Source organism: Castellaniella defragrans (genome assembly GCF_014203015.1).
Taxonomy (GTDB): Bacteria; Pseudomonadota; Gammaproteobacteria; order Burkholderiales; family Burkholderiaceae_B; genus Castellaniella; species Castellaniella defragrans.
Map to the genome: position 1 here is coordinate 1 of NZ_JACHIB010000016.1, position 55,492 is coordinate 55,492.

Here is a 55,492-nt window from a genome sequence, read left to right on the forward strand (position 1 = left end):
GACCAAGAGCGCCGAGGCCATCCTCGCGAAAGTCGCGCGTGCAAGAGCGGCCACAGCTGGGTATAAATAATCGTATTAATAAAACACCACACTAGCGCGGCCGGCAGCAGGGCGGGATCCAGGCACAGCAGGGCCATGTCCAGGCGCTGGCCCTCCTGCAGGAAATCCAGCCGCTGGGGCATCTGCCAGCGGCCGTCGTCGCCGATGCGCACGTCGGCGATCCGGCCCTTGAGCAGGGCGGGCGGCGTTCGCACGACGGGCAGTTCGCGTGAACTCAGGATCAGCAAGGAGCGCGGCTCGAACAGGGCCGCCAGGCGGTGGCGCAGCATGGACAGGACTCCGGACGCCCCCGAACGGGTCGTCCCTTAAAATAGCATATCGACCTTCCGATTCTACAGGGGTTCGCCGGCATTTTGTTGCAGTGCACCAACCCCACCCGAACCATCACCATGACCGACTCCTCCACGCGCCCCGTGCGCACCCGCTTTGCTCCGTCCCCCACCGGCTACCTGCACCTGGGCGGCGCCCGCACCGCCCTGTTCTCCTGGGCCTTCGCCCGCCACTTCGGCGGCACCTTCGTGCTGCGCATCGAAGACACGGACCTGGAGCGCTCCACGCCCGAGGCCGTGCAGGCGATCCTGGACGGCATGCAGTGGCTGGACCTGAAGGCCGACGAGGGGCCGTTCTACCAGATGCAGCGCATGGACCGCTACCGCGCCGTGATCGCCGACATGCTCGCCCAGGGCACGGCCTACCACTGCTACAGCACGCCCGAGGAAGTCGAGGCCATGCGCGAGCGCGCCCGCGCGGTCGGCGCCAAGCCGCGCTACGACGGCACCTGGCGGCCCGAGCCCGGCAAGACCCTGCCGCCAATCCCGGCCGGCGTGCAGCCCGTGGTGCGCTTCCGCAGCCCGCAGGACGGCGTCACCGCCTGGGACGACCTGGTCAAGGGTCCCATCAGCTTCGACAACGGCGAACTCGACGACCTGGTGATCGCCCGGCCCGACGGCACGCCCACCTACAACTTCTGCGTGGTGGTGGACGACTGGGACATGCGCATCACCCACGTCATCCGCGGCGACGACCACGTCAACAACACCCCGCGCCAGATCAACATCCTGCGCGCCCTGGGCGGCGAGCTGCCGCGCTACGGCCACGTGCCGATGATCCTGGGGCCGGACGGCGAAAAGCTCTCCAAGCGCCACGGCGCCGTCAGCGTCATGGAATACGACCGCATGGGCTACCTGCCCGAAGCCATGGTCAACTACCTGGCGCGGCTGGGCTGGAGCCACGGCAACGACGAGCTCTTCACCCGCGAGCAGTTCGTGGAATGGTTCGATCCGCGCAACCTCAGCCGTTCGGCCGCCCAGTGGGATCCGAAGAAACTGAACTGGGTCAACGCCCACGCGATGCGCGCGCTCGATCCGGCCGACCTGGCCGCGCGCGTCGCGCCGCGCATCGTCCGCCGGGGCGGCGATCCCGCGTCGGCCGACCTGCCGGCCATCATGGCGCTGCTGCGCGATCGCGGCGAAACCCTGGAAGACCTGGCCGAAGGCGCCATGCTGTTCTGCGGCCCCTACGCGCCCGCCGACGACGCCCTGCGGGCGGAAGTCCTGGACGACGCCGCGCGCGTCCTGCTAGAGGACTTCCGCCAGCGGGCCGAGGCCCTGCCCGCCTGGACCGAGGCGGAACTCGACGGCCTGATCAAGGCCATCCTGCGGGACCACGGCGCCAAGATGCCGAAGCTGGCGATCCCCCTGCGGGTGGCCGTCACCGGCCACAAGCACACCCCGTCCATCGGCGCCGTGCTGGCCCTGCTGGGCCGCGAAACCGTGCTGGAGCGCCTGGCCGCCAGCCTGGCCCGGTCCTGAGCCCGCCTGGCCCGGCGCGGATCCGGGTCCTGATCCGCGCCCGTCCCGCGCTTTCGCCGCGGGGCGCGGCGCGGGGATTCGTCCACGGATTCGCTAGAACGGCAGGCGGTAGCCCGGCGACATGCGTCGCGCCTTGACGGCGCCGGACGGGCCGTTCATGCGCAGTTCCGTCGCATCGACCCGCTCCACGCGGTGGCGGTTGGTGTAGATCGGGTCGTCCAGGTTCACCGGCGAGCCGTTCGATTCCAGGGTGCGCAGCACCAGCGTCTGCCCTTCGCGCGACCAGCAGCCGGCTTCGTACAGGCCCTGGGACGGCGTGCGCGGACGTTTGATCTGCTCGACGTAGCTCATGGTGCCGTCGGCGTTCAGCGTGTAGAGCGTGCGCAGCGCGCCCGCCACGCCTTTCTGCGAACTGACCGACAGCCAGTTGCCGACCAGGGGGTCGCCCGCCGCGGCGGGCGTGCAGGACGGCCGGGCGGCCTCGGCCGGAGGCTGGGCCGGCTTGATCGGCGCGCAGGCGGCCAGGGTGCCCAGGAGGACCGCGCAGGCGGCCCAGGCATGAATACGAATGCGATCCATTGCTTGATTCCCATCCATGACAAATGTCATCCAATACCCGGGATCGGCGCAGGGCCGCAGCGGGACCGCGGGGCCTGGCGGCCTACAATTTCCCGGTGCGCGCGCATCCAGCGGGCAAGCCATCATTCTACCGACATGAGCCACTCACTACTCGTTACGCTGCACCTGTTCGCCGCCATCCTGTTCGTGGGCACGGTCTTTTTCGAGGTCCTCATCCTGGAAGGCATCCGCAAGCCGCTCGGCCGCGAGGCCATGCGCAACGTCGAGCTGGCCATCGGCCGGCGCGCGCGGCGCATCATGCCCTTCGCCATGATCGTGCTGTTCGGCGCGGGCCTGGGCATGGCCTGGCAATTCCGCGAATCGCTTGCCCATCCCTTCGCCAGCAGCTTCGCCACGCTGCTGTGGATCAAGATCATCCTGGCCTTCAGCGTGCTGGGCCATTTCATCACCGCCATGACGCTCAGCGGCACCGGCAAGCTGAAATCGCGCCATTTCCAGCTCATCCACATCAGCGTTTTCTGCCACGTCGTCCTGATCGTCTTTCTCGCCAAGGCCATGTTCTACCTGACATGGTGAATCCGGCCGGACGGAGCGGGCACGCCGGAGCATTCGCGTGGAAATCGGCGCGAACGCCCGCTTGAAAATCCATCCGGCGACACGCGTGAAAACGTGCGTGGAAAACCGCCCCGAAATACCCGCGGAAACGGGGTCCGGAAATAGGAACGCGACTTTTTCGAGACAGGCGCAATCGAATATCGATCTCATCGGGTGTCGCGCCTGGAATAGTGCTTGGAACGCGACAGGGCTTACGCTAGACTTGAAGGCGTGCAATATTCGTGATATTGCGCGCCTGCGCCATTTGAGATGAGCCGCACGCCCCGTGGGGGTCATATCAAATGGGTGGACACCCTCTTCGATCCCAAGGAGCATGACGATGGCAACCGCCAAGAAGGCCTCTGTCGCACCGGCCAAGAAATCCGCAGCCCCGAAGTCCGCACCCAAACCGGCAGCCAAGAAGTCCGCCCCGGCCGCCAAGCAAGCCTCCCCCGCAACCTCCGTCAAGAAAGCCGCTCCGGCCAAGAAAGCCGCGCCCGCCAAAAAGGCGGCGCCGGTGAAAGCCGCCGCCAAGAAGGCCGCCCCCGCCAAGAAAACCGCCGTCAAGGCCGCCGCCAAGAAAGCCGCGCCGGTGAAGTCCGCGGCCACCAAGGCCGCGCCGAAGAAAGCGGCCGCGACCAAGACCGCCGCGGCCAAATCCGCTGCAACCAAGACCGCCGCCACGAAGACCGCGGTGAAAAAGACCGCCGCCAAGACCGCCGCCCCGGCCAAGAAAACCGCGGCCAAGACCGCGGCGAAAAAAGCGCCGGCGAAAAAGGCCGCCGCCAAGAAGGCGGCCAAGGCCCCCGCGAAAAAGGCGGCCAAGCCGGCCGCCGCATCCGAGCCTGCGCCGGCCAAACCGGCAGCCAGGAAAGCCGCCGCCAAGCCCGACACGCCCGCTCCCGAGGCGCGCACCGACGCCAACCCCGCCGGCGCCTGGCCCTTCCCCACCGGCAAGCGGCCCTGAGCGCATCGGCCCGTCCTTTCCCCGGGGCGGGACATACGCGGCACACCAGGCCCGGCGGCATCCGCCGGGCCTTTTCATTCGCCAGACACGGGCGCTTGATGCGACAATGAGCGCTACTCAATGACCGCTGTTTTTCCGCAGCCTACGAGCACCGCATGGCCCAAGACATCCTGCAGTTCCTGATCGACATCGTTTTCCAGCTCTTCGGCATCGCCCTGATCCTGCGGGCCTGGATGTTCGCCATCCGCCTGCATCCCTTCAACCCGTTTTCCCAGGCCATCCTGCGGGCCACGGAATGGCTGGTGCGGCCGATCCGCCGGATCGTGCCCGGCAGCGGCCGGTTCGACTGGTCCAGCATCCTGGCCTGCTGGCTCACGGCGATCCTGTATCTGCTGCTGACCTGGCTGGTCGCCATGGGCGGCCTGATGCCCGCCGCCTCGGCCATCGGCCCCCTGCTGCTGTCGGGCCTGCTGGTCGGCCTGAAATGGCTGTTCAACGTGATCGTCTGGGTGACGCTGATCCAGGCCATCCTGTCCTGGATCAATCCCCTGTCGCCCATCATGCCGGTGCTCTACACCCTGACCGCGCCGCTGCTCGATCCCATCCGCCGGATCCTGCCGCGCATGGGCGGGCTGGACCTGTCCCCCCTGGTGCTGCTGGTGCTGGCCCAGATCGCCATGATGGTGCTCAATCACCTGGTCTTCACGACCTTCGGCTGAGCCGGGCCCGGGCGATCCACCCGGCCGATCACAATGCAAAGGCCCGGCAATGCCGGGCCTTTGCGCATCCGGGAAGCCCAGATCGATGACGGCGGCGCGAATTACATCGGCACGACGCGGGTGGGGCCGCCGCCGCTGATCACCTGCACGCGCTGGCCGGAACTGAGCGGCACGTCGGCCGCCTGGGCGATGACGCGGGTTTCGCCGTTGTCCAGACGCACGGTGATTTCCAGGCCGTTGGTCTTGCCCACCTGGTTTTCGATCGCGTTGCCGGCCAGGCCGCCCAGCAGCGCGCCGCCGATCGAGGTCAGGATCTGGCCGCGGCCGCCGCCGATGGCGCTGCCCGCCACCCCGCCCAGCGCCGCGCCGCCGATCGCGCCGACGCCCGAAGGCTTGTCGGACTGGATGACCACGGAGCGCACGGACACCACGGTGCCGTAGCGCACGATCTGCTCCTGCTGGGCCTGGCCGTAGGTGTAGACCGAGCTGGAGGCGGACTGGTTGGCGCAGCCGGCCAGGGCGAGCAGCGACAGGGAGATCCCCGCGGCGGCGGCGAGGCGCGCCGCGCGGGACGAGAATGCATGGGTGAGGATCGCCATGGGCTGACTCCTGGAGTGAGAAAGAAACGCCCCCGAAAAGGAGGCCGTGCCCGGCTCAGGCGAGCGGGCCCGCGTCGATGCCGTAGTGCGTCTGCAGCGCCGCCGCGACGTCGGTGCGCGACGGGCCATGGTTTTGCGGACCCCTGTGGGCGATTTTAAAGCTGCCCATGACGTTCGCCAAGCAGCAGGCGTCGCGCAGGGACCAGCCGTGCGCCAGGCCGTACAGCAGGCCGGCGCGGTGCGCGTCGCCGCAGCCGGTCGGGTCCACGATGCGGGCCGCGGGCGGGGCCGGAATGTCGGTGCGTTCCTCGCCCACGAACAGCGAGGCGCCCTCGCCGCCACGGGTCACCACCACCGCCTGCAGGCCGGCGGCGAGCGCCTGGATGGAGCGACCCGTGCGCTCCTCGATCACGCTGGCCTCGTAGTCGTTGGCGGTCAGGATGCTGGCCATGTCCAGCATGCGCAGCAGCTCGTCGCCGTCGAACAGCGGCATCGCCTGCCCCAGGTCGAAGATGAAGGGGATGCCCGCGGCCCGCAGGCGCTCGGCGTGGACGAACATGCCTTCCTTGGAATCGGGCGAGACGATGGCCCAGCACGCGGCGTTGCCGCTCAGGTCGTTCTCGGCCGAACGCAGCATCGCCCCCGGGTGGAACGAGGCGATCTGGTTGTTTTCCTGGTCCGTGATGATGTGGCACTGCGCCGTGTAGGTGTCGGGCAGCACGCGCACCAGGCGGGTGTCGATGTCCAGCGCGCGCAGGCGCTGCAGGTAGTCGTCGGCATCCTGGCCCACGGTGCCGACGGGCACGGGCCGCCCGCCCAGCAGCTTCAGGCTGTAGGCGATGTTGCCGGCGCAGCCGCCGTATTCCTTGCGCAGCAGGGGCGCGAAGAACGACACGCTGAGGGACTTGATGTTGTCGGCCAGGATATGGTCGCGGAACCGGCCTTCAAACACGGCGATGGTGTCGAAGGCGATGGAACCGCAGATCAGGACGTCCTTGGACATGGCGGGGGAATTCCTTCAGGGATAGAAGAGGTCGAGCTGGTAGCCGTTGACGCGGACGCCGCTCACGGTCAGGGGGACGCGCACCAGGACTTCGCTGAGGGCGGCGAAGGGCTCGGCGGCGCGGGCGGCCCCCAGGTAGTCGGCGGGCGACAGGTTGCGGCGCACCAGCAGCGTGCCGGCGGCGTCCTTCAGGTCCAGGATCAGGGTCGGCCATTCCTGCGGCTGTTCGGCGCGGTTGCGCAGGGTGGCGTGCAGCACGAAATGCTGCTCGGCGGACGCCTGGCCGTCGGCCCCGCCTTCGGTCCGGCCGCCCTCGGCCCGCCCGGTCCCGGCGCGGCCGGCCGCGGCGCCGGCATCGGCCGCCTTGAGCGCGGAGCCGGTGATGGCGATGTGGGCGATGTCCCGCGCATAGGGCACCTGGCAGCGCAGCGGCACGCAGGCGCGTTCCAGCGCCGGCCGCAGCGCGGGCACCATCCGGGCGATCTGGGCACGGTAGACGTAGACGGCCTGCGCGGCCAGCAGGACGAGCAGCAGGATGAACAGCAGCCAGGCGCCGAAGCGCAGCAGCGCATCCCACCAGCCCGGGGCATCCTCGTCGCGCAGCAGGGGGGCGGCCGAGCCGCCCTGGCTGCGGTGCCCCGGCCGGGCCTCGACCACGAAGGGCGCCTCCTGGGGAGGCGGCTCGGCCCGGCCGAAGACCGGCGCGGCGCCGGCATCGGGCACCCAGCCCTCGTCGGCCAGGATTTCCTCGACCGGCCGCGGCGCCGGCCCGCCCGCCGCCTGGCCGAGACGGGGCTCGGGGCGGTCGTCGGGCCAGGGCGCGACGCCGATGCGGAACACCGGCGCCGGCTCGGACTGGGGCCGCCCCGCCACCGGGCGGCCGGAGCGGATCACCTGGGGCGGCGGCTCGGCCGCGGGCCCGGCGGGCCCGGCCGATGCGGCCGATGCGGTGAAGGACGGAGAGGCGGCGTAAGGCGCGGAAGGAACGGAGGGCGCGGACGGAGCGGGCGGGGCGGCAGAAGCGGGCGGAACGAAGGGGACGGATGATGCGAACGGGGCGGAGGGCGCGGACGGCGCTTGGGCGGCGGCCGGGCGCGGCGCCGCCGGGGACGCCGGCGTCTCGGACGCATCGGAGACCACCTCGGCATAGCCGTCGAAGATATGGGCGCACTGCACGCAGCGGATGTAGCCCTTGCGCAGCTGCAGGTCGGACAGGCCCGCCTGGAACACGGTCCCGCATTTCGGGCAGCGCGTGGTCAGGTCCATCGCCACGGCGCCCTTCAGTCCCTGCGCCCCGTCAGGCAGACCCAGCCGTCGCGGGCCGCCCAGACGTGCAGGGGCAGGTGCGGCGCGTAGGCCTGGCAGACCTCGTCGGCCTGGCGCTCCAGCACGCCGGAGAGCGCCAGCCGCCCACCGGGGGCGACCCGCGCCGCCAGCATGGGTGCCAGGAGCTTGAGCGGATTGGAGAGGATGTTGGCGACCACCACCTGGCTGGCGCCGGCGGGCAGATCGTCGGGCAGGCAGGCCTGGACGTCCACGCGGTTGGCGGCCGCGTTGCGGGCCGTGGCCAGCACCGCCTGTTCGTCGATGTCCACGCCCCGGGTCGGGCCGGCGCCCAGCAGGCGCGCGGCGATCGCCAGGATGCCGGAGCCGCAGCCGTAGTCCAGCACGGTCTCGCCGCCCTGCAGATGGGCCGCGAGCCATTCCAGGCACAGGTGCGTGGTGGGGTGGCTGCCGGTGCCGAAGGCCAGGCCCGGGTCGAGCTCGATGCGCACGATGCCGTCCCGGGCGCCGGCCGCGGGCAGGCCGGCATCGTCGCGGTGCCAGCTCGGCACGATCCAGATGCGCTCGCTCACGACGATGGGGCCGAACTGGGACTGCGTCAGGCGCACCCAGTCGGCGTCCGGCACGTCGCGCAGGCGCCAGTCGCCCGCCCCCGGCGCGGGCCCGGCCAGGCCGTCCAGCGCGGCCAGCAGGTGGGCGGGATCGTCGCCGTCGGCCAGCAGGGCCACCAGGCGGTTGCGCCGCCAGGCGAGGACCTCGGGCTCCGTGCCCGGCTCGCCGAACAGCGCCCGTTCGTGCTCGGTGTCGCCGTCGGCGTCCTCGACGGACACCGCCAGGGCGCCGGCTTCCAGCAGGGCGTCGGACCAGGCCTCGGCCTGGCTTTCCGCGCAGTTCAGCACCAGCTCTCGCATGCCGGACCTCAGGCGCGCGCGGCGAGCTTCTGTTCGAGGTAGTGGATGCTGGTGCCGCCTTCGACGAATCGGGCGTCCTGCATCAGCTCGCGGTGCAGCGGGATATTGGTCTGCACCCCCTCGACGATCATTTCCGACAGGGCGATGTCCATGCGCATGATCGCCTGGTGGCGGTCGTCGCCATAGGTGATGAGCTTGGCGATCATCGAGTCGTAGTAGGGCGGCACGGTGTAGCCGGTGAACACGTGCGAATCCATGCGCACGCCCGGGCCGCCCGGCGTGTGCCAGTTGGTGATCCTGCCGGGGCTGGGCGTGAACTTGTACGGGTCCTCGGCGTTGATCCGGCATTCGATCGCATGGCCGCGCAGGTGGACGTCGCGCTGGCGCAGGGTGAATTTCTCGCCGGCGGCGATGCGCAGCTGCTGCTGGACCAGGTCGATGCCGGTGATCATCTCGGTGATCGTGTGCTCGACCTGGATGCGGGTGTTCATCTCGATGAAGAAGAATTCGCCGTTCTCGTAGAGGAATTCAAAGGTGCCGGCGCCACGGTAGCGCATCTGGCGGCAGGCCTCGGCGCAGCGTTCGCCGATGCGCTCGACCAGGGCGCGCCCGATGCCCGGGGCGGGCGCCTCTTCGATGATCTTCTGGTGGCGGCGCTGCATGGAGCAGTCGCGCTCGCCCAGCCAGACGGCCTTGCCCTCGCCGTCGGCCAGCACCTGGATCTCGATGTGGCGCGGGTTTTCCAGGAATTTTTCGAGGTAGACCTCGGGATTGTTGAAGGCGGCGCCGGCCTCGGTGCGCGTCATGGCCACCGCGTTGAGCAGGGCCGCCTCGGTGTAGACCACCCGCATGCCGCGCCCGCCGCCGCCGCCCGCGGCCTTGATGATGACCGGATAGCCGACCTCGGCGGCGATGCGCTGGATTTCCCTGGGGTCGTCGGGCAGCGCGCCGCCCGAACCCGGCACGACCGGCACGCCGGCGGCGATCATCGCCTGCTTGGCGCTGACCTTGTCGCCCATGGTGCGGATGCTCTCGGGACGCGGTCCGATGAAGACGAAGCCGCTCTTTTCCACGCGCTCGGCGAAATCGGCGTTTTCCGACAGGAAGCCGTAGCCGGGGTGGATGGCCTCGGCGTCGGTGACTTCGGCGGCCGAGATCAGCGCCGGCATGTTCAGATAGCTGTCGCGCGGCGTGGCCGGCCCGATGCAGACGGATTCGTCGGCCAGGCGCACGTATTTGGCATCGCGGTCGGCCTCGGAGTGCACGACCACGGTCTTGACGCCCAGCTCGCGGCAGGCGCGCAGGACCCGCAGGGCGATTTCGCCGCGATTGGCGATCAGGATTTTTTCAAACATGGCGCTCAGGCGATGATGAACAGGGGCTGGCCATATTCGACCGGTTCGCCGTTCTCGACGAGGATTTCCTTGATGACGCCGGACTTGTCGGCCTCGATCTCGTTGAGCAGCTTCATCGCCTCGATGATGCACAGGGGATCGCCTTCCTTGACGGCCTGGCCGACCTCGACGAAGGCCGCGGCATTCGGATTGGGCGAACGGTAGAAGGTGCCGACCATCGGCGCCTTGACCTGATGGCCCTGCGGAGCGGCGGGCGCCGGGGCGGCGGCCGGCGCGGGGGCGGCCGCGGGCGCGGCCACGACCTGGGCCGGCGCGGCGGCCACGGCCACCGGGGCGCCCGCGGCGGGCTGGGCGAACTTGACGATGCGGACCTTGCCCTCGCCCTCGGTGATTTCCAGTTCGGCGATACCCGAATCGGCCACCAGGTCGATCAGCGTTTTCAGTTTTCGGAGATCCATGACGATAAATTCCTGTGTGCTGGCCCATACGGGGGGCGGGCCGTTCGATGGTCGGATCCGGGCGGCGAAAACAAATGCGCCGTCGGTCCGACCCCGGCGATGCGGGGAGAATCCACGACGGCCACATGTGTTGCTGCTGCCAGCGGGCAGCCCAGGACTCCTGCCCGAAGCCGCCTGATCCTGGGTATGAGGGTACCCTTCAAAGCGCCTTTTTACGCTAAAACCGCCGATTTGTCCATAAAAACAGCCCTGCGAGGGGCCGGAACGCTAATTATTGAAACTTAAAGTATCTGCCCCAGCCGGACCTCGATGTCGTCCGGCCTGAGTTCGCCCATGACCGAATCGGCGACGCGGCCGCGGCGGTCGAACAGCAGGGTGAACGGCAGGCCGCCGCCCTTGTTGCCCAGCTCGCGCATCAGCGGGATGCCCTGGGTGCCGGTGAGCAGCAAGGGATAGGACACCTGCACCTTTTTCAGGAAGCGCTCGACGTTGGCCTGGGTGTCGATGGCCAGCCCGAGCACGGCCAGGTCGGGATGGCGCTGGTGCAGGGTTTCGAGCAGGGGCATCTCGCGCACGCAGGGCGCGCACCAGCTGGCCCAGAAATTCATCAGCACCGGCCGGCCCACATAGGCCGACAGGGCCTGGTCGCGGCCCTGCAGATCGGCGAAGGTGCGGCCGAACACCGGATCGGCCGGCAGCATCGAGGCCGCCGCGCCGCGCGCGCCCGCCGCGAGCCCGAGCGTTGCCAGGGAAACCGCGTGCAAGAATTTCCGCCTGTCCATGTAGGGAACATGCTCCATGCTGTCCGTCCGTCCCGCGGCCCGCAGGCCGCCCGGATTCGTCAGGCGCGCCAGGGTCCGCAGGGACCCAGGCGCGTCCGGCCTCGTCCATCATAGCATCGGGCCGCGGCGCGGGCCGGTCCGGGCGGCGGCGGCCCGCAAAGCGGAAGCCCCGGCCCGCGCACCCTTACAATACAGGCCGGAGGATACGATGCACGTACACATACTGGGAATCTGCGGCACGTTCATGGGCGGCCTGGCCCTGATCGCCCGCGCGGCGGGCCATCGGGTCACCGGCTGCGACGCGGGCGTCTATCCGCCCATGAGCACGCAGCTGCGCCAGCAGGGCATCGACCTGATCGAAGGCTTCGACGCCGGCCAGACCGGCCTGGGCGCGGACCTGTACGTGGTCGGCAACGTGGTCAGCCGGGGCAATCCGCTGATGGAGGCCATCCTGGACCAGGGCCTGCCCTACACCTCCGGCCCCCAATGGCTGGCCGACCACGTCCTGGGCGGCCAGCACGTCCTGGCGGTGGCGGGCACGCACGGCAAGACCACGACCAGCGCCATGCTGGCCTGGATCTTCGAGCAGTCCGGCGAGCCCGCCAATTTCCTGATCGGCGGCGTGGCGCCCGACCTGGGCGTCTCGGCCCGCTACGACCCGGCGCGGCGCCACTTCGTGATCGAGGCCGACGAATACGACACGGCCTTCTTCGACAAGCGCTCGAAGTTCGTCCACTACCGGCCGCGCACCGCCATCCTGAACAACCTCGAATACGACCACGCCGACATCTTCCCCGACCTGGCCGCGATCGAGACCCAGTTCCACCACCTGGTGCGCACCGTCCCGGCATCGGGGCATCTCGTCCGGCCGGCGGCCAGCGACGCCCTGGACCGCGTCCTGGCGCGCGGCTGCTGGACCCCGGTCGAGACCTTCGGTCCGGGCGGCGACTGGCAGGCGGAGCCGGAAACGGACGACGGCCGGCGCTGCCGCATCCTGCACCGCGGCCGTCCGGCGGGAACGCTGGACTGGTCGCTCGCCGGCGCCCACAACCAGGCCAACGCCCTGGCCGCCCTGGCCGCCGCCCGGCACGCCGGCATCGCGGCGGAAGACGGCATCGCCGCCCTGAACCGCTTCCAGGGCGTGCGCCGCCGCCTGGAACTGCGCGGCACGCGGGACGGCGTGGCCGTCTACGACGATTTCGCCCACCACCCCAGCGCCATCGCCACCACCCTGGACGGCCTGCGCCGCCGCGTCGGCCCGCACACCCGCATCCTGGCGGTGATCGAGCCGCGCTCCAACACCATGAAGCTGGGCACGATGGCGGCCCGGCTGCCGGCGGCGCTGGCCGGCGCCGACCGGGTCTTCTGCCACGGCGCCACCCAGGGCCGCCACGCCCTGGGCTGGGATCCCCGGCAGGTGCTGGCCGGCCTGGGCGAGCGCCTGTGGACGGGCGACGACCTGGACGCGCTGGCCGACGCCGTGTGCGACGCGGCGCAGCCCGGCGACCAGGTGCTCGTCATGAGCAACGGCAGCTTCGGCGGCATCCACCAGACCCTTCTCGACAGGCTGGCGCGCCGCCGCCCCCGGTCTTCCCCCTGAACCCAGCGGTCCCCTTTCTCCTGTATGCACGTTCTCTACGAAGACGCCGGCAAGCTCAAGGCCGAAACCATTTTCTCCGAAGCCGACACCTCGCTGCAGGTCGAATCGGCCAGCGGCAAGCGCAGCAAGATCAAGCGCAACGCCGTGCTGTTCACCTTCGAGCAGCCCGCGCCCGACACCCTGCTGCCCGCGGCCGAAACCCTGGCGGCCACGCTGGACGCGGGCTTCCTGTGGGAATGCGCGCCACAGCAGGAATTCGAGGCCGCCGCCCTGGCCGAGGAATATTTCGGCCACGCGCCCGACGCGGTGGAGAAGACCGCCACCATCCTGGCCCTGTCGGCCGCGCCGGCCTATTTCCACCGGCGCGGCAAGGGCGCCTTCCGCCCCGCGCCGCCCGACATCCTGCAGGCCGCGCTGGCCGCCATCGAGAAAAAGCGCCGCCAGGCCGAGTTGCAGGCGGAATGGACCGAGGCGCTGCTGGCGGGCACGCTGCCCGACGCCCTGAAGCCCGTCGCCGCCACCTTCCTGGACCGGCCCGACAAGAACACGCTGGAATGGAAGGCCTTCGACGCCGCCGTGCAGCAGTCCGGCATCAGCCCCGAGCGGCTGCTGCTGTCGCTGGGCGTCTGGCCCCACCCCCTGGCCATGATGCGCGACCGCTTCCTGTCGGCCCACTTCCCCCGCGGCACGCAATGGCCGCCCGTGGAGGTGCAGGACTGGGGCGCGGACCTGCCGCAGGCCGAGGTCGAGGCCTATTCCCTGGACGACGCCAGCACCATCGAGATCGACGACGCCCTGTCGGTCTCGATCCCCGCGCCCGGCACGGTCCGCGTCGGCATCCACATCGCCGTGCCGGCCCTGGCCGTCACGCGCGGCAGCGCGCTGGACGAGCAGGCGCGCGCGCGCATGTCCACCGTCTACATGCCGGGCGACAAGATCCCCATGCTGCCGCGCGAGCTGATCGCCGCCTTTTCCCTGGACGAGGGGCAATGGCGCCCGGCGCTGTCGCTGTACGTCACCGGCCGCGTGGCCGACGGCGAGATCCTGGAAGCCGAGACCCGTCTGGAACGCATCCGGGTGGCCGCCAACCTGCGCCACGGCCGCATCGACGAGGTCACCGAGGCCGCGCTGGCCGATCCGGCGGCGCCCCTGCCGCACGCCCACTGGCTGCGCCCCCTGTGGCAGCTCGCGCAGGCGCTGTGCGCGGTGCGCGACCGCACGCGCGGCAAGCCGGAAAACAACGACCGCATCGAATACGGCTTCGAGATCGACGGCCCGCCCGACGACCCCGATTCGATCGTGCGCCTGGTGCCGCGCCAGCGCAATGCCCCGCTGGACCGGCTGGTGGCCGAATACATGATCCTCGCCAATACGCAGTGGGGCGCCCTGCTGGCGCGCCACGGCGTGCCCGGCATCTACCGGTCCCAGCAGATGGGCCGCACGCGCATGTCCACCCAGGCGCTGCCGCACGAATCCATCGCCGTGCCGCAGTACATCTGGTCGACCTCGCCGCTGCGCCGCTACGTGGACCTGGTCAACCAGGGCCAGATCCTGGCGGCGGCCGAGCACGGCGTCTCCGCGCGCCTGGCGGCGCCCTTCAAGCCCAAGGACGCGGACCTGTACGCCCTGATCGGCGCCTTCGATTCGCAATACACGCTGTGGGGCGAATTCCAGTCCTCGATGGAGCGCTACTGGTGCATCCGCTGGCTGCAGCAGCAGGGCCTGAAGGAAGTGCGCGCCCACGTGCTGCGGGAAAACCTGGTCCGGCTGGCCTGCGCGCCCTTCGTCACCCGCATCAACGGCCTGCCCGAATACGAGCGCGGCCACGAAGTGCGGCTGGATATCCTGGGCTACGATGAGATCGGCCTGGACATCGAGTGCCGCCTGCGGGAAGCGGGCTAGGGCCCGGCCACACTACTTCGGGGAGTCGCGTTGCCATGGACACGCTGCCGCTGCGACTGCTGGAATACCGGCACGAAGGCCGCGGCCGCATGGCGGCGGCCCTGCTGCTGTCCCTGGCCGCCCACGCCGCGCTGCTGGCCTGGCACGGCGCGCCCCCCGCGCCGCCGGCGACGCAGTCCTCCACGCTGGAAGTCACCCTGGTCAACAGCCGCAGCGAGCAGGCGCCGCTGAATCCGCAGGCGCTGGCCCAGCAGGATCTGGACGGCGGCGGCGACCAGGCGCAGGGCATGGCCTCGTCCCCCCTGCCCCGGACCACCGACGGCAGCGCCGAGGAAACCGTGCTGGCCGCGCTGCGGCGGCGGCAGGCCGAACTGGAGGCCGAGCAGCGCCGCCTGCTGGCGCAGCTGGAAGCCCTGGACACCGTCCCGGCGGCCCGCCCCGCCCCGGAACTGCTGGGCCGCAGCGCCGAGCCGGGCGAGGACGACCGCCAGCAGGACAGCCTGGTGCTCAGCGCCCGCATCGCCGCCCTGAAGGAGCGCATCGAGCGCTACAACGCCCTGCCCCGCCAGACCTTCACCGCGCCGTCGGCCCGGGCGTCGGACGACGCCCGCTACGTCGAGGCCTGGCGCCAGCGCATCGAGCTGATCGGCACGCAGCACTACCCGCCCGAGGCGCGCGGCCGCATCTACGGCGACCTGCAGCTCACCGTCTACATCCGGCGCGACGGCAGCCTGGATCACATCGAATTCGACCGGCCCTCGGACAAGGCCGTCCTGAACAGCGCCGCCCGGCGCATCGTCGAACTGGCCGCGCCCTTCGACCCGCTGCCGCCGGAACTGGCGCGCCACACCGACATCCTCGCCATCACGCGGACCTGGCACTTCACCCGCGACGGCCTGGATACGGGGGCGGGGGCGCCATGAGCGCGCCGGGCCGGAAAATCATCACCACCGTCCTGCTGGCGGCGCTGTGCGCCGCCTTCCTGTACCAGATCGGCCTGCTGGGCATGGTGGTCTGGTTCAACTTCCGCAATCCTTCCGCCACCCCCATCATGCGGGACACGCTCAACGCCCTGCGGGCCGACGATCCCCAGGCCCGGCTCGCCTACGAGTGGGTGCCGTACGAGCGCATCAGCACCCACCTGAAGCGCGCCGTGATCGCCTCCGAGGACAGCGGCTTCGTCGACCACGACGGCGTCGAATGGGACGCGATCCGCAAGGCCTGGACCTACAACCAGCGCCAGGCCGACCTGGGCCGCGCGCGGCGGCGCGGCGGCTCCACGATCACCCAGCAGCTCGCCAAGAACCTGTTCCTGTCGAATTCGCGCAACTACCTGCGCAAGGGCCAGGAGCTGATCCTCACCTACATGATCGAGGGCGTGATGAGCAAGCGCCGCATCCTGGAGCTCTACCTGAACGTGGCCCAGTGGGGCGCCGCCACCTTCGGCGCACAGGCCGCCGCGCGGCACTACTTCCGCACGGACGCGGCGCGCCTGTCGGCCGGGCAGGCCTCGCGCCTGGCGGCCATGCTGCCCAACCCCGCCTACTACGACCGCCACGGCGCCACCGCCTACCTGCAGTCCCACGCGGCCACCGTGCGCGCGCGCATGCGGCAGGTGGCGGTGCCGTAGGCGGGCGCGCCCGGAAAGGACGCCCCTCCGCCGGGAAACGCCGCGGGCGGACGCGGCCCCGGTCTTCGCCGCCGTTCGGGGTACTATTGAGGTTTCCTCCGCGTTTCCGTCCATGCGCACGGCCCGTCGCTACATCGCCCGCGAAATCTACCGCTCGACCGCCGTCGTGCTGGTGGCGCTGGTCGGCCTTTTCATGTTCTTCGCGCTGATCGAAGGCCTGGACAAGGTCGGCCAGCGCCTGACCCTGCTGAACCTGTTCTACCTGCAGGCCCTGGACGTCCCCAACCACCTGTACGAACTGCTGCCCATCGGCCTGCTGATCGGCGCGGTGCTGGCGCTGGCGGGGCTCGCGCAGCGCAACGAACTCACCATCCTGCGGGCATCGGGGGTCAGCGGCATGCGCCTGCTGGCGGCCCTGTGGCTGATCACCATCCCGCTGGTGCTGGGCGCCTTCGTCCTGTCGGAATTCATCACCCCGGCGGCGGAACTGCGCGGCAGCGAATCCCGCCTGGCGCTGCTGGGCCGCACCGACGGCGGCCGGCTGTCCAGCGGCTACTGGTTCAAGGAAGCCGACGACCGGGGCGGCACCCGCATCATCAACATCGGCCAGCTCTCCGGCAAGGGCCGCGTCGACGACGTGATGCTCTACGAATTCGCCGGAGACGGCGCGCTGCGGGCCACCGTCCAGGCCGCCGCGGGGCAGTTCGAGCAGGGACGCCTGGTGCTGCGCGACCTGACCGAGACGCGCATCCACCCGCAATCCGCCGACGCCCTGGCCGATGCCCGCATTCCCGCCGCGCCCATCAGCGAGCTTGTCCACCTGGACCAGCGCGTCGTCCCCACCTCGCTCACGCCCGAACGCCTGATCGCCCGCATCCTCACGCCCGAGCGCATGGCGATCTCGGACCTGCTGGACTACATCCGCTATCTGAAGCAGAACCAGCTGCAGACCGACCGCCAGGAAGTCGCCCTGTGGCGCAAGATCGCCTATCCCTTCACCCTGCTGGTCATGGTCACCATCGCCGCGCCGATCGGCTTCATGCAGACGCGCCGCGGCGGGGTCGGCATCAAGGTGTTCGCCGGCATCATCCTGGGGGTGGGCTTCTTCATGCTCAACCAGCTGGCCCTGAACGCCGGCATGCTGGGCGACTGGCCGCCCTGGGCCACGGCGCTGGTGCCCAGCCTGGCCGGCCAGGCCGCCGCCCTGCTGGCCCTGCTGGGCATGGAGCACCGCCACCCGCTGTCCATGTGGCTGCGCCAGCGCCGGCTCCAGCGGAGCCCCGCATGACGCTTGCGTCCGTGTCCGAAGCATCCCCGGCGGCCGACGCCCCCGGGGGCGACGTCTGGGTCATCGGCGACGTGCAGGGCTGCGCGGGCGCGCTGCGCGCCCTGCTGGCCCATCCCGAGCTCGCCCGCCCCGACACCGAGCTGTGGTTCGCCGGAGACCTGGTCAACCGCGGCCCCGATTCCCTGGGGGCGCTGCGCCTGATCCGCGCGCTGGGCGCCCGCGCCCGCCCCATCCTGGGCAACCACGACCTGCACCTGCTGGCCGTGGTGGCCGGAGTGCGCCCGCCGGGCAGGTCCGACACGATCCAGGACGTCCTGGACGCGCCCGACGCCGCCGAACTGATCGACTGGTTGCGCCACCTGCCGCTGCTGGTGCGCGACCGCGGACACGTCATGGTGCACGCCGGCATCCTGCCCGCCTGGACCCTGGAGCAGGCCCAGGCCCTGGCCGGCGAGATCGAAACCGCGCTGCGCCGGCCCGACTGGCACCCCGCCCTGCACGACCTGTACGGCGAGGAGCCCCTGCAATGGGACGACGCCCTGCGCGGGCCGGACCGCATGCGGGTGATCGTCAACGCCCTGACCCGCATGCGGGTCTGCCATGCCGACGGCCGCATGGACTTCCACCACAAGGGCGAACCCCACGCCACGCCGGGGATGATGCCCTGGTTCGAGCTGCCCGGACGGCGCGACCCCGCCGTGCCGGTGATCTTCGGCCACTGGTCCGCCCTGGGGCTGCACATCCGTCCCGACGCGATCTGCCTGGATACCGGCTGCGTCTGGGGGCGTGCGCTGACCGCATTGCGGCTGCGCGACCACCGCATCATCCAGCAGGACTGCGCCGCCTGCCGCTGAGGCCGCGCGCGGCCCCGCCCGGCCGTGCAGCGGCCGCGATCCCCCCATGGATTCCCGCCGGGACCGGCGCGCTCACTCGCCGCGCACGGCCGCGCGGATGGCGGCATGCGCGCGGCGCGCCAGTTCGCCCCGCACCGGAGCGTCCTGCGGCGGGATCGGCGCCAGGAAGACGCATTCGACCGTCACGCCCCGGGCCCCGAGCAGGAACCACAGGTTCGCCACCAGGGTCTGTTCGCCGACGAAGGCCAGTTCCGGCGCCCGCCGGCCGCGCTTGAGGAAGCGCAGGGCCACCGGCTGCGTCGGCACGCCGGCCCGCACGGCGGCGTCGAACAGGCCCGCGTGGAAGGGCAGCACGTCCGCGCCGTCCGTGGTCGTGCCTTCGGGGAACAGCCCGACGGCCTCGCCCCGCTCGAAACAGGCGCGCATCTGGCGGCCGGCGGTGCGCACCGCGTGCCGGGAGCGCCGGTCGATGAACAGCGTGCCCGCCCAGGCCACCAGCAGGCCGATCACCGGCCAGCGCCGGATGTCGCTCTTGGCGACGAAGGACGTGGTGCGCACGCCGTTGAGCACGAAGATGTCCACCCACGAGACGTGATTGGCCACCCACAGGACGGCGCCCCGTTTCACGGGCTCGCCCAGGCGGCGCACGCGGACCCCGCACAGCCATAGCAGTCCCCGCGACCACGCGCCCACGACCTGGCGCCGCCGGCGGCGGCTCAGGGCCGGAAACACCACCAGTTCGGTCGCCAGGCCCAGCAGGACCCAGACCGACACGCAGACGAAACGCAACAGGAACAGAAACGGCGCCACCGGCATCCTCCGCCCCGAACGGGCAATGGCGCTCATCATACCCGGGCGGGCGGCCTGGCCGCCGGGCGCGGGCGGGGGCTGGTCCGATCCGGCCTCACCGTGGACCGGCGGCGCCCGCACGCGCCGGGTCGTCGAGGTAGCGCTGCAGGATCACGGCGGCGGCCATGGCGTCGTCCGGCGCGCGGCTGCCCAGGAGCTGCTGGGCCTCCAGGCTGGAGCCGCGCTCGTCCACCAGCACCACGCGCACGCGGAAGCGTCCTTCGATCTGGTGCGCGAAGCGGCGGCTGTGCTGCGAGGCGGGCTGTTCGCCGCCATCCAGGGTGAGGGGCAGCCCCACGATCACGCGATCGGGCTGCCATTCGGCCAGCAGGGCGCCGACCTGGGCGAAACGCTGCGCGCGCGTGGCGGGCGTCAGGATGCACAGCGGGCGGGCATGGTTCGTCAGGGTGTTGCCCAGCGCCACGCCGATTTTCTTCAGGCCGAAATCGAAGGCCAGCAGCGTCTGCTCGGATGGGAGCGCTTCGGCCCGAGGGCCGGAGCCGCTCCGCCCCTGGGCGGGGGTGGCTTCGGCACCGGACAGACAGGGCCTCGCTCGATCCTGCCCGGAAGGGCAAGGCTCGCGCTGCGGCACGGGGTCAGGCATGGCCCGCGTCGCTGGCCAGCATCGAGGCGCGGATGCCCAACTGGGCCAGGGCGGCGTCGTAGCGGTCCTCGGCGGGCGTGTCGAACAGGATGTCGTTGGACGCCAGCACGTTCAGCCAGGCGTTGCGGGCGAGCTCGTCTTCCAGTTGGCCCGCGCCCCAGCCGGCATAGCCCAGCGTCACCAGCAGCCGGGACGGGCCGTGGCCCGCGGCGACGTCCTGGAGCACGTCGCGGGACGTGGTGAGCGCCACGTCGCCGCCCAGCTCGATGCTGGAGCTGTATGTGCCGCGCGGCACGTGCAGCACGAAGCCGCGGTCGGTCTGCACCGGGCCGCCGAAGAAGACCGGCGCGTTGCGCACCGGGCCGATTTCCAGGGACAGGGTCAGGTCGATGCGCTGCAGCAGGTCGCCGATGGTGAGATCGGTGGGCCGGTTGATCACCAGCCCCAGCGCGCCGTGCTCGGTGTGTTCGCAGACGTAGATCACGGTATTGGCCAGCTCGCCCGACACCATCCCCGGCATGGCCAGCAGGAACTGCCGGGACAGGTCGATGCGTGAACCGGCGTCGGAAACATGCGGTACTGTCGTCATGGCGGTCCCCTTGTAGTCCGGCCCCGAGGGAGCCTCTGAATAAGTCGAGCGGAAAGCGGGCGCCGCGGATCGGGATGGGATGCAAGGCGCGAACCGCAGCCATGACCGGTGCCATGGCGAGGATGAGCAACGCCGCAGACCGCCCGAGTCCGCAGATGCACGCGGCGCGAGGACTTGTTCAGAGGTTCCCCGTGCCCATGATGCTAGAGTATCAGAAACGCCCTCGAACACCCACAGGGCCTGTGGGGACGAAGCCTCAGATCTCGATCAATTCAAAGTCTTCCTTGCGGGCGCCGCATTCGGGGCAGACCCAGTTGGGCGGCACGTCCTCCCAGCGCGTGCCGGGCGCGATCCCGTCTTCCGGGAAGCCGGCCGCCTCGTCGTAGATCCAGCCGCAGATCAGGCACATCCAGGTTCGCATGGCAATCAAATCCTCATCTTCTCCGATCGGGCGGGCGCAGGGCGGTCCGCAGGGGAGCGCCCCGCATCCGGCCTCATGCATTCGACTCATTCGATTAGAATGGGTGCCATAGTACACAAACCGCCGTACCCCGACCGCTGTACATCAACCGCCGGCCGTGGCGACCGGCCGCTTCTTCCGCCGTCATGCCCGCGCCCGACTCCCCTTCCGTCCCCCTGCCCCTGATTTTCGGTCCGTTCGATCCCAGCGGGGCCAGTCACCTGCCGATCGACGCGGTCATTTGCGCCGGCCTGGGCGCGCACGCCGGGTCGGTGGCCACCGCCATCCACGTCCAGGATACCGCCGGCACGGAAACCATCCAGCGCCTGACGCCGGACCTGATCGACGACCAGGCCCGCTGCCTGCTGGAAGACATGGCCATCGGCGCGCTGAAGATCGGCCCGCAGTACGACCCCGAAACCATCTCGACGCTGGCGCAGATCGCGGCCGACTACAGCGCGCTGCCCCTGGTGCTGCAGCTGAGCGCGCCGCCGCCGGTGTCCGACCTGGAAGACCTGGACCCCGAGGAAACCGTCGGCGCGCTGCTCGAACTGCTGGTGCCCCAGGCGCACATCGTCGTCGTCGACGCCCGCCTGCCGGAGCAATGGGCCGGCCAGGGCCTGCTGTCCTCGGCCCGGGCCGACGATCCGATCGGCGCCCTGCACGAATTCGGCGCGCCGCTGGTCCTGTGCTGCAATGCGGCGCTGGGCCCCGGGCTGAACGGCCTGATCCTGCACGCGCAGGAGCCGCCCGGCAGCCGCTGGCCCTGGCCCACTCCGCGCGTGCGCACGGGCGACGCCGAAAGCCTGCTCGCCACGGTGCTGTGCTGCCTGCTGGCGCGCGGGCTGGACCCGGCGGAGGCCGTCCCCCAGGCCGTGGCCACCGCCACCGCCCTGCTGGAGCGGCACTTCCACCCCGGCATGGGGCAGCGCATCCTGCTGCACGCCGCGCCATGACCGCCGCACGCCGCGCCATGACCGCCGCACGCCCCGCCATGTCCGCCGCATGCCGCATTGCCTCACGCTTGCCCATGGCCATCGCATGCCGCGCCGATTCACGCGCCCTCATGCCCGCCGCATGCCGTGCCGCTTCGCGCTGCGCCACGACGCATTCCGTCCCGGCCTCCCGCCGCAGGAGGGCGGTCCGATGAGCGCGCGGGACACGACCCGTTTCCCGCGCGGCCTGTACGGCGTCACGCCCGACTGGGCCGACACCGACCGCATGCTGGCCGCCATCGAACAGGCCCATGCCGGCGGCATGACCGCCCTGCAATGGCGCCGCAAGCACGGTGCCCAGGCCGAACTGCGCGCCCAGGCCCGCGCGGTGCGCGAGCTGTGCCTGCGGCTGGGCCTGGTCCTGATCGTCAACGACGACTGGCGCCTGGCGGCCGACCTGGACGCCGACGGCGCCCACCTGGGCCGCGACGACGGCGCCGTCGCCCAGGCGCGCCTGGCGCTGGGCTCGGACAAGCTGATCGGCTGCTCCTGCTACGACCAGCCCGGGCTGGCCGCCCGGCGGCTGCAGGACGACGCCGACTACATCGCCTTCGGCGCGATGTACCCGTCCCGCGTCAAGCCCGAGGCCGTGCACGCCACCCTGGGCCACGTCCGCGCCGGCCGCCGCCTGGCCGAGGCGCATGCGTCCGGCGCCCCCGCCGGCGCCATGGCCGGCCGCGAACCGCTCGCCGGCGCGCCGCGGCATCCGCGCGCGGCCGTGGTGGCGATCGGCGGCATCACCCCCGACAACGCCGCCCCCGTGATCCAGGCGGGCGCCGACAGCATCGCCGTGATCAGCGCCCTGTTCGAGGTCCCCGACATCCGCGCCGCCGCGCGGCGCTGCGCCGCCCTGTTCGACGCCGATGCCGGCCGCCCATGAACTCCGTCCGGCCGCGTCCGACACGCGCCGGTCCTTCCCGAAACCCCGCAGCAACCGGAATCCCGCCATGTCCCGCAACACTGAACTCTTCGACCGCGCCTGCCGCGCCATCCCGGGCGGCGTCAACTCGCCCGTGCGCGCCTTCCGCTCCGTGGGCGGCACTCCGCCCTTCATCGCCCGCGCCCAGGGCCCCTACCTGTGGGATGCCGAAGGCACCCGCTACATCGACTACATCGGCTCCTGGGGCCCGGCCATCCTGGGCCACGCCGATCCCGAAGTCGTCGCCGCCGTGCAGGCCGCCGCCGTGGACGGCCTGTCCTTCGGCGCGCCCACCGAGGCCGAGATCGAACTGGCCGAGGCCATCATCGAGCGCATTCCCTCGATCGAGCAGGTGCGCCTGGTCAGTTCGGGCACCGAGGCCACCATGTCGGCGATCCGGCTGGCGCGCGGCCACACCGGCCGCCCGAAGATCATAAAGTTCGAGGGCTGCTACCACGGCCACGCCGACAGCCTGCTGGTCAAGGCCGGCTCGGGCATGCTGACCTTCGGCAACCCCACTTCGGCCGGCGTGCCGCCCGAATTCGTGCAGCACACCCTGGTGCTGGACTACAACGACCTGGCCGCCGTCGAGGCCGCCTTCGCCCAATACCCCGAGGACATCGCCTGCGTCATCGTCGAGCCGATCGCCGGCAACATGAACATGGTGCGCCCGGCCGCCGGCTTCCTCGAAGGCCTGCGCGCCCTGTGCACGCGCCACGGCGCGGTGCTGATCTTCGACGAGGTCATGACCGGGCTGCGCGTGGGCCCGCGAGGCATGCAGGGCCTGTGCGGCGTCACGCCCGACATGACCACGCTGGCCAAGATCATCGGCGGCGGCATGCCGGTGGGCGCCTTCGGCGGCCGCGCCGAGATCATGGCCGGCATCGCGCCGCTGGGCGCGGTCTACCAGGCGGGCACGCTGTCGGGCAATCCGGTGGCGGTCGCCGCCGGGCGCGTCACCCTGCGCCGCCTGGCCGAGCCGGGCTTCTACGACGCCCTGCACCGGCAGACCGGCCTGCTGATCCAGGGCCTGGTCGAGCGCGCGCGGCGCCACGGCGTGGCCTTCAGCGGCGACTGGCAGGGCGGCCTGTTCGGCCTGTATTTCCGCGCCACGGTGCCGACCAGCCTGGCCGAGGTCTCCGCCAGCGACACCGACGCCTTCAAGCGCTTCTTCCACGGCATGCTGGCCGAAGGCGTGCATTTCGCGCCCTCGGCCTTCGAGGCCGGCTTCGTCTCGGCCACCCACGACGACGCCGTCATCCAGGCGACGCTGGACGCGGCCGACCGGGTCTTCGCCCGGCTGTAGCAACAGCCCCGCACCTCGCCGCCCGCGAGCGGCTCCGATTCGGCGGGCATGCAGCGGTCCATTGGGACCCTTGCATGCCCGATCTCATCTTAAATAGTCCGAACTTCAAGTTTCTTGACGCAGGACAAGGACATGCCGCTTCCGGTTCCCTACACTTGACGTGCTCTGATCAAGTCCGCCAGGAGGCGCGTCATGACCGACTACACCCAATACGCCGCTACCCAGCACCCCGCCGTCACCCCCCCGGTGCCGGATCTCGAAACCCAGGCCACCGGCCAGGAGCCGCAGGATCTGCGCCTGTGGCTGCGCATGCTCAGCTGCTGCACGCTGATCGAAAACGAACTGCGCAGCCGGCTGCGCACCGAATTCCAGACCACGCTGCCGCGCTTCGACCTGATGTCGCAGCTCACCCATGCCCCCAAGGGCCTGAAAATGAGCGAACTGTCCCGCCTGATGATGGTCACCAACGGCAACATCACCGGCATCACCGACCAGCTGGAAAAAGACGGCCTGGTCGAACGCCTGAAAGACGACTCGGACCGCCGCAGTTCGCTGATCCGCCTCACCATGAAGGGCCGCCGCTACCATCGCCGCATGCAGCGCGCGCACGCCACCTGGATCCAGTCCCTGCTGGGCGGCCTGGCGCCGTCCGCGCGGGCCATGCTGTTCGATCTCCTGGGCGACCTGAAGCAATCCACCTACGCGCGCCTGCCGGCCTGAACGCCAGGACTCCCGCGCGCCGCGGGCCTGACGCACCCGGACCGCATGCGCGCGGCAAGGCGGACGGGCACCGCAACGCACCGCCCGATTCCGCAGATGCACCGCCCCCATTCGGCATAGAATGGGGGCTTATTTTTTGCTACGGATCCCCTCCGCCATGGCCATCAACCTGATCATCCCGGCGCAAGACGCCATCCATCCGATTCCCGGCATCCGCATCGGCACGGCCGAGGCCGGCATCCGCAAGGCCGGGCGCCGCGACCTGACCGTCCTGCTGCTGGACGAAGGCGCGTCGGTGGCGGGGGTCTTCACGCGCAACCGCTTCCGCGCCGCGCCGGTCCAGGTCTGCGAGGCCCACCTGGCCGCCGGCGCCGGCATCCGCGCGCTGGTCATCAACACCGGCAACGCCAACGCGGGCACCGGAGAACCCGGCCTGCGGGCCGCCCTCGACACCTGCCGCGCCCTGGCCGGCCGCCTGGGCGTGGCGCCCGAGCAGATCCTGCCGTTCTCCACCGGCGTCATCCTGGAGCCGCTGCCCGTGGACCGCCTGATCGCCGGCCTGCCGGCCGCGCTGGACGACGCCCGCCCGGACCACTGGTTCGAGGCAGCCCACAGCATCATGACCACGGACACCCAGCCCAAGATCCATTCCGTCCGGATCGAGCTGGGCGGCATCCCGGTCTCGATCACCGGCATCAGCAAGGGCGCGGGCATGATCCGCCCCAACATGGCCACCATGCTGGGTTTCCTGGGCACGGACGCGGGCCTGCCGCCGGGGCTGCTGCGCACCCTGGCCAAACGCATCGCCGACCAGTCCTTCAACCGCATCACGGTGGACGGCGACACCTCCACCAACGATTCCTTCATCCTCATCGCCACCGGCGCCAGCGGCGCGCACATCGAATCCGAACAGGACCCGCGCTTCGCCGCGCTGGCCGAGGCCCTGACGGCCGCCGCGCGCGACCTCGCCCAGAAGATCGTGCGCGACGCCGAGGGCGCGACGAAATTCATGACCATCCGCGTCGAGCAGGCCGCCTCCACCGACGAGGCCCTGAAAGTCGCCTACGCCATCGCCCATTCGCCGCTGGTCAAGACCGCCTTCTACGCCTCCGACCCCAACCTCGGCCGCATCCTGGCGGCGATCGGCTACGCCGGCATCGACGACCTCGACGTCTCGAAGCTGACGCTGTGGCTGGGCGACGTGCGGGTGGCCTCGCAGGGCGGCCGCGACCCCGGCTACCGCGAGGAAGACGGCCAGCGCGTGATGGCGGAAGCCGAGATCCTCGTGCGCGTCGCCCTGGGCCGCGGCGAGGTGGCCGACACGGTCTACACCTGCGATTTCTCGCACGAATACGTCAGCATCAACGCCGACTACCGCTCGTAGGCGCGTCGGGCCCGCCCGCGTCCGGAGAAACCCGGCGCAGAAACCGCTTGATTTACAAAAGGATTTCTGCGTAAAATGCAGGGCTTGGCCATGTCCCCACTGGATTTGGCCGTTTTTGGCATACCCGGGCAGGTTCATCTGGGCCTTGCGCCTTGCGGCGATTGCGCCGCGCGCGCAGTTCCCGCCGCCCGACCCGGGCATTCTCACAGGAAATCCCCATGTACGCGGTCATAAAAACCGGCGGCAAGCAATATCGTGTTTGCGCCGGCCAGAAACTGAAAATCGAACAGATACCGGCTGACATTGGGCAAGAAATCTCGCTCGACCAGGTGCTGTCCGTCGGCGAAGGCGAAACGCTGAAGATCGGCGCGCCCTTCGTCGAGGGCGCCGCGGTCAAAGCCACCGTTCTTGCACAAGGCCGTCACGACAAGGTCAAGATCTTCAAGATGCGCCGTCGCAAGCACTACCAGAAGCACCAGGGCCATCGTCAGAACTACACCGAGATCCGCATCGACGCCGTCGCGGCCTGATCCGGTCATCGCATTTAGGAGCTCATCATGGCACACAAAAAGGGCGGCGGCTCGACTCGCAACGGCCGCGATTCCGAATCGAAACGACTGGGCGTGAAAGTCTACGGCGGCCAGCAGATCTCGGCCGGCGGCATCATCGTCCGCCAGCGCGGCACCCAGTTCCACCCCGGCGTCAACGTCGGCATCGGCAAGGACCACACGCTGTATTCCCTGGTGGACGGCGTCGTGCAGTTCTCCATCAAGGGCGCGCAGAACAAGCGCACCGTCTCGGTGAACACGGCGAACTGATCGCCGCACGATCCGCAAAAGGCCCTGCTCTTCAGCAGGGTCTTTTCGTTTGGCGCCCCGCCCGGGCGGCACCTCCGGGCACTCCCCGACCGGCCCGGCAGCGGCGCCCGATTTTGACTAGAATGATTTCCGCAGGCCCCATGGCCCGTCCGCACCCGGACCGGGCATGCGCCGCGCGGGACGCCACCCCCTGGAACACCCCACCATGAAATTCGTAGACGAAGCCACCATCGAGGTCATCGCCGGCAAGGGCGGCAATGGCGTCGCCAGCTTCCGCCGGGAAAAATTCATTCCCATGGGCGGCCCCGACGGCGGCGACGGCGGCCGCGGGGGCTCCGTCCTGGCGGTGGCCGACCGCAACATCAACACCCTGATCGATTTCCGCTACGCCCGGCTGCACCGCGCGAAGAACGGCGAAAACGGCCGCGGCTCGGACCAGTACGGCGCGGGCGCGGCGGACATCGTCCTGCGCATGCCCGTGGGCACGGTGATCCACGACGCCGACAGCGGCGAGCAGCTCTTCGACCTGGACCACCACGGCATGCAGGTCACGCTGGCGGCCGGCGGCGCGGGCGGCCTGGGCAATCTGCACTTCAAGTCCAGCACCAACCGCGCGCCGCGCCAGTGCACGCCGGGCCGCGAGGGCGAGCAGCGCCGCCTGCGCCTGGAGCTGAAGGTGCTGGCCGACGTGGGTCTGCTGGGCATGCCCAACGCGGGCAAGTCCACCCTGATCGCGCGCGTGTCCAACGCCCGCCCGAAGATCGCCGACTATCCCTTCACCACCCTGCACCCGAACCTGGGCGTGGTGCGCACCTCGCCGTCGCACAGCTTCGTCATCGCCGACATCCCCGGCCTGATCGAGGGCGCCTCGGAAGGCGCCGGCCTGGGCCACCTGTTCCTGCGCCACCTGAGCCGCACCCGCGTGCTGCTGCACCTGCTGGACGTGCATTCGCCCGATCCGGACGTCGACGCCTGCGCCCAGGCCGTGCACGACGCCCGGGCCATCGCGCGCGAACTCGAACGCTACAGCCCCGACCTGGCCGCCAAGCCGCGCTGGCTGGTGCTCAACAAGCTGGACATGGTCGAGGATCCCGCCGCCGTCCAGGACCGCATCTGCCGCGAACTCGGCTGGACCGGTCCGGTCTTCGGCATCTCCGCGCTCACCGGCGCGGGCACCCAGGCCCTGACCGGGGCGCTGCAGTCCTGGCTGGACGAACAGCGGCGCAGCGCCCACGCCCACGACGAGGATCCGCGCTTCACGCGCGGCGAACCGCAGGCGGGCCCGGGTCCGGACATGGACCCGGACGGGGATCCGGACGTGGCCCCGGGCGCCGCCCCGGACGCGCCGGACGCCGGAGAGCCGGACGACCCCCGTTTCAGGCGCTGAACCCGCCAAGCCCGCCGAATCTGCTGAGCCTTCCACCCGAACCGCCCGCTTCGCCCCGCCCGCCATCATGACTCGTCCGGATCCTTCCCCCTCCGTCGCCCGGGACGCGCAACGCCTCGTCCTGAAAGTCGGCTCCTCCCTGGTCACCAACGAAGGCCGGGGCATCGACCTGGAAGCCGTCGTCCAATGGGCCGAGCAGATCGCCGGCCTGCACGCCGCGGGCCGGCAGCTGGTGCTGGTGTCCAGCGGCGCCATCGCCGAGGGCATGGCGCGCCTGGGCTGGCCCCGGCGGCCCAGGCTCATGTCCGAACTGCAGGCGGCGGCCGCCGTGGGCCAGATGGGCCTGATCCAGGCCTACGAGGCCGCCTTCGGCCGCCATGGCGTGCGCACCGCCCAGATCCTGCTGACCCACGAGGACCTGGCCGACCGGCGCCGCTACCTGAACGCGCGCAGCACGCTGAACACCCTGCTGGCCCTGGGCGTGGTGCCCATCGTCAACGAGAACGACACGGTCGTCACCGACGAGATCCGCGTGGGGGACAACGACACCCTGGGCGCCCTGGTGACCAACCTGATCGAAGCCGACGTGCTGATCATCCTGACCGACCAGTCCGGCCTGTACAGCGCCGATCCGCGCAAGCATCCGGACGCGCGCTTCATCCACCGGGGCCAGGCCGGCGACCCGGCGCTGGAAGCCATGGCGGGCGGTTCGGGCAGCGCCATCGGCACCGGCGGCATGCTGACCAAGGTCCTGGCCGCGCGGCGCGCGGCCAACAGCGGCGGCCACACCATCATCGCCTCCGGCCGCGAGCCCGCCGTGCTGCGGCGCCTGGCCTCGGGCGAGCCGATCGGCACCGAACTGCGCGCCGTCCTGCCGGTGCGCTCGGCGCGGCAGCGCTGGATGGCCAACCACCTGCGCCTGCGCGGGCGCGTCACCCTGGACGCCGGCGCCGTGCGCGCGCTGACCCAGGGCCACCGCAGCCTGCTGCCCATCGGCGTGATCGCCGTCGAGGGCGAGTTCGAGCGCGGCGACGTGGTGGCCTGCGTGGACGAGCACGGCGTGGAATGCGGCCGCGGCCTGATCAACTATTCGTCGGCCGACACGGCGCGCATCCTGCGCCAGCCCAGCGCCCGCATCGCGGAGATCCTGGGCCACCTGTCCGACCCGGAACTGATCCACCGCGACAACATGGTCGTGGCGCGGACGAGGCGGGACATAGGATAGTCCCCGCGGACTATCCTATGCCGGACGAATCGGAGCGCCTGACAAGGCGCGACGTGGGGAGCCGTTACGATTGAAGACAATCGTGCCTGCGACGCTCACCGGGCCTGCCTAGCGCTGCGCCGGGATGAACTGGGTCTCCTTGACCTCCTCCATCACCACGCAGCTCTTGGTCTGAGTCACCCCCGGCAGGCGCAGCAGGATGTCGCCCAGCAGGCTGCGGTACTGGCTGATTTCCTTGATCCGGGCCTTGACCATGTAGTCGAAATCCCCGGACACCAGGTGGCATTCGAGCACCTGCGGCACGCACAGCACCTCGCGGCGGAATTCCTCGAAGGTGCGCCCGGACTTGCTGGACATGCTGATTTCCACGAACACCAGCAGGCCGGCGTCCAGAGCGGCCGGCGACACCCGGGCATGGTAGCCCGTGATCACGCCGTCGCGCTCCAGGCGGCGCACCCGTTCGATGCAGGGCGTCACCGTCAGCCCCACCGCGTCGGCCAGTTCCGTCATCGACAGGCGGCCGTTCTGCTGCAGCAGGTCCAGGATGCGGCGGTCGATCTTGTCCAGGGCATGGACGGATTCCTTCTGTACGCGCATGATCGTTCTCCAATTCACGGCCTTCGCAGGCCCGCGGCCGGCGCCCGAAACCGCGTACGGGGGCGGCAAACCGGCCCGGAAATGGCCCGAAACGGACACCCTGCGCGGGTACGATGCGGCGCACCAGGATTTTGTCCTGCACGCCGGCGCCGGAGCCCGCAACCACCTCTATGTTTTCATGAAAACTTCATTTTTTCATAAAAATTTATCTGGGTATATTGCCTATCATCATGAAAAATTAATCCACTGAGGGTGCATCATGAAGGTTCTGGTTCTAGGGGCGGGCGTCGTGGGCGTCACGAGCGCCTACTACCTGGCCCGCCAAGGGCACGAAGTCACCGTGATCGACCGCGAGACCGGCACGGCGGAGGAAACCAGCTTCGGCAACGCCGGCCAGCTGTCCTTCGGCTATTCCTCGCCCTGGGCCGCGCCCGGCATTCCGCTGAAGGCGTTCAAATGGCTGTTCACGCCGCATGCGCCGCTGACGATCCGGCCCGACGGCAGCCTGTTCCAGCTGCGCTGGATGCTGGACATGTGGCGCAACTGCACGCCGGCCCGCTACGCCGCCAACAAGGACCGCATGCTGCGCCTGTCGGCCTACAGCCGCCAGTGCCTGCACGCGCTGCAGGCGGAGACCGGCATCCAGTTCGAGGGCCGGCGCCAGGGCACGCTGCAGGTCTTCCGCACCCAGAAGCAGATGGACGACGCCCAGCGCGACGTCCAGGCCCTGAGCGAGGCCGGCATCGCCCACGAGCTGGTCGAGGGCGACCGCCTGGCCCGGTACGAGCCCGCGCTGGCCCAGGTGCGCCACAAGCTGGTCGGCGGCCTGCGCACGCCGGACGACGAGACCGGCGACTGCCGCCTGTTCACCCAGGCCCTGACGCGGCTGGCCGAGGCCGAGGGCGTGCGCTTCCGCTACGGCGAGACCATCCAGGCCCTGCAGACGGCGGGCGACCGCGTCACGGGCGTGCAATGCGCCTCGGGCCTGGAGCGGGCGGACGCCTACGTGGTCGCCCTGGGCTCCTATTCGCCCCTGCTGCTGCGCGGCGTGGTGGACATCCCCGTCTACCCCATGAAGGGCTATTCCATCACCGTGGACATCGCCGATCCCGAGCGCGCGCCGGTGTCCACCCTGCTGGACGAGACCTACAAGATCGCCCTGACCCGCTTCGACCGGCGCATCCGCGTCGGCGGCATGGCCGAGGTCGTGGGCTACGACACGTCCCTGGACCCGCGCCGCCAGCGGACCCTGGAGATGGTGCTGAACGATCTGTTCCCGGGCAGCTACGTCCCGGGCGACGTGAACTTCTGGACCGGGCTGCGTCCCAAGACGCCCGACAGCACCCCCATCGTGGGGCCCACCCGGCTGGGCAACCTGTTCCTGAACACCGGCCACGGCACGCTGGGCTGGACCATGTCCTGCGGCAGCGGCCGGCTGATCGCGGACATCGTGTCGGGCAAGCCGACCGACATCCGCCACGACGACCTGGGCGTCCAGCGCTACCGCTGAACGGCGGCTGCCCGGGTACGATGCGGCGCACCAGGATTTTGTCCTGCACGCCGGCGCCGGACGATGGCCGCCCGGCGGCGGGCGGCGGCCGGCAGCGGCCGGCCCGGCGCCGGCTCAGATTTCCCAGACGTAGCCGTAGCCGCGCAGGGATTCCACCGGCGGCACCATGCCGGCCCGCTGCCCCCGCCAGCGCAGCCGGCTGATGACGCCGCGCGGCTTGGGGTCGTGCGGCCGGCGGCCGTAGGCATGCCGCCAGCCCTGGAGCAGGGCCTGGTTCAGCATGGCGTGGCTGGCGATGTGGCCGGGCGCCTCGAACAGGCAGACCAGGATCGCGCGCTCGGAGACGGTCAGGCGCAGCGACGTGCCGTCGCGGTGGCGCAGGCACCAGCCCTGGTCCTCCAGGCTCCACGGCCCGATGTCGTGCGTCGTGCCCGCCGCGGGGCCCGCGGCACGGTCCAGGCGGCGCAGGCGCAGGGCGCGCAGCACGGCGGCCAGCAAGGCGGGCGGATCGCCCTGCCGCATGACCCAGTCCACCCCGACCCGCAGCAGCGCCGTCAGTTCGCCCTGGCGCGCGGGGCCCATGACGGCCACCACGTCCAGGGGCAGGCTCATGTCGCGCGCCAGCCGCGCCACGCGGCAGTTGGCGGCCGCGTCCGCCATCAGCAGCACGGCGTCGCACGGCAGCATGCCGGCCCGGATCGCCTTCCGGTCGGCGGCGTCGATGGAACCGCAGCGCCGCACTTCGCAGCCCTCGGCCCGCAGATACTGAAGATCGGCATTGTCTTCCGGCGCCAATGCCCAAACCTGGCGGCCTCGCATATCAGCTCCTTGCCACTTCCGTGAGATATTACAAATGTATTATTTCATGAACACCAATGTACTTGAGCTTTTTAGTCCAATGCATGAGTGGAAACCTTTGCTGAACGGCTCCGGCATGCCCGGCTCCTGCGCGGACTGTCGCAGGAGACTTTGGCGCGCGCCTGCGGCCTGTCGCAAAGCGCCATCTCCAGTTACGAGAACGGCACCCGCCAATCCCCCAAGAAGCTGCTGAACCTGGCCCAGATCCTGGAAGTGGACATCTACTGGCTGAGCCGGGGCCTGGGCGACATGACGCCGCCCGCCGGCGCGACCGCTTCCGTGGCCGAAGGCGCCTGGCCCTTTCCCTCGATCGATCCCCGGCAATTCTGGACCCTCACCCGCAAGGACCGCCTGGTCGTGGAAAGCGCCGTCAGCGCCCTGATCGACAGCCTGCTGATTTCGGGAAAAGAAGAGTAAAGAGGCCCCCACGCTGCGCAGCCTTTGGCCGCTTGCTGCCCCCCAAGGGGGCGCTTTTCGCCTTGGGGCGGCCCGGCGGCGAAAAGGCCCCCACGCTGCGCAGCCTTTGGCCGCTTGCTGCCCCTCAAGGGGGCGCTTTTCGCCTGGGGGCGGCCCGGCGGCGAAAAGGCCACCCACGCTGCGCAGGCGGTATACTCCACTCCACGCAGGGGTACTCGCCGGCCTGGCCGGCGTGTTGAGAGAAACCCTTCGTACCAGTACGGATAATGCCGATGCTGGGAGCGTGCGCGGTTTCCTCACCGGTTCCATCCATCGATTCCCGGAACCCTTCCCTCCGGAACGCGCTTCCCCCCTCCCCGACTCGGCTCCATTTCCGAATCCTTTTTCGTACCTGGAGCTATATCTTGAACGCCAATCCGCAATTCCTGGCCGCCCGCGCCACCGTCGACCTGGCCGCGATCGAACCGCTGCCGCAGTCCCGCAAGATCTACGAGACCGGGTCACGGCCCGACATCCGCGTACCCTTCCGCGAAATCCGCCAGGACGACACGCCCGGCCTGTTCGGCGGCGAATCCAATCCGCCCCTGACAGTCTACGATACCAGCGGCCCGTACACCGATCCCGACGTCGCCATCGACATCCGCAAGGGCCTGCCCGCCCCGCGCCTGCCCTGGATCCTGGAGCGCGGCGACACCGAGGCGCTGCCCGGCCTCACCAGCCAGTACGGCCGCGCCCGGCTGTCCGACCCGGAACTGGACGCGCTGCGCTTCGACCTGCAGCGGCCCCCGCGGCGCGCCCGCGCCGGTGCGAACGTGACCCAGATGCACTACGCCCGCCGGGGCATCGTCACGCCCGAAATGGAATTCGTGGCGATCCGCGAAAACCTGCGCCGCGAGCAGTACGTCGAGTCGCTGCGCCGCAGCGGCCCGGACGGCGCCCGCCTGGCCGAACGCCTGACCCGCCAGCACCCCGGCCAGTCCTTCGGCGCCGCCATCCCCGAACGCATCACGCCCGAATTCGTGCGCGACGAGGTCGCCCGCGGCCGCGCCATCATCCCGGCCAACATCAACCACCCGGAAGCCGAGCCCATGGCCATCGGCCGCAACTTCCTGGTCAAGGTCAACGCCAACATCGGCAATTCCGCCATCCGCTCGGACATCAGCGAGGAAGTCGAGAAGATGACCTGGGCGATCCGCTGGGGCGGCGACACGGTGATGGACCTGTCCACCGGCAAGCACATCCACGAAACGCGCGAATGGATCATCCGCAACTCGCCGGTGCCCATCGGCACCGTGCCGATCTACCAGGCGCTGGAGAAGGTCGGCGGCGTCGCCGAGGAGCTGAACTGGGAGATCTTCCGCGACACGCTTATCGAGCAGGCCGAGCAGGGCGTGGACTACTTCACCATCCATGCGGGCGTGCGCCTGCCCTTCGTGCCGATGACGGCCAGCCGCATGACGGGCATCGTGTCGCGCGGCGGCTCGATCATGGCCAAGTGGTGTCTGGCGCACCACAAGGAAAGTTTCCTCTACGAGCGCTTCGAGGACATCTGCGAGATCATGAAGGCCTACGACGTCAGCTTCTCGCTGGGCGACGGGCTGCGTCCGGGCTCCGGCTACGACGCCAACGACGAGGCCCAGTTCGCCGAACTGCGCACGCTGGGCGAGCTGACCCAGGTGGCCTGGAAGCACGACGTGCAGGTGATGATTGAAGGGCCGGGCCACGTGCCCATGCAGATGATCCGCGAGAACATGGACCTGCAGCTCAAGCATTGCCACGAGGCGCCGTTCTACACCCTGGGCCCGCTGACCACGGACATCGCGCCGGGCTACGACCACATCACCTCGGGCATCGGCGCGGCGCTGATCGGCTGGTACGGCACGGCCATGCTGTGCTACGTGACGCCCAAGGAACACCTGGGCCTGCCCAACAAGAAGGACGTGAAGGACGGCATCATCACCTACAAGATCGCCGCCCACGCGGCCGACCTGGCCAAGGGCCACCCGGGCGCGGCGATCCGCGACAACGCCCTGTCCAAGGCACGCTTCGAGTTCCGCTGGGAGGACCAGTTCAACCTCGGCCTGGACCCTGACACGGCGCGCGCCTTCCACGACGAGACCCTGCCCAAGGACTCGATGAAGGTGGCGCACTTCTGCTCCATGTGCGGCCCGAAGTTCTGCAGCATGAAGATCTCGCAGGACGTGCGCGACTACGCCAGGGAAAACGGCCTGGACGAGGCCGCCGCCCTGGCCCAGGGCATGGCCGCGAAATCGGCCGAATTCATCAGCCAGGGGGCGGAGATCTACCAGAAGGCGTGAGGACCGCGCCAGGCACTGATCAGCCCGCAAGGGACTGGTCAGTGTCCCGCCCCCTCCCTATTTCACCGCGTACAGGAACAATTCCACCCGGCGGTTCAGGGCGCGGCCTTCGGGGGTGCCGTTGTCGCCCACCGGGTTGGCGGCGCCGCGGCCCTCGGCCGTGAGCCGGCCGGCGGCGACGCCCTGGCCCGCCAGGTACTGCGTCACCGCGCCGGCCCGGCGCTGGGACAGCGGCACGTTGATGGCGTCGGTCCCGGTGGAGTCGGTGTGGCCGACCGCCTTGGCGCGCAGTTCGGGATGCTGGATCAGAGCCCGCGCCACGCTGTCCAGGACCGGCAGCAGCTCCGGCTTCAGCACGGCCTTGTTGGTGTCGAACGACACGTTGCTGGGAATGTTGACCTTCAGCGTGCCGTCGGGCATTTCGATGACGGCGATCCCCAGGCCGGATGCGCCGGACTTCTCGACGTCCTGCTTGACCGCCTTCCAGTTGTAGCCGACGACGCTGCCCACCACGGTGCCGATGCCGGCGCCGATCAGCGCGGCCTTGCCGCTGTCGCCGATCAGCACCCCCAGCCCCGCTCCCAGGGCGGCGCCCGCGCCGGCCCCGATCGCCGTGTTCTGGCCCTGGGGCGACATGTTGGCGCAGGCCGCCAAGAGCACCAGGCTGCCGATCGCCGCCGTGCGGGCGGTCCGTTGCGTTAGTGTGCGCATCATTCATTCTCCTTGTCGTGCGGACGTGGACGGCGGCGCGGGAAGCCTCGCCGGCCGTGCACGTCGATGATTCCCGAAAAGGCGGAATGCTTCAACCCCGGGGGGTCAGTGCAGGATCTGGCTGAGGAACAGCCGGGTGCGCTCGTTCTTCGGGTGGTCGAAGAACTCGTCCGGCGCGTTTTCCTCGATGATCTCGCCGTGGTCCATGAAGATGACGCGGTCGGCGACCTTGCGCGCGAAGCCCATTTCGTGGGTCACGCACAGCATCGTCATGCCGGTTTCTTCGGCCAGCTCGACCATGACGTCCAGCACTTCCTTGACCATTTCCGGGTCCAGGGCGGAGGTGGGCTCGTCGAACAGCATGATCTTGGGGTTCATGCACAGGGACCGGGCGATGGCCACGCGCTGCTGCTGGCCGCCGGAGAGCTGGCCCGGGTATTTGCTGGCCTGGTCGGGGATGCGCACCCGTTCCAGGTATTTCATGGCGGTCGCCTCGGCCTCGGCCTTGGGGCGCTTGAGCACCCAGACCGGCCCCAGCGTCAGGTTCTCCAGCACGGTCATGTGGGGAAACAGGTTGAAGTGCTGGAACACCATGCCGACGTCGCGGCGGATGGCTTCGATCTGCTTGAGGTCGTTGGTGAGTTCGGTGCCGTCGACGATGATGCGGCCCTCCTGGTGTTCCTCCAGGCGGTTGATGCAGCGGATCATGGTGGACTTGCCCGACCCGGAAGGGCCGCAGATCACGATGCGCTCGCTGGGCGCGACGTCCAGGTTCAGGTCCTTCAGGACGTGGAACTGGCCGTACCACTTGTTGACGTTCTGCAGGCGGATGATGGGTTCCGACATGGGCGGAGGCTCCTGGGCGGCGGGACGGGGCCCGCCGGTACATACGGGAAGATTAACGGTGCTGCCCCTGATCCAGCTGGCGTTCCAGCGACAGGCTGTAGCGCGAGATCGAGTAGCAGAAGACGAAGTAGATGGCCGAGATGAAGAGGTAGGATTCCGTGCTGAAGCCGCGCCAGACGGCGTCGGACACGGCCGCCTTGGCCGCCTGGGTCAGGTCGAAGATGCCGATGATCACCACCAGGGACGTGTCCTTGAACAGGGAGATGAAGATCCCCACCAGCGGCGGGATGACGATCTTCAGCGCCTGCGGCAGGATGATCTTGCGCATCTGCTGCCAGTAGCTCAGGCCCAGCGAATCGGCGCCCTCGTACTGGCCCTTGGGGATGGCCTGCAGGCCGCCGCGCACGGTCTCGGCCACGTAGGCCGCCGCGAACAGGATGATGGCGATCTGGGCGCGCAGCAGCTTGTCGATGGAAAAGCCTTCGGGCAGGAACAGCGGCAGCATCACCGAGGACATGAACAGCAGGCTGACCAGGGGCACCCCGCGGATCAGCTCGATGTAGATCACGCACACGGCCTTGACGCCCGGCATGTGCGAACGCCGCCCCAGGGCGAGCAGCAGCCCGAAGGGAAAGGCGAAGGCGATGCCGAAGGTGGACAGGATCAGCGTGAGCGGCAGGCCGCCCCACTTGGCGTTTTCCACGTAGGTGAGGCCCAGGACCCCGCCCCACATCAGCACGCCCACCGCCGTCAGGACGACGACCCAGATCAGCGCCAGGAACGGTTTCCAGAACCAGCGGATGCAGCTGCAGACGATCGCCGCCACCAGGATCACGGAGGCCAGCAGCGGGCGCCACTGCTCGTCGTAGGGATAGATGCCGAACAGGATCAGGCGGTGCTTCTCGCGCACGAAGGCCCAGCAGTAGCCGCCGGTCTCGCGGCACTGGGCCGCCGTCGTGGCGGCGAAGTCGGGCTTCACGAACAGGTAGTCGATCAGGGCCGGAACCGCCAGCAGCAGGATCCACAGGGCCAGGATCGTCAGGATCGCGTTCAGCGGCGAGGAGAACAGCCGGCTGCGCATCCAGCCGATCACGCCGGTGTCGGTGCGCGGCGGCAGGCGATCGGTGCCAGGGAGTGTGCGGTCCATCTATCGCTCCACCAGCGCGATGCGCTTGTTGTACCAGTTCATGAAGATCGAGATCGACAGGCTGACCACCAGATAGGCCGCCATGATGATCATGATGCCCTCGATGGCCTGCCCGGTCTGGTTCAGGATGGTGTTGGTGACGGCCACGATGTCCGGATAGCCGATGGCCACGGCCAGGGAGCTGTTCTTGGTCAGGTTGAGGTACTGGCTGGTCATGGGCGGGATGATGACCCGCATGGCCTGCGGCAGGATCACCAGCCGCAGGGTGCGCGCCCGCGACAGGCCGATCGAGGAGGCGGCTTCCCATTGGCCCTGGTTGACGGCCTGGATGCCGGAACGCACGACCTCGCCCACGAAGGCCGAGGTGTAGGTCACCAGCCCCAGCAGCAGCGCCGAGAATTCCGGCGACATGTTCAGCCCGCCCTGGAAGTTGAAGCCCTTGAGTTCGGGCCGGTCCAGCTCCAGCGAGCCGCCGCTGATCCAGAAGGCCAGCAGGGGCACGGCGATCAGCAGGCCCAGCGCGGTCCGCCCCAGGGGGAATATCCTGCCGGTGGCGTCCTGGTGGCGGCGCGCCCAATGGGCCAGCAGCACGATCAGCACGATGGCCAGCGCCAGCCCGCCGAAGATCCAGTCCATGGCGTCGCCCTTGAGCCAGGGGATCTTGAAGCCGCGGTTGGAGATGAAAACGTCCGGCAGGGGCTGCAGCGCCTGCCGCGGGCCGGGCATGATCTCGGTGATGAGGGCATACCAGAAGAACAGCTGCAGCAGCAGCGGGATGTTGCGCATGACCTCGATGTAGAGGCCGGCCATGCGGGAGATCAGCCAGTTCTTGGACAGGCGACTGATGCCCAGCAGCGTGCCGAACAGCGTGGCGGCGATCACGCCGATCACGGAGACCTTGAGGGTGTTCAGCAGGCCGACCACGACCGCGTGGCCGTAGGTGTCGGCGGGTGAATATTCCACCATCGATTCGCCGATGGCGAAGCCGGCTTCCTCGTGCAGGAAGGCGAAGCCGGTGGAGATGTTGCGCGCCGCCAGATTGTGCAGCGTGTTGGAAGCCAGGTACCACACGCCCAGGGCGACCAGACCCAGGATCAGGACCTGGTAGATCAGCGCGCGCGTGGCCGGATCGTTCCAGGACCAGCGCCGCTGCGGCGCCCTGGGTGCGCGGGGTGTCGTTTCAGTCATAGGATGCGGGCGATGAAGGCGGCAGGCGCCGCCGGAACCCGGCCGCCGGGAGAACCCCGGCGGCCGAAAGGACCGAAGACCGGATCAGGCGATCAGCGGATCGGCCAGGCGTACATCACGCCGCCCTTGGTCCACTGGGCGTTCAGGCCGCGCTCCAGCTTGAGCGGGGAGCCCATGCCGATGTTGCGCTCGAACGATTCGCCGTAGTTGCCCACCTGCTTGATGATGTTGTAGGCCCACTTCTTGTCCAGGCCCAGGCCCTTGCCCATGTCGCCGGACACGCCCAGGATGCGCTGGATGTTGGGGTTGGGGCTCTTGAGCATTTCGTCCAGGTTCTTGGAATCGATGCCGTATTCCTCGGCTTCGACCATGGCGTTCAGCGCCCAGCGCACGACCATGAACCATTCGTCGTCGCCCTGGCGGACCATGGGGCCCAGGGGTTCCTTGGAGAAGTCTTCCGGCAGGATGACGTAGTCGTCCGGGGTGGCGGAGGACGCGCGCAGGCTGCCCAGCTGGGACTTGTCGCTGGTGACGACGTCGCAGCGGCCGGACTCGAAGGTGCGGAAGCCTTCTTCGGAGGTGTTGATCACGACCGGCTTGAAGTCGAGCTTGTGGGCGCGGAACCAGTCGGCCAGGTTCAGCTCGGTGGTGGTGCCCTGCAGCACGCAGACCGCGGCGCCGCCCAGTTCGGTGGCGCTCTTCACGCCCAGGCTCTTCTTGACCAGCACGCCCTGGCTGTCGTAGTAGTTGACCCCGGCGCTCATCAGGCCCAGCGTGGTGTCGCGGGTCATGGTGGCGGTGGTGTTGCGGGTGAGCACGTCGACCTCGCCGGACTGCAGGGCGGTGAAGCGCTGCTGGGTGGTGAGCGGGGTGGCCTTGAACTTGCTGGCGTCGCCGAACACCATCGCGGCCACGGCACGGCACATGTCGACGTCGATGCCCTTCCAGACGCCCTTGCTGTCGGCCTGGGAGAAGCCCGGCAGGCCGGCGTTCACGCCGCATTGTACGAAGCCGCGCGCCTTGACGGCATTGTAGGTTTCACCTGCCTGAGCGGTCGTGCCGGCGAACAGCAGCGCGGCGCTGACGGCTGCGAGTTTCATGAATTTCATAGTCATCCTTTCCCGATTGAGCAAGTGGCGTTGAACAACACGGAATACAATCTCGTGGAATTGGTCCGTCTGGCCTAGATCGTAGCCTGCGACGGCAGGCCTCAAACATGCGGGATATCCCTGCACCCGCCATGGCATCCGGGTTGCGCCATGCCGCGGGGAGCCCCTGGGCACGGACCCGGATCGACCCGCAGGACACGCATGATCGAATTTCAGCACGTCTTCAAATCCTTCGGCCGGGGGCGCAACATCCTCGCCGACGTCAATTTCGGCATCGCGCCGGGGGAATTCGTGTTCGTCTCCGGCCCCTCGGGCGCGGGCAAGTCCACCCTGCTGAAGCTGGTCGGCGGACTGGAGCCCGCCAGCCGGGGCGCCGTCACGGTCAACGGCCACCGCATCGACCGCCTGTCGGCGCGCACGCTGCCCTACCTGCGCCGCACCGTGGGCCTGATCCTGCAGGACGCCCACCTGCTGTTCGACCGCAACGCCTTCGACAACGTCATGCTGCCGCTGGCCGTGCTGGGGCTGGACCGCGCCACGGCGGCGACCCGCGCCCGCGCCGCCATGGAAAAGGTCGGCCTGCGCGGCAAGGAAGACCTGTCGCCCATCGAGCTGTCCGGCGGCGAGCAGCAGCGCCTGGCCATCGCCCGCGCCATCGTGGGCCGGCCCGCCATCCTGATCGCCGACGAGCCCACCGCCAACCTGGACCACGACAGCGCCGTCCACATCATGGACGTGTTCCGCGACTTCAACCAGGTCGGCGTCACCACCCTGATCGCCTCGCACGACACCGCGCTCATGGCCCGCTACGCGCGGCGCACCCTGCGCATCGACGCCGGGCGCTTCGAGGACATCGCGGGGGTGCCGGGCCGGGCCGAGGGCGACCGAGGGGGCAGCATGAGCGCCAGCGATGCGAACGCGCCTGGCCGTCTCGACGGCAGCAGGGGGACGCCATGAATCGCTGGCTGAGACACCACCGCTACGCCCTGGCCGTGGCGCTGCGGCGCCTGCGCCTGCATCCCTTCTCGTCGCTGGCCAACATCGTGGTCATCGCCCTGATGCTGGCCGTGCCCATCCTGGGCGCCTCGGTCCTGCAGTCCAGCCAGCCGCTCGCCCGGCAGCTGGCGGTCGCGCCGGAACTGACCCTGTTCCTGAAGGCCGGCACGCCACCCACGGCGCAGCAGGCTCTGCTGGCGCGCGTGCGCGAAGAGGCCGGCGCGCGGATCGCCCAGGCCCGGCTGATCCCGCGCGACCGGGCCATGGCCCAGCTGCGCGCCGACCCGACCTGGGCCCGCGCCCTGGACGCCCTGCCCGACAACCCCCTGCCCGACGCCCTCATCGTCACCCTGCGCGATTCCGCCGCCCCGGCGCGCGAGGCGGCCGACCTGGCGCAGGCCTGGCGCCAGTGGCCGGAGGTGGAGGAAATCCAGCTCGACAGCGAGTGGGTGCGGCGCCTGGAATCCCTGCTCTCCTTCGTGCGGATGGGCCTGGGCATGCTGGCCGGCGCGGTGATCATCGTCGTGCTGGCGACCGTGTTCAACACCGTGCGCCTGCAGGCCCTGACCCAGCGCGAGGAAATCGCCGTCGCGCGGCTGGTGGGCGCCACCGAATCCTTCGTCCGGCGGCCCTTCCTGTACCTGGGCGCCCTGACGGGCCTGGCCGCGAGCCTGCTGGCGCTGCTGCTGGCGTGGCTCGCGCTGACGCCGCTGAACACGATCCTGGGCGGCTTCGCCCGCAGCTACGGCCTGGACTGGGCGATCCGCCTGCCGGCCGCCCCGGACCTGCTGCTGTCCGGCCTGCTGGTGGCCCTGCTGGGCGCCATCGCCGCGCGCCTGTCGGTCACGCGCCGCACCCGGTTCTGATGGCGCGCCGCACCGCCACGGCGCCGCGCCCGGACGCCTCCGTCCCGCCCGCCCGCCCCGCGGGCGCGTCGGCCGACGCCGCTTCCCGCATCGCCGCCTGGCAGCGCCGGGCCGGACGCCACGGACTGCCCTGGCAGCACACCCGCGATCCCTACCGCATCTGGCTGTCGGAAATCATGCTGCAGCAGACCCAGGCCGCCACCGTCGTCCCGTACTACGAGCGTTTCCTGGCCCTGTTCCCCACCGTCGTCGATCTGGCCGACGCGCCGCAGGACGCGGTGCTGCGGGCCTGGGCAGGCCTGGGCTACTACGCCCGCGCGCGCAACCTGCACCGCTGCGCGCAGGCGCTGCGCGACGGGCACGGCGGCCGCTTTCCCGCCACCGCCGCCGAACTGGCGCGGCTGCCCGGCATCGGCCCCTCGACCGCCGCCGCCATCGCCGCCTTCGCCTACGGCGAGCGCGCGCCGATCCTGGACGGCAACGTGCGCCGGGTGCTGGCGCGCTACTTCGCCGTCGAGGGCGACCCCGCGGCGGCGCGCACGGCGCAGCGGCTCTGGGACCACGCCCGGGCGCTGCTCGACGCCGCGCCCGCCGGCCTGGACATGGCGGCCTACACCCAGGGCCAGATGGACCTGGGCGCCACGATCTGCACCCGCACGCGGCCCGATTGCGCGCGCTGTCCGCTCGCGCCGGACTGCCAGGCGCGGATCCAGGGCCGCCAGGACGAGCTGCCGGCGCCGCGCACGCGCCGGGCGCAGCCGCTGCGCCACTGCTGGATGCTGATCGCGGAATGCGAGGGCCGCGTGCTGCTGGAGCGCCGGCCCGACGCGGGCCTCTGGGGCGGCCTGTGGACCCTGCCGCAATTCGAGTCCGCCGAGGCGCTGGCCGCCGCCCGCGATGCGCTGCCCGCCGGCGAGGCGCCGCAGGCGCTGGCCGCGTTCGACCACGTGTTCACGCATTTCCGGCTGCGCATCCAGCCCTGCCGGCTGCGGCTGGCGGGCGCCGCACCCGCGCCGGACGGCGCGGACCGGGCCTGGGCGCCCCTGGCGCAACTGGATGCCTACGGCATGCCGGCGCCGGTCGCGCGGCTGCTGGCCGGGCTGTACGCGGACACGCCGCCGCCGCGCTGACCGCTCAGGGATCCGGGCGCGGCTGGTGCGCGCCGATGCTCATCAGCAGGCCGCAGGCCACGCCCAGCGTCATCAGCGCCGTGCCGCCGTAGCTCATGAAGGGCAGCGGCACCCCCACCACCGGCAGCACTCCGGTCACCATGCCGATGTTCACGAAGACGTAGACGAACATCATCATGGACATGGCGCCGGCCAGCAGCCGCCCGAACTGCGTGGGCGCCCGCACGGTGATGGTCAGGCCGCGCAGCACCAGCAGCGTGTACAGGATCAGCAGGGCCACCCCGCCGTACAGGCCGAATTCCTCGGCGAACACGGCGAAGATGAAGTCCGTGGTCCGCTCGGGGATGAAGTCCAGGTGCGTCTGGGTGCCCTGCATGTAGCCCTTGCCGTAGAGGCCGCCCGAGCCCACCGCGATCATGGACTGGATGGTGTGGAAGCCCTTGCCCAGCGGGTCCGAGCCCGGATTGAGCAGCACGCAGACGCGGTATTTCTGGTAGTCGTGCAGCACCACCCAGTCCACCTCCGGCTGGCAGATCTGGTCCTCGTAGGCCACCAGCGTCCCGAGCGCCAGCGTGACCGCCAGCACCGCCGGGATCAGCAGCTTGAACGACAGGCCGGCGAAATAGATGACGCAGAAGCCCGAGGCCAGCACCAGCAGCGCCGTGCCCAGGTCCGGCTGCTCGATGATGAGCCCCGCCGGCACCAGCAGCAGCACGCCGGCCACGAGGAAGTCCAGGATGCGGAAGCGGTTGGCCGACTGGCGCTGGAAATACCAGGCCAGCATCAGCGGCACGGCGATCTTCATCATCTCCGAGGGCTGGATGCGCACGAAGCCCAGGTTCAGCCAGCGGGTCGCGCCCTTGCTGGTCTCGCCGAACAGCATGACCGCCACCAGCAGCCCCACCCCGAGCGCATAGAACAGCGGCGCCGAGCGCATGATCCAGGCCGGGCGCATCAGCGCGACGGCCCACATGGCCGCGAACGCCAGCATGAAGTTGCGCAGCTGGTCGGCGAAGCGCCAGTCGGTGTTGCCCACCGCCGAATGCATGGTGGCCATGCCGACCAGGCCCATGACGACCAGCAGGGCGAGCATCGGCCAGTCCAGCACGGCGAACATGCGGCGCACCGCCAGCACGATCAGTTTCATGGGTTTTCCTCCTGGGCGCCGTCCTCGGGCGCCGAGGCCTCGTCGGGCAGGGGCGCGGGTTCGGGCGCCTCCTCGTCGTCGGGGGCCGGCTGCGCGTCGGGCCGCCCCGGCGCGGCCGCCGGCGTCGGGCCCGCCTGGGCGGCCCGCGCGGCCTGTTCCGCCCGCAGGCGTTCGGCGCGCTGCGCCACGCGGGCCGGATCCAGCCAGTAATCGAACACCGTCCGGGCGATCGGCGCGGCCACCGAGGCGCCCCAGCCGCCGTTTTCCACGATCAGGGCCACCGCGATCTGGGGGTCCTCGACCGGCGCGTAGGCCATGAACAGCGCATGGTCGCGCAGGCGCTCGTCGACCGCCTGCGCCTTGTACTTGGCGCCGCGCAGGCTGTAGACCTGGGCCGTGCCGGTCTTGCCGGCCGCCTGGTAGGCCGCGCCCTCGAAGGCGCGCCGCGCCGTGCCCTTGCGCACCACGTCCACCATGGCCTCGCGGATCACGCGCAGGTTGTCCGGTTTCAGGTCGATGGTGTATTGCGGCCCGACCACGGGATAGCTGAAGCGCCCGGTGAGCGGATCGATGATCCGGCGCACCAGGTGCGGCTTCATGTAGACGCCGTCGTTGGCCAGCACCGAGGTCGCCTGCGCCAGCTGCAGCAGGGTGAAGGCGTTGTAGCCCTGCCCCACGGTGACGGACACGGTCTCGCCGCGGTACCAGTGCTGCTGCTCGGGCTTCTTGTAGGTCTTGCGCTTCCAGGCGCGCGAAGGCAGCACGCCGCGGCGCTCGCCGTCCAGGTCGATGCCGGTGATCTGGCCGAAGCCGAACCGCCCGGTGAAGTCGTGCAGGGCGTCCACGTCCATCTGCGCGCCCAGCGAGAAGAAGTAGGTGTCGGAGGACACGACGATGGCCCGGTGCATGTCGGTCGGGCCGTAGGCCGCGCCGCCGGCGTTGCGGAACTTCTGCCCGGCCAGCTCGAAGTAGCCGGGGTCGGGGATCAGTTCCCGCGCCGAGCGCAGGCCCATTTCCAGGGCGGCCAGGCCGACGAAGGGCTTGTAGGTCGAGCCGATGGGATAGGTGCCGTACAGCGGCCGGTTGATGAGCGGATGGTCGGGCGATTCGTTCAGCTTGCGCCAGTTTTCCACGTCGATGCCGTCCACGAACAGGTTCGGGTCGAAGGACGGCGAGGACACGAAGGCCAGGATCTCGCCCGTATGCGGCTGGATGGCGACCAGCGCGCCGCGCCGGCCCTCGAACTGGGCCTCGGCCAGCTGCTGCAGGCCGATGTCCAGGGACAGTTCCAGGTTGGCGCCGGGCACCGGGTCGGTGCGGCTCAGTTCGCGTACCGGCCGCCCGCCCGCCGTGACTTCGAGTTCCTCGATCCCGGTGCGGCCGTGCAGGGCCTTTTCCCAGGTCTTCTCGACGCCCTTCTTGCCGATGACCAGCGTGCCCCGGTAGTTGCCGAGCTGGCCGGATTCATCCAGCTCCTGCTGGTCCTCCTCGGAGATGCGGCCGACGAAGCCCAGCACGTGCGCGGCCGATTCGTGCATGGGGTAGGAGCGCACCCAGCGCGCCTCCAGGCTGACGCCGGGAAAGCGGTAGGCGTGGACGGCGAACCAGGACGCCTCGATGTCGTTGAGGTTGTTGCGCAGCAGGACCGGCGCGTAGCGGCCGCTCTGCTGGTACAGGCGCATGAACTTGCGCCGGTCGCCCTCGCTCAGGTAGACCAGCTCGCCGAGGCGGTCGAGCACGTCGTTGATGTCGCCCCGGATCTGGGCGCGCGTCACCGTCAGCGTGTAGTCGCGCAGGTTCTGCGCGAGCACCGCGCCGTTGCGGTCGGCGATCTGCCCGCGCCGGGGCGGCACGGGCACGATGGTGATGCGGTTCTGCTCGGCGCGCGCCGACAGGGTGTCGTAGCGCACGACCTGCAGGTACCACAGGCGCCCGGCCAGCAACAGCAGACAGACCAGGGCGAACAGCCCCGCGACCCACGCGCGCAGCAGCACCGTCTGCCGCTGGCGGTGGCCGGTCTTGCGGAACTCGAACATGCCGCCCCCCGGCCGTCAGACCGGCCCCGCGCCATCGCCGCCCAGGCGGCGCGGGTGCAGGGACATGAGGATGTCGGGCAGGGGCCACAGCGCCCCGGTGAACAAGGCCGACCAGAGCCATTCCCAGCCTTCCCAGGCGCCGTTCAGCCAGGCGCCCAGCAGGCTGGAGACCGTGCAGGCGGCCACGAACACCGGCAGGATCTGGAGGGCCTGCAGCCAGGTGTTGAAGTGCCGCAGCCGCGGGCTCAGCCGCAGCACGCCGTAGGCGGCCAGCACGTAGCACAGGGCGTGCAGGCCGAGCAGGCCGGCGTCCTGGACGTCCATCAGCAGGCCGAAGACGAAGGCCGTCGTCAGCCCCACGCGGGTGGGCGCGTGCAGGCACCAGTAGAGCAGCAGCAGCAGCAGCACGTCGGGCACCGGCTGCCAGAGCCGCCAGGGCAGCAGCGAGGCCACCCACACCAGGATCAGCGAGCCCCACACCAGCCAGCCGGAGGCGGCGCTCTGGAACGCGCCGGCGTCCACCGGCTGCAGGTCCATCAGGGAGGAACCGCCCGTGCGCCTATTGCTGCTCGAGGGCATGCTCGATCTCCTCGGGGCGGGGCACGTCGTCCACGTCCACGCGCAGGACCAGGAAATGGCGGTAGCGCTCGGGATGCGACAGCGGCTCGGCGATCGCCATGGCGAAGCCGGTGCCCGGATCGCGCTCGACCCTTTCGATGCGGCCGACCGACAGGCCCGAAGGGAACAGGCCGCCGATGCCGCTGGTCACCAGCACGTCGCCCACGCGCAGGTCCACCCCGGCCGACAGGTAGCGGACTTCGAGCTTGCCGACCTCGTTGCCGCCGAACGCGATCAGCCGCAGCCCGTTGCGCAGCACCTGGACGGGGATGGACACCTGGTCGTCGATCAGCAGGGCGGCCTCGGAGGTGAACGGCGTCACCCGCACGATCTGCCCCACGACCCCGCCCTCGTCGATCACCGGCATGCCCGGGGCGATGCCGGCGCGCGAGCCCTTGTTGAAGATCAGGCGATGGCTGAAGGCGTTGGAAGGCACGTAGAAGACTTCGACCGCCACGGACTGCTGGGCGATGGATTCGGACACGTTGAGCAGGCGGCGCAGCTGTTCGTTTTCGGTGGCCAGCTGGGCCGCATGGGTCGAGAGCTGGGCCATTTCGATGCGCTGGCGGCGCAGGGCTTCCTGTTCGTCGCGCGCCAGCGCGGCCGCCTGCGACCAGCTGTCGAAATATTCCAGCGCGTCGCGCGGCGCCAGGGCGATGCGCTGGAAGGGATAGAGAACCATGGACAGGGCGCTGCGCACCGGCCCCAGCACGGACCAGTGCGCGTCGGTCACGACCATCCCGAGACACAGGACCAGCAGCAGGACCAGCCGGACTTCGATGCTGGGGCCGCGCTTGAAGAGTCTCAGGGTTCCCGGTTCATGCATGACGAGGAACGCCCGGCCGGCCGGTCAGTCGTAGATGAACACCCCGCCCAGGCGCTCGAGATGTTCGAGCGCCTCGCCGCAGCCGCGCACCACGCAGGTGAGCGGGTCTTCGGCGACCACCACGGGCAGGCCGGTTTCTTCCTGGAGCAGGCGGTCCAGATCGTGCAGCAGCGCGCCGCCGCCGGTCAGGGCGATGCCCTTGTCGGTGATGTCTGCGCCCAGTTCGGGCGGGGTCTGCTCCAGGGCCGTCTTCACCGCCGACACGATCTGGTTGAGCGGATCGGTCAGGGATTCGAGGATTTCGTTGGAGGACACCGTGAAGCTGCGCGGCACGCCTTCGGACAGGTTGCGGCCCTTGACTTCGATTTCGCGGATCTCGGAGCCGGGGAAGGCCGAGCCGATTTCCTTTTTGATGAGCTCGGCGGTGGGCTCGCCGATCAGCATGCCGTAGTTGCGGCGGATGTAGTTGATGATGGCTTCGTCGAACTTGTCGCCGCCGACGCGCACGGAGCCCTTGTAGACCATGCCGCCCAGGGAGATGACGGCGACCTCGGTGGTGCCGCCGCCGATGTCCACCACCATCGAGCCGCTGGCGTCGGACACCGCCAGGCCGGCGCCGATCGCGGCGGCCATGGGTTCCTCGATCAGGTAGACCTGGCTGGCGCCGGCGCCCAGGGCGGATTCGCGGATGGCGCGGCGTTCGACCTGGGTGGAGCCGCAGGGCACGCAGACGATGATGCGCGGGCTGGGGGCCAGCATGCTGCGCGGATGCACCATGCGGATGAACTGCTTGAGCATCTGCTCGGTCACGGTGAAGTCGGCGATCACGCCGTCCTTCATGGGGCGGATGGCTTCGATGTTGCCGGGGACCCGGCCCAGCATCTGCTTGGCCTCGTGGCCGACCGCCTGGATGATTTTCTTGCCGTTGGGGCCGCCATCATGGCGGATGGCGACGACCGAGGGTTCATCGAGCACGATGCCCTTGCTGCGGACATAGATCAGCGTATTCGCCGTGCCGAGGTCGATCGCCATGTCGCTGGAAAAGTAGCTGCGTAGGAATCCGAACATGGGCGCACTAATAAAAGGGGGGTGTCTGGTGTGGATCCGCGCGAGCGACCCGGTGCCGACTGTACCAAGACCGCCAGGACGGCGGCGCAGGCCGGGCAAACCGCATGGAATCAGCAATGATAACTTATAATCCCCTACGGCTAGACGCGGATCAGAGGGGAATGTTTTGCAAAATCCCCGCTTTTCGCTACCCCCGTCACATCCGCACACACTCAATCCGGCCGCCCCTGCGGCGGCCCCTCGGCACGACGACATGGCACTCACCGAACAGGACATCGCCCGGCTGGCACGGCTCTCCGGCCTGCGGCTGGATTCCAACGACCAGATCCGCGCCCGCCAGGAGCTGGACCGCATCCTGGGGCTGATCGAAGAGCTGCAGGCCGTGGACACGGCCGGCGTCGAACCCATGGCCCATCCGCTGGCCGCCCACCAGGACATCGCCCTGCGCCTGTGCGACGACGCGCCCGAGCCTGCCCAGACGCCCGAACAGCGCGACGCCTGCATGGCCAACGCCCCCGCCGCCCACCAGGGCCTGTTCCTCGTGCCCACCGTCATCGAATGATGCCATGAACCAGCTTGCAGAATTCCACAGCATCCAGGCGCTGGGCGCGGCCCTGCGCGCCCGGCGCGTCAGCGCCTTTGAGCTGGCCGCCGACGCCCTGCGCGCGGCGCGCGCCTACGCCGATCCGCACGTCTTCCTGCACATCGACGACGACCTGACCCTGGCGCAGGCGCGCGCCGCCGACCAGGCGCTGGCCGCGGGCGCCGCCGGGCCGCTCACCGGCATCCCCGTGGCCCACAAGGACCTGTTCGTGACGCGCGGCTGGCGCACCACCGCCGCCAGCCGGATGCTGGCCGGCTACGTCAGCCCCTTCGACGCCGCCGTGGTCGAGCGCTGGCGCGAGGCCGGCGCCGTCTCGCTGGGCAAGCTCAGCTGCGACGAATTCGCCATGGGCTCGGGCAACGAGAATTCCGCCTTCGGCCCGGTGCGCAATCCCTGGGACCCGGAACGCGTCCCGGGCGGCTCGTCCGGCGGCTCCGCCGCCGCCGTGGCCGCCGGCCTGGTGCTGGGCGCCACCGGCACGGACACCGGCGGCTCGGTGCGCCAGCCCGCCGCCCTGTGCGGCGTCAGCGGCATCAAGCCCACCTACGGCACGGTCTCGCGCTACGGCATCATCGCCTACGCCTCCAGCCTGGACCAGGCCGGCCCCCTGGCGCGCAGCGCCCGCGACCTGGTGCCGCTGCTGGACGCCATGAGCGGCTTCGATCCGCGCGACTCCACCAGCCTGGAAGCCTGCGACGGCGCGGCCAACGCCGCCGGCCGCGTCCAGGCCGCGTTCGACGCCGCGCAGGCCGGCTTCCAGGCGGGCGGCGAACGCCCGCTGGCGGGGCTGCGCATCGGCGTGCCGCGCGAGTTCCTCAACGAAGGCCTGTCCGCCGAGGTCGGCGCCGCCGTCGAAGCGGCCCTCCAGGTCTTTGAATCCCTGGGCGCGGTGCGCGTGGACGTGTCCCTGCCGCGCACGCGCCTGTCGATCCCGGCCTACTACGTGATCGCCCCGGCGGAGGCCTCCAGCAACCTGTCGCGCTACGACGGGGTGCGCTACGGCCACCGCGCGGCCGTTTACACCGACCTGTCCGACATGACCAGCCGGTCCCGCTCCGAGGGCTTCGGCGACGAGGTCCGCCGCCGCATCCTGGTGGGCGCCTACGTGCTGTCGCACGGCTACTACGACGCCTACTACCTGCAGGCCCAGCGCGTGCGGCGCATGATCGCCGACGATTTCCGCCGGGTGCTGACCCAGGACTGCGACGTGATCATGGGCCCGGTCACGCCCGCCGTGGCCCGCCGCATCGGCGACAACCGCCAGGACCCGATCGCCGACTGGCTGGGCGACATCTACACGCTGGGCGTCAGCCTCGCCGGCCTGCCGGGCATGTCCATCCCCTGCGGCTTCGGCGGCGAATCGGGCCGGCTGCCCATCGGGCTGCAGCTCATCGGCCGCTATTTCGACGAAGGCCGCCTGCTGGCCCTGGCCGACCGCTACCAGCAGGCCACCGACTGGCACCAACGCACCCCGGGACACGCATAATGGATTGGGAAATCGTCATCGGGCTGGAAACCCACGCCCAGCTCTCCACGCGGTCGAAAATCTTTTCCCGCAGCAGCACGCGCTTCGGCGCCGAGCCCAACACCCAGGCCAACGCCGTGGACATGGCCCTGCCCGGCTCGCTGCCGGCCATGAACCGCGGCGCGGTGGAACGCGCGATCCAGTTCGGCCTGGCCGTGGGCGCCCGGGTGGCCGAGCGCTCGGTGTTCGCGCGCAAGAACTATTTCTACCCCGACCTGCCGAAGAACTACCAGATCAGCCAGTTCGAGCTGCCGATCGTGGTGGGCGGGCAGCTGTCCTTCTTCGTGGGCGAGCAGGAACACACGGTGCGCCTGACCCGCGCCCACCTGGAAGAGGACGCGGGCAAGTCGCTGCACGAGCATTTCACCGGGCCGCACGGGGAATCGTCCAGCGGCATCGACCTGAACCGCGCCGGCACGCCGCTGCTGGAAATCGTGTCGGAACCCGAGATGCGCTCGGCCGCCGAGGCCGTGGCCTATGCGCGCACGCTGCACGGGCTGGTGGTGTGGCTGGGCATCTGCGACGGCAACATGCAGGAAGGCTCTTTCCGCTGCGACGCCAACGTGTCGGTGCGCCCGCGCGGCCAGGCCGAATTCGGCACGCGCTGCGAGATCAAGAACCTGAATTCCTTCCGTTTCCTGGAACGCGCGATCCAGTACGAGGCGCGCCGCCAGATCGAGCTGATCGAGGACGGCGGCAGGGTGGTGCAGGAAACGCGCCTGTACGACGCCGACCGCGACGAGACGCGCAGCATGCGCACGAAGGAAGATTCCGACGACTACCGCTATTTCCCCGATCCGGATCTGCCGCCGCTGGTGGTGGCGCCGGACTGGATCGAGCAGGTGCGCCAGGCGATGCCGGAGCTGCCGGCGGCCAAGCGCGCGCGCTTCGAGGCCGACCTGGGCCTGTCGGCCTACGACGCGGCCCAGCTGACGCTGCACCGCGCGACGGCGGACTATTTCGAGGCCGCGGCGGCCGCCCTGCCCGCCGACCAGGCGAAGCAGGCCGCCAACTGGATCCTGGGCGAGCTGTCCGCCGCGCTGAACCGCGACGGCCTGGACATCGGCGCGTCGCCGGTGTCCCCGCGGCGCCTGGCGGCGCTGATCGCGCGGGTGCTGGACGGGACGATCTCGACGAAGATCGCGCGCGACGTGTTCGCGGCGATGTGGACGGGCGAGTCGGGCGGCGATCCGGACACGATCATCGAGTCGCGCGGGCTGCGCCAGATCAGCGACACGGGGGCGATCGAGGCGATGATCGACACGGTGCTGGCGGCCAATCCGGCGATCGTGGAGGAATACCGGGCGGGCAAGCAGAAGGCATTCAATTCGCTGGTCGGCCAGGTGATGAAGGCGGCCAAGGGCAAGGCGAATCCGCAGCAGGTGAACGAGATCCTGAAGCGGAAGCTGGATTCTTGATCGGTCTTGGCCGGGGCTTTCTTGATCGGTCTTGGCCGGGGCTGTCATCTCGGCCGGCGTGCGCCCCCGCCCGGCGCGCAGCTCGCCCGGTCCCGGCTTTGCCGGGACTGCCCGGGCATCATGGCCTCATCAGGGCGCTCGCCAAACTCGCAAGGCGGTCAGTCCCCCGGACTGACCGCACCCGTCTTGCTCGAACAGTGGCTCGCTTGCCTCCCTGCTGAGGCCATGCTGTCCGGCGGACTCGAACAGCGCGCCGGGCGGGGGCGCACGCCGTCCTGACGCAATTACGATGACCGTACCTGAGACCAGGATGGGCGACCCGCTTTGGGCGCTCGGTCCGGTCGGATCAGACACTCAAACCCCGTAACGCGCCCGGTACGCCGACACGGCGTCGCGGTGCTTGGCCAGGGTGGCGTCGTCTTCCAGCAAAGCCATGATGTCGGCCAGCGAGGCGATGCTGACCACGGGGATGCCATAGGCCCGTTCGACCTCCTGGACGGCCGAGCCCTCGGACAGCGCGTCGTCCGCGCCGGCGCGTTCCATGCGGTCCAGGGCGATCAGCACGGCGGCGGGCTGGGCGCCGGCGGCACGGATCAGGGCGACGGATTCGCGCACGGACGTGCCCGCCGTGATCACGTCGTCGATGACCACCACGCGACCCTTCAACGGTGCACCGACCAGCGTGCCGCCTTCGCCGTGGTCCTTGGCTTCCTTGCGATTGAAAGCGAACGGCACCGCGCGGTCGGCCCGCGCGGGATGGTTCGACAGGGCGATCGCGGCGGTGGTGGCCAGGGGGATGCCCTTGTACGCGGGGCCGAACAGCATGTCGAAGTCCAGCCCGGAATCGGCCAGCGCCTGGGCGTAGAACTGGCCCAGGCGGCCGACGCTGGCGCCGTCGTTGAACAGGCCCGCGTTGAAGAAATACGGGCTGCGGCGGCCGGATTTCATCGTGAAGTCGCCGAAATTCAAGACGCCCTGTTCCAGGGCGAAACGGACGAAGGCTTGGGCGCGGGAACCAGGCATGGCGAATGATCTCTGTGCGGGAAAGGGCACATTATCGGATATTTGCGCGGGATCCGAACGGGGCGGAGGCGGAGGCGCGGCATGCTCCCATGCGCCATGGCGGGCGCCCGTCGCCCCGGCACGCATGAAGCGCGGCCGTGCGGCTATCATGTCCTTTTCGTTCCTGCCGACCTGCAAGGCCATCTCATGCGCCAACCCGTCTATTTCCTGTCCCACGGCGGCGGCCCCTGGCCCTGGATGCCCGAAAAGCGGGACGCCTACGCGCCCCTGACCGCCGCGCTGCAGGCGATCCCCGCCGCCCTGCCCTGCCGTCCCGCGGCGATCCTGATGGTGTCGGCGCACTGGATCACGCGCGGCGGCGTGCTGCTGGGCAGCCACCCGCAGCCGGACATGCTGTACGACTACTACGGCTTTCCCGCCCACACCTACGAAATCCGCTACCCCGCGCCCGGCTCGCCGGAACTGGCCGCGCGCACGGCGGATCTGCTGCGGGCCGACGGCATCCCCGTGGACTTCGACCCGCAGCGCGGCTTTGACCACGGCGCCTTCGTGCCCGCCCACGTCATGTTCCCGGCAGCGGACATCCCCATGGTCCAGCTCTCGATCGAACGCGGCTTCGACCCCGACTGGCACCACCGGCTGGGTGCCGCCCTGGCGCCGCTGCGCGACGAGAACATCCTGATCGTCGGCAGCGGGCTCAGCTACCACAACCTGCGCCTGTTCGGCCCGGCGGGACGCGAGCCGTCCATCCGGTTCGACACCTGGCTGCGGGACGCAATGACGCCGGCCTCGGCAGCGGAGCGCCACGAGCGGCTGCGGGACTGGGAACAAGCCCCCGCCGCCCGGATCGCCCACCCCATGGAAGACCACCTGGTGCCCCTGTTCGTCGCCAACGGCGCGTCGGGCGACGGCCCCGCCACGCTCTGCCATCACGAAACCGGGGCGGCGGGCGGGCTGACCGTGTCCAGCTTCCGATTCGATTGAGCCCGGGCCGCCTCCCGGCTGGCGGGCACCTCGTCTCGAGCCCCGTGAGCCGGGTAGGTTAAAGTTCAAGCTGCAATGACCAACCGGACACCCACGTGCTGCGCATCACCTCCCTGAACGTCAACGGCATCCGCTCGGCCTTCCGCAAGGGGCTGGCCGACTGGCTCGCCGACGCCCGCCCCGACATCGTCTGCCTGCAGGAAATCAAGATCCAGGACGGCGACCTGGCCGAGGACGTGCGCCATCCCGACGGCCTGACCGGGCACTTCCACCACGCCGAGAAAAAGGGCTACAGCGGCGTGGGCCTCTACCTGCGCCAGCCGGCCGACGCCATCACCGCGGGCATGGGCTGCCCCGAATTCGACGCCGAAGGCCGCATCCTGCGCGCAGACTGGCCCGGCCTGACCGTCGTCAGCGCCTACCTGCCCTCGGGCTCCAGCGGCGACGAACGCCAGGCCGCCAAATACCGCTTCCTCGACCACTTCGAGGCCTGGCTGGACGGGCTGATGCAGGAACACCGCGACACCGGCCGCGAATTCATCATCTGCGGCGACTGGAACATCGCCCACAAGGAAATCGACCTGAAGAACTGGAAAGGCAACCTGAAGAACAGCGGCTTCCTGCCCGAAGAGCGCGCCTGGCTGAGCAAGATCTTCGACGAACACGGCTGGGTGGACGTCTACCGCCGCCTGCACCCGGACGCCACCGGCGAGGCCTACACCTGGTGGAGCAACCGCGGCCAGGCCTGGGCCAAGAACGTCGGCTGGCGCATCGACTACCACATCGCCACCCCCGGCATCGCCGCGCGTGCGCGCGCCGCCTCCATCCACCGCGAACCCCGGTTCAGCGACCACGCGCCTCTGACGATCGATTACGATTGGTCATAAAAGCGCGGCCT

Annotated in this window: 56 protein-coding genes and 1 pseudogene; 31 read left to right on the plus strand and 26 right to left on the minus strand. The window is 70.1% G+C overall.

Annotated features, from left to right (window positions below):
* Positions 1–329 (minus strand): annotated as a pseudogene (locus HNR28_RS13300) (hypothetical protein); the annotation flags it as partial.
* Positions 330–449: 120 nt separating this feature from the next.
* Between HNR28_RS13300 and gltX the strand changes: the two are divergent.
* A complete protein-coding gene (gene gltX, locus HNR28_RS13305; protein ID WP_151025327.1) occupies positions 450–1,871 on the plus strand; it encodes a glutamate--tRNA ligase in 1,422 nt (473 codons plus the stop codon).
* Between the two features lie 93 nt (positions 1,872–1,964).
* Here gltX and HNR28_RS13310 read toward each other — a convergent pair whose 3' ends face one another.
* A complete protein-coding gene (locus tag HNR28_RS13310) occupies positions 1,965–2,450 on the minus strand; it encodes a hypothetical protein (RefSeq protein ID WP_043685048.1) in 486 nt (161 codons plus the stop codon).
* A 135-nt stretch (positions 2,451–2,585) separates the two neighbouring features.
* Here HNR28_RS13310 and HNR28_RS13315 point away from each other — a divergent pair, with 135 nt between their 5' ends.
* The 3 genes from HNR28_RS13315 (at position 2,586) to HNR28_RS13325 (ending at position 4,730) form a co-directional block, all read left to right on the plus strand.
* Entirely contained in the window at positions 2,586–3,026 is a 441-nt protein-coding gene (locus HNR28_RS13315) for a CopD family copper resistance protein (protein ID WP_043685051.1), read from the plus strand.
* Between the two features lie 358 nt (positions 3,027–3,384).
* Positions 3,385–4,011: a hypothetical protein gene (locus HNR28_RS13320; RefSeq protein WP_043685054.1), complete on the plus strand. Its 627-nt coding sequence runs from the start codon at positions 3,385–3,387 to the stop codon at positions 4,009–4,011.
* 155 nt (positions 4,012–4,166) lie between these two features.
* Positions 4,167–4,730 carry a YggT family protein gene (locus tag HNR28_RS13325; protein WP_043685057.1) on the plus strand — a complete coding sequence of 188 codons (564 nt, stop codon included), beginning with the start codon at positions 4,167–4,169 and terminating at the stop codon, positions 4,728–4,730.
* A gap of 101 nt (positions 4,731–4,831) precedes the next feature.
* On the opposite strand, the gene HNR28_RS13330 is transcribed toward HNR28_RS13325, so the two are convergent.
* From HNR28_RS13330 to HNR28_RS13360, 7 genes are all read right to left on the minus strand, one after another.
* A complete protein-coding gene (locus HNR28_RS13330) occupies positions 4,832–5,329 on the minus strand; it encodes an outer membrane lipoprotein (protein ID WP_043685060.1) in 498 nt (165 codons plus the stop codon).
* 55 nt (positions 5,330–5,384) lie between these two features.
* Positions 5,385–6,332 (minus strand): carbohydrate kinase family protein, encoded by a 948-nt coding sequence (locus HNR28_RS13335; RefSeq protein WP_043685063.1) that lies wholly within the window; start codon positions 6,330–6,332, stop codon positions 5,385–5,387.
* A 15-nt stretch (positions 6,333–6,347) separates the two neighbouring features.
* Positions 6,348–7,598, minus strand: coding sequence for a zinc-ribbon and DUF3426 domain-containing protein (locus tag HNR28_RS13340; RefSeq protein WP_244978305.1), 1,251 nt, complete (start codon positions 7,596–7,598; stop codon positions 6,348–6,350).
* A 14-nt stretch (positions 7,599–7,612) separates the two neighbouring features.
* Positions 7,613–8,527 (minus strand): 50S ribosomal protein L11 methyltransferase, encoded by a 915-nt coding sequence (gene prmA / locus HNR28_RS13345; protein ID WP_151025325.1) that lies wholly within the window; start codon positions 8,525–8,527, stop codon positions 7,613–7,615.
* 8 nt (positions 8,528–8,535) lie between these two features.
* On the minus strand, positions 8,536–9,882 hold the full coding sequence (accC, locus tag HNR28_RS13350) for an acetyl-CoA carboxylase biotin carboxylase subunit (RefSeq protein WP_151025324.1): 1,347 nt from the start codon (positions 9,880–9,882) through the stop codon (positions 8,536–8,538).
* Positions 9,883–9,887: 5 nt separating this feature from the next.
* Positions 9,888–10,340, minus strand: a complete 453-nt coding sequence (gene accB / locus HNR28_RS13355; protein ID WP_184142946.1) for an acetyl-CoA carboxylase biotin carboxyl carrier protein — start codon at positions 10,338–10,340, stop codon at positions 9,888–9,890.
* A gap of 281 nt (positions 10,341–10,621) precedes the next feature.
* Complete coding sequence (locus HNR28_RS13360) at positions 10,622–11,104, minus strand: TlpA family protein disulfide reductase (RefSeq protein ID WP_244978298.1); 483 nt, start codon at positions 11,102–11,104, stop codon at positions 10,622–10,624.
* A gap of 226 nt (positions 11,105–11,330) precedes the next feature.
* Here HNR28_RS13360 and mpl point away from each other — a divergent pair, with 226 nt between their 5' ends.
* The 6 genes from mpl (at position 11,331) to HNR28_RS13390 (ending at position 18,396) form a co-directional block, all read left to right on the plus strand.
* Entirely contained in the window at positions 11,331–12,722 is a 1,392-nt protein-coding gene (mpl, locus tag HNR28_RS13365; protein ID WP_151025213.1) for a UDP-N-acetylmuramate:L-alanyl-gamma-D-glutamyl-meso-diaminopimelate ligase, read from the plus strand.
* Positions 12,723–12,746: 24 nt separating this feature from the next.
* Positions 12,747–14,624, plus strand: a complete 1,878-nt coding sequence (locus tag HNR28_RS13370) for a ribonuclease catalytic domain-containing protein (RefSeq protein WP_151025212.1) — start codon at positions 12,747–12,749, stop codon at positions 14,622–14,624.
* Between the two features lie 35 nt (positions 14,625–14,659).
* Positions 14,660–15,547 (plus strand): energy transducer TonB, encoded by an 888-nt coding sequence (locus tag HNR28_RS13375; protein WP_244978299.1) that lies wholly within the window; start codon positions 14,660–14,662, stop codon positions 15,545–15,547.
* Complete coding sequence (mtgA, locus tag HNR28_RS13380; protein ID WP_043685085.1) at positions 15,544–16,254, plus strand: monofunctional biosynthetic peptidoglycan transglycosylase; 711 nt, start codon at positions 15,544–15,546, stop codon at positions 16,252–16,254. Before HNR28_RS13375 ends, mtgA begins: the two co-directional genes overlap by 4 nt.
* A gap of 112 nt (positions 16,255–16,366) precedes the next feature.
* Positions 16,367–17,542, plus strand: coding sequence for an LPS export ABC transporter permease LptG (gene lptG / locus HNR28_RS13385; protein WP_151025211.1), 1,176 nt, complete (start codon positions 16,367–16,369; stop codon positions 17,540–17,542).
* Positions 17,539–18,396, plus strand: coding sequence for a symmetrical bis(5'-nucleosyl)-tetraphosphatase (locus HNR28_RS13390; RefSeq protein ID WP_151025210.1), 858 nt, complete (start codon positions 17,539–17,541; stop codon positions 18,394–18,396). Before lptG ends, HNR28_RS13390 begins: the two co-directional genes overlap by 4 nt.
* Before the next feature lie 72 nt (positions 18,397–18,468).
* On the opposite strand, the gene HNR28_RS13395 is transcribed toward HNR28_RS13390, so the two are convergent.
* The 4 genes from HNR28_RS13395 to HNR28_RS13410 form a co-directional block, all read right to left on the minus strand.
* Positions 18,469–19,212: a lysophospholipid acyltransferase family protein gene (locus HNR28_RS13395; RefSeq protein ID WP_151025209.1), complete on the minus strand. Its 744-nt coding sequence runs from the start codon at positions 19,210–19,212 to the stop codon at positions 18,469–18,471.
* A gap of 88 nt (positions 19,213–19,300) precedes the next feature.
* Complete coding sequence (gene ruvX / locus HNR28_RS13400; RefSeq protein ID WP_244978306.1) at positions 19,301–19,705, minus strand: Holliday junction resolvase RuvX; 405 nt, start codon at positions 19,703–19,705, stop codon at positions 19,301–19,303.
* A 136-nt stretch (positions 19,706–19,841) separates the two neighbouring features.
* Positions 19,842–20,438 carry a YqgE/AlgH family protein gene (locus HNR28_RS13405; protein WP_151025207.1) on the minus strand — a complete coding sequence of 199 codons (597 nt, stop codon included), beginning with the start codon at positions 20,436–20,438 and terminating at the stop codon, positions 19,842–19,844.
* A gap of 256 nt (positions 20,439–20,694) precedes the next feature.
* Positions 20,695–20,859 carry a rubredoxin gene (locus HNR28_RS13410; protein WP_043685094.1) on the minus strand — a complete coding sequence of 55 codons (165 nt, stop codon included), beginning with the start codon at positions 20,857–20,859 and terminating at the stop codon, positions 20,695–20,697.
* A 185-nt stretch (positions 20,860–21,044) separates the two neighbouring features.
* On the opposite strand from HNR28_RS13410, the gene thiD reads away from it, so the two are divergent.
* The 9 genes from thiD to proB all read left to right on the plus strand — a co-directional run bounded on the left by thiD (position 21,045) and on the right by proB (position 29,652).
* The gene (gene thiD / locus HNR28_RS13415; RefSeq protein ID WP_151025206.1) at positions 21,045–21,854 is read left to right on the plus strand and encodes a bifunctional hydroxymethylpyrimidine kinase/phosphomethylpyrimidine kinase; all 810 of its coding nucleotides are present in this window, start codon (positions 21,045–21,047) and stop codon (positions 21,852–21,854) included.
* Between the two features lie 190 nt (positions 21,855–22,044).
* Complete coding sequence (gene thiE, locus HNR28_RS13420) at positions 22,045–22,773, plus strand: thiamine phosphate synthase (RefSeq protein WP_184142949.1); 729 nt, start codon at positions 22,045–22,047, stop codon at positions 22,771–22,773.
* Between the two features lie 67 nt (positions 22,774–22,840).
* Complete coding sequence (gene hemL / locus HNR28_RS13425) at positions 22,841–24,118, plus strand: glutamate-1-semialdehyde 2,1-aminomutase (RefSeq protein WP_151024892.1); 1,278 nt, start codon at positions 22,841–22,843, stop codon at positions 24,116–24,118.
* 192 nt (positions 24,119–24,310) lie between these two features.
* On the plus strand, positions 24,311–24,838 hold the full coding sequence (locus tag HNR28_RS13430) for a MarR family winged helix-turn-helix transcriptional regulator (protein WP_052355993.1): 528 nt from the start codon (positions 24,311–24,313) through the stop codon (positions 24,836–24,838).
* A 157-nt stretch (positions 24,839–24,995) separates the two neighbouring features.
* Positions 24,996–26,222 carry a bifunctional glutamate N-acetyltransferase/amino-acid acetyltransferase ArgJ gene (argJ, locus tag HNR28_RS13435; RefSeq protein ID WP_151024891.1) on the plus strand — a complete coding sequence of 409 codons (1,227 nt, stop codon included), beginning with the start codon at positions 24,996–24,998 and terminating at the stop codon, positions 26,220–26,222.
* A 218-nt stretch (positions 26,223–26,440) separates the two neighbouring features.
* Positions 26,441–26,752, plus strand: a complete 312-nt coding sequence (gene rplU, locus HNR28_RS13440) for a 50S ribosomal protein L21 (RefSeq protein ID WP_043685103.1) — start codon at positions 26,441–26,443, stop codon at positions 26,750–26,752.
* A gap of 27 nt (positions 26,753–26,779) precedes the next feature.
* Positions 26,780–27,040: a 50S ribosomal protein L27 gene (gene rpmA / locus HNR28_RS13445; protein WP_043685106.1), complete on the plus strand. Its 261-nt coding sequence runs from the start codon at positions 26,780–26,782 to the stop codon at positions 27,038–27,040.
* A 205-nt stretch (positions 27,041–27,245) separates the two neighbouring features.
* A complete protein-coding gene (gene obgE, locus HNR28_RS13450) occupies positions 27,246–28,427 on the plus strand; it encodes a GTPase ObgE (protein ID WP_151024890.1) in 1,182 nt (393 codons plus the stop codon).
* A 67-nt stretch (positions 28,428–28,494) separates the two neighbouring features.
* Positions 28,495–29,652 carry a glutamate 5-kinase gene (gene proB, locus HNR28_RS13455; protein WP_151024889.1) on the plus strand — a complete coding sequence of 386 codons (1,158 nt, stop codon included), beginning with the start codon at positions 28,495–28,497 and terminating at the stop codon, positions 29,650–29,652.
* A gap of 108 nt (positions 29,653–29,760) precedes the next feature.
* On the opposite strand, the gene HNR28_RS13460 is transcribed toward proB, so the two are convergent.
* Positions 29,761–30,249: a winged helix-turn-helix transcriptional regulator gene (locus HNR28_RS13460; RefSeq protein WP_043685110.1), complete on the minus strand. Its 489-nt coding sequence runs from the start codon at positions 30,247–30,249 to the stop codon at positions 29,761–29,763.
* Between HNR28_RS13460 and HNR28_RS13465 the strand changes: the two genes are divergently transcribed.
* Positions 30,248–30,499, plus strand: a complete 252-nt coding sequence (locus HNR28_RS13465) for a hypothetical protein (protein ID WP_151024888.1) — start codon at positions 30,248–30,250, stop codon at positions 30,497–30,499. The two genes, HNR28_RS13460 and HNR28_RS13465, sit on opposite strands and share 2 nt — an antisense overlap.
* 9 nt (positions 30,500–30,508) lie before the next feature.
* Complete coding sequence (locus tag HNR28_RS13470; RefSeq protein ID WP_151024887.1) at positions 30,509–31,759, plus strand: D-amino acid dehydrogenase; 1,251 nt, start codon at positions 30,509–30,511, stop codon at positions 31,757–31,759.
* 114 nt (positions 31,760–31,873) lie between these two features.
* Here the strand turns inward: HNR28_RS13470 and HNR28_RS13475 are convergent, their stop codons facing one another.
* Positions 31,874–32,554: a helix-turn-helix domain-containing protein gene (locus HNR28_RS13475; protein ID WP_151024886.1), complete on the minus strand. Its 681-nt coding sequence runs from the start codon at positions 32,552–32,554 to the stop codon at positions 31,874–31,876.
* A 111-nt stretch (positions 32,555–32,665) separates the two neighbouring features.
* On the opposite strand from HNR28_RS13475, the gene HNR28_RS13480 reads away from it, so the two are divergent.
* Both HNR28_RS13480 and thiC read left to right on the plus strand, forming a co-directional pair.
* On the plus strand, positions 32,666–33,034 hold the full coding sequence (locus tag HNR28_RS13480; RefSeq protein ID WP_151024885.1) for a helix-turn-helix domain-containing protein: 369 nt from the start codon (positions 32,666–32,668) through the stop codon (positions 33,032–33,034).
* A 404-nt stretch (positions 33,035–33,438) separates the two neighbouring features.
* Positions 33,439–35,352, plus strand: a complete 1,914-nt coding sequence (gene thiC, locus HNR28_RS13485; protein ID WP_151024883.1) for a phosphomethylpyrimidine synthase ThiC — start codon at positions 33,439–33,441, stop codon at positions 35,350–35,352.
* Between the two features lie 57 nt (positions 35,353–35,409).
* Here the strand turns inward: thiC and HNR28_RS13490 are convergent, their stop codons facing one another.
* The 5 genes from HNR28_RS13490 to HNR28_RS13510 all read right to left on the minus strand — a co-directional run bounded on the left by HNR28_RS13490 (position 35,410) and on the right by HNR28_RS13510 (position 40,353).
* Positions 35,410–36,066 (minus strand): OmpA family protein, encoded by a 657-nt coding sequence (locus HNR28_RS13490; RefSeq protein WP_151024882.1) that lies wholly within the window; start codon positions 36,064–36,066, stop codon positions 35,410–35,412.
* Positions 36,067–36,168: 102 nt separating this feature from the next.
* On the minus strand, positions 36,169–36,909 hold the full coding sequence (locus HNR28_RS13495; protein ID WP_043685121.1) for an amino acid ABC transporter ATP-binding protein: 741 nt from the start codon (positions 36,907–36,909) through the stop codon (positions 36,169–36,171).
* A gap of 52 nt (positions 36,910–36,961) precedes the next feature.
* Positions 36,962–38,056: an amino acid ABC transporter permease gene (locus HNR28_RS13500; protein ID WP_043685124.1), complete on the minus strand. Its 1,095-nt coding sequence runs from the start codon at positions 38,054–38,056 to the stop codon at positions 36,962–36,964.
* Positions 38,057–39,244, minus strand: coding sequence for an amino acid ABC transporter permease (locus tag HNR28_RS13505; RefSeq protein ID WP_043685127.1), 1,188 nt, complete (start codon positions 39,242–39,244; stop codon positions 38,057–38,059).
* A gap of 92 nt (positions 39,245–39,336) precedes the next feature.
* Complete coding sequence (locus HNR28_RS13510; protein ID WP_043685130.1) at positions 39,337–40,353, minus strand: amino acid ABC transporter substrate-binding protein; 1,017 nt, start codon at positions 40,351–40,353, stop codon at positions 39,337–39,339.
* Positions 40,354–40,554: 201 nt separating this feature from the next.
* Here HNR28_RS13510 and HNR28_RS13515 point away from each other — a divergent pair, with 201 nt between their 5' ends.
* From HNR28_RS13515 to mutY, 3 genes are read left to right on the plus strand one after another with little or no spacing between them, the layout of a single operon-like run.
* Positions 40,555–41,310, plus strand: coding sequence for a cell division ATP-binding protein FtsE (locus HNR28_RS13515; protein WP_151024881.1), 756 nt, complete (start codon positions 40,555–40,557; stop codon positions 41,308–41,310).
* Positions 41,307–42,215, plus strand: a complete 909-nt coding sequence (locus HNR28_RS13520) for a cell division protein FtsX (protein WP_151024880.1) — start codon at positions 41,307–41,309, stop codon at positions 42,213–42,215. The genes HNR28_RS13515 and HNR28_RS13520 overlap by 4 nt, the downstream gene beginning before the upstream one ends.
* Positions 42,215–43,345, plus strand: coding sequence for an A/G-specific adenine glycosylase (gene mutY, locus HNR28_RS13525; protein ID WP_184142952.1), 1,131 nt, complete (start codon positions 42,215–42,217; stop codon positions 43,343–43,345). Before HNR28_RS13520 ends, mutY begins: the two co-directional genes overlap by 1 nt.
* A gap of 4 nt (positions 43,346–43,349) precedes the next feature.
* On the opposite strand, the gene rodA is transcribed toward mutY, so the two are convergent.
* Genes rodA through HNR28_RS13550 form a run of 5 tightly spaced genes read right to left on the minus strand, consistent with a single transcriptional unit; the run spans position 43,350 to position 49,040 of the window.
* Positions 43,350–44,492, minus strand: a complete 1,143-nt coding sequence (gene rodA / locus HNR28_RS13530; protein ID WP_151025643.1) for a rod shape-determining protein RodA — start codon at positions 44,490–44,492, stop codon at positions 43,350–43,352.
* Complete coding sequence (mrdA, locus tag HNR28_RS13535) at positions 44,489–46,528, minus strand: penicillin-binding protein 2 (RefSeq protein ID WP_184142955.1); 2,040 nt, start codon at positions 46,526–46,528, stop codon at positions 44,489–44,491. The genes rodA and mrdA overlap by 4 nt, the downstream gene beginning before the upstream one ends.
* 15 nt (positions 46,529–46,543) lie before the next feature.
* Positions 46,544–47,107: a rod shape-determining protein MreD gene (gene mreD, locus HNR28_RS13540; RefSeq protein WP_084330765.1), complete on the minus strand. Its 564-nt coding sequence runs from the start codon at positions 47,105–47,107 to the stop codon at positions 46,544–46,546.
* Positions 47,088–47,972 (minus strand): rod shape-determining protein MreC, encoded by an 885-nt coding sequence (gene mreC / locus HNR28_RS13545; RefSeq protein ID WP_151024581.1) that lies wholly within the window; start codon positions 47,970–47,972, stop codon positions 47,088–47,090. The genes mreD and mreC overlap by 20 nt, the downstream gene beginning before the upstream one ends.
* A gap of 24 nt (positions 47,973–47,996) precedes the next feature.
* Entirely contained in the window at positions 47,997–49,040 is a 1,044-nt protein-coding gene (locus tag HNR28_RS13550; protein ID WP_043685149.1) for a rod shape-determining protein, read from the minus strand.
* 253 nt (positions 49,041–49,293) lie between these two features.
* On the opposite strand from HNR28_RS13550, the gene gatC reads away from it, so the two are divergent.
* From gatC to gatB, 3 genes are read left to right on the plus strand one after another with little or no spacing between them, the layout of a single operon-like run.
* A complete protein-coding gene (gatC, locus tag HNR28_RS13555) occupies positions 49,294–49,602 on the plus strand; it encodes an Asp-tRNA(Asn)/Glu-tRNA(Gln) amidotransferase subunit GatC (RefSeq protein WP_043685152.1) in 309 nt (102 codons plus the stop codon).
* A gap of 4 nt (positions 49,603–49,606) precedes the next feature.
* Positions 49,607–51,130: an Asp-tRNA(Asn)/Glu-tRNA(Gln) amidotransferase subunit GatA gene (gene gatA, locus HNR28_RS13560; protein ID WP_151024582.1), complete on the plus strand. Its 1,524-nt coding sequence runs from the start codon at positions 49,607–49,609 to the stop codon at positions 51,128–51,130.
* Positions 51,130–52,587, plus strand: a complete 1,458-nt coding sequence (gene gatB, locus HNR28_RS13565; protein WP_151024583.1) for an Asp-tRNA(Asn)/Glu-tRNA(Gln) amidotransferase subunit GatB — start codon at positions 51,130–51,132, stop codon at positions 52,585–52,587. Before gatA ends, gatB begins: the two co-directional genes overlap by 1 nt.
* A gap of 354 nt (positions 52,588–52,941) precedes the next feature.
* Here gatB and pyrE read toward each other — a convergent pair whose 3' ends face one another.
* Positions 52,942–53,610 (minus strand): orotate phosphoribosyltransferase, encoded by a 669-nt coding sequence (gene pyrE, locus HNR28_RS13570; protein ID WP_151024584.1) that lies wholly within the window; start codon positions 53,608–53,610, stop codon positions 52,942–52,944.
* A 186-nt stretch (positions 53,611–53,796) separates the two neighbouring features.
* On the opposite strand from pyrE, the gene HNR28_RS13575 reads away from it, so the two are divergent.
* Both HNR28_RS13575 and HNR28_RS13580 read left to right on the plus strand, forming a co-directional pair.
* On the plus strand, positions 53,797–54,594 hold the full coding sequence (locus HNR28_RS13575) for a DODA-type extradiol aromatic ring-opening family dioxygenase (protein WP_151024585.1): 798 nt from the start codon (positions 53,797–53,799) through the stop codon (positions 54,592–54,594).
* Between the two features lie 95 nt (positions 54,595–54,689).
* A complete protein-coding gene (locus HNR28_RS13580; RefSeq protein ID WP_151024586.1) occupies positions 54,690–55,481 on the plus strand; it encodes an exodeoxyribonuclease III in 792 nt (263 codons plus the stop codon).
* The last annotated feature ends 11 nt before the right edge of the window (positions 55,482–55,492 follow it).

Bases quoted from the DNA above. Each gene is read 5' to 3' on its own strand.
- HNR28_RS13470 (WP_151024887.1), top strand. From the start codon at position 30,509: ATGAAGGTTCTGGTTCTAGGGGCGGGCGTCGTGGGCGTCACGAGCGCC.
- HNR28_RS13310 (WP_043685048.1), bottom strand. From the start codon at position 2,450: ATGGATCGCATTCGTATTCATGCCTGGGCCGCCTGCGCGGTCCTCCTG.
- HNR28_RS13495 (WP_043685121.1), bottom strand. From the start codon at position 36,909: ATGTCGGAACCCATCATCCGCCTGCAGAACGTCAACAAGTGGTACGGC.
- HNR28_RS13515 (WP_151024881.1), top strand. From the start codon at position 40,555: ATGATCGAATTTCAGCACGTCTTCAAATCCTTCGGCCGGGGGCGCAAC.
- HNR28_RS13520 (WP_151024880.1), top strand. From the start codon at position 41,307: ATGAATCGCTGGCTGAGACACCACCGCTACGCCCTGGCCGTGGCGCTG.
- HNR28_RS13370 (WP_151025212.1), top strand. From the start codon at position 12,747: ATGCACGTTCTCTACGAAGACGCCGGCAAGCTCAAGGCCGAAACCATT.
- prmA (WP_151025325.1), bottom strand. From the start codon at position 8,527: ATGCGAGAGCTGGTGCTGAACTGCGCGGAAAGCCAGGCCGAGGCCTGG.
- HNR28_RS13325 (WP_043685057.1), top strand. From the start codon at position 4,167: ATGGCCCAAGACATCCTGCAGTTCCTGATCGACATCGTTTTCCAGCTC.
- HNR28_RS13335 (WP_043685063.1), bottom strand. From the start codon at position 6,332: ATGTCCAAGGACGTCCTGATCTGCGGTTCCATCGCCTTCGACACCATC.
- accC (WP_151025324.1), bottom strand. From the start codon at position 9,882: ATGTTTGAAAAAATCCTGATCGCCAATCGCGGCGAAATCGCCCTGCGG.
- HNR28_RS13330 (WP_043685060.1), bottom strand. From the start codon at position 5,329: ATGGCGATCCTCACCCATGCATTCTCGTCCCGCGCGGCGCGCCTCGCC.
- mpl (WP_151025213.1), top strand. From the start codon at position 11,331: ATGCACGTACACATACTGGGAATCTGCGGCACGTTCATGGGCGGCCTG.
- HNR28_RS13490 (WP_151024882.1), bottom strand. From the start codon at position 36,066: ATGATGCGCACACTAACGCAACGGACCGCCCGCACGGCGGCGATCGGC.
- gltX (WP_151025327.1), top strand. From the start codon at position 450: ATGACCGACTCCTCCACGCGCCCCGTGCGCACCCGCTTTGCTCCGTCC.
- argJ (WP_151024891.1), top strand. From the start codon at position 24,996: ATGGCCATCAACCTGATCATCCCGGCGCAAGACGCCATCCATCCGATT.
- HNR28_RS13395 (WP_151025209.1), bottom strand. From the start codon at position 19,212: ATGCCGGTGGCGCCGTTTCTGTTCCTGTTGCGTTTCGTCTGCGTGTCG.
- HNR28_RS13390 (WP_151025210.1), top strand. From the start codon at position 17,539: ATGACGCTTGCGTCCGTGTCCGAAGCATCCCCGGCGGCCGACGCCCCC.
- mreC (WP_151024581.1), bottom strand. From the start codon at position 47,972: ATGCATGAACCGGGAACCCTGAGACTCTTCAAGCGCGGCCCCAGCATC.
- HNR28_RS13460 (WP_043685110.1), bottom strand. From the start codon at position 30,249: ATGCGCGTACAGAAGGAATCCGTCCATGCCCTGGACAAGATCGACCGC.
- mutY (WP_184142952.1), top strand. From the start codon at position 42,215: ATGGCGCGCCGCACCGCCACGGCGCCGCGCCCGGACGCCTCCGTCCCG.
- rpmA (WP_043685106.1), top strand. From the start codon at position 26,780: ATGGCACACAAAAAGGGCGGCGGCTCGACTCGCAACGGCCGCGATTCC.
- HNR28_RS13575 (WP_151024585.1), top strand. From the start codon at position 53,797: ATGCGCCAACCCGTCTATTTCCTGTCCCACGGCGGCGGCCCCTGGCCC.
- HNR28_RS13410 (WP_043685094.1), bottom strand. From the start codon at position 20,859: ATGCGAACCTGGATGTGCCTGATCTGCGGCTGGATCTACGACGAGGCG.
- thiE (WP_184142949.1), top strand. From the start codon at position 22,045: ATGAGCGCGCGGGACACGACCCGTTTCCCGCGCGGCCTGTACGGCGTC.
- gatA (WP_151024582.1), top strand. From the start codon at position 49,607: ATGAACCAGCTTGCAGAATTCCACAGCATCCAGGCGCTGGGCGCGGCC.
- HNR28_RS13465 (WP_151024888.1), top strand. From the start codon at position 30,248: ATGATCGTTCTCCAATTCACGGCCTTCGCAGGCCCGCGGCCGGCGCCC.
- HNR28_RS13405 (WP_151025207.1), bottom strand. From the start codon at position 20,438: ATGACGACAGTACCGCATGTTTCCGACGCCGGTTCACGCATCGACCTG.
- hemL (WP_151024892.1), top strand. From the start codon at position 22,841: ATGTCCCGCAACACTGAACTCTTCGACCGCGCCTGCCGCGCCATCCCG.
- mtgA (WP_043685085.1), top strand. From the start codon at position 15,544: ATGAGCGCGCCGGGCCGGAAAATCATCACCACCGTCCTGCTGGCGGCG.
- mrdA (WP_184142955.1), bottom strand. From the start codon at position 46,528: ATGTTCGAGTTCCGCAAGACCGGCCACCGCCAGCGGCAGACGGTGCTG.
- HNR28_RS13375 (WP_244978299.1), top strand. From the start codon at position 14,660: ATGGACACGCTGCCGCTGCGACTGCTGGAATACCGGCACGAAGGCCGC.
- HNR28_RS13315 (WP_043685051.1), top strand. From the start codon at position 2,586: ATGAGCCACTCACTACTCGTTACGCTGCACCTGTTCGCCGCCATCCTG.
- pyrE (WP_151024584.1), bottom strand. From the start codon at position 53,610: ATGCCTGGTTCCCGCGCCCAAGCCTTCGTCCGTTTCGCCCTGGAACAG.
- gatB (WP_151024583.1), top strand. From the start codon at position 51,130: ATGGATTGGGAAATCGTCATCGGGCTGGAAACCCACGCCCAGCTCTCC.
- thiD (WP_151025206.1), top strand. From the start codon at position 21,045: ATGCCCGCGCCCGACTCCCCTTCCGTCCCCCTGCCCCTGATTTTCGGT.
- mreD (WP_084330765.1), bottom strand. From the start codon at position 47,107: ATGCCCTCGAGCAGCAATAGGCGCACGGGCGGTTCCTCCCTGATGGAC.
- obgE (WP_151024890.1), top strand. From the start codon at position 27,246: ATGAAATTCGTAGACGAAGCCACCATCGAGGTCATCGCCGGCAAGGGC.
- HNR28_RS13550 (WP_043685149.1), bottom strand. From the start codon at position 49,040: ATGTTCGGATTCCTACGCAGCTACTTTTCCAGCGACATGGCGATCGAC.
- HNR28_RS13320 (WP_043685054.1), top strand. From the start codon at position 3,385: ATGGCAACCGCCAAGAAGGCCTCTGTCGCACCGGCCAAGAAATCCGCA.
- HNR28_RS13500 (WP_043685124.1), bottom strand. From the start codon at position 38,056: ATGGACCGCACACTCCCTGGCACCGATCGCCTGCCGCCGCGCACCGAC.
- accB (WP_184142946.1), bottom strand. From the start codon at position 10,340: ATGGATCTCCGAAAACTGAAAACGCTGATCGACCTGGTGGCCGATTCG.
- lptG (WP_151025211.1), top strand. From the start codon at position 16,367: ATGCGCACGGCCCGTCGCTACATCGCCCGCGAAATCTACCGCTCGACC.
- proB (WP_151024889.1), top strand. From the start codon at position 28,495: ATGACTCGTCCGGATCCTTCCCCCTCCGTCGCCCGGGACGCGCAACGC.
- rplU (WP_043685103.1), top strand. From the start codon at position 26,441: ATGTACGCGGTCATAAAAACCGGCGGCAAGCAATATCGTGTTTGCGCC.
- HNR28_RS13510 (WP_043685130.1), bottom strand. From the start codon at position 40,353: ATGAAATTCATGAAACTCGCAGCCGTCAGCGCCGCGCTGCTGTTCGCC.
- HNR28_RS13505 (WP_043685127.1), bottom strand. From the start codon at position 39,244: ATGACTGAAACGACACCCCGCGCACCCAGGGCGCCGCAGCGGCGCTGG.
- HNR28_RS13430 (WP_052355993.1), top strand. From the start codon at position 24,311: ATGACCGACTACACCCAATACGCCGCTACCCAGCACCCCGCCGTCACC.
- HNR28_RS13340 (WP_244978305.1), bottom strand. From the start codon at position 7,598: ATGGACCTGACCACGCGCTGCCCGAAATGCGGGACCGTGTTCCAGGCG.
- rodA (WP_151025643.1), bottom strand. From the start codon at position 44,492: ATGAAACTGATCGTGCTGGCGGTGCGCCGCATGTTCGCCGTGCTGGAC.
- gatC (WP_043685152.1), top strand. From the start codon at position 49,294: ATGGCACTCACCGAACAGGACATCGCCCGGCTGGCACGGCTCTCCGGC.